Source organism: Enterobacter sp. WPR_3_1 (assembly GCF_003635055.1).
Classification (GTDB): domain Bacteria; phylum Pseudomonadota; class Gammaproteobacteria; order Enterobacterales; family Enterobacteriaceae; genus Enterobacter; species Enterobacter ludwigii.
This window is the reverse complement of sequence record NZ_RBXU01000008.1, coordinates 1,320,843-1,370,286: the sequence shown is the minus strand read 5'-3', so window position 1 is coordinate 1,370,286 and position 49,444 is coordinate 1,320,843. Positions and strand designations below refer to the sequence as shown.

The window sequence follows — 49,444 nt, the reverse complement described above, 5'->3', positions numbered from 1 at the left end:
GATGTGGGCGGACAATGGTATCGGCTACTTTCACAAATCCCCAGAGGGACTTTGGACGTTTTCATGTCAGTTTTACTAGAAACTCAACGTCCTCTTATCGCTCACAGCGGACCTTGCGGCTCTTATGCCGGTCCGCTTTGTGCAGAAAGGTAAATTCAGCTGTATTCAATAATATCAAACCCTTCATCAGCCGTTGGCTCTGCGAAAAAGCGCGTTATGGTTTCAAATTGTTGATCTGAGGCTGTAAATTCATGCATTCCTTCTGCATTACGGGCGCGCAAGCGGGATTTACATACTTCATCAGTAACTTTCAGGTAATGCAGCCTGTTACTGGCACCTGACTCCTTAATGATGCTCATCATCCATTCACGATTGGTTTGTGTGTTTGCCGGAAAATCCAGAACTACGGATAAACCCGCTTTGAGTAGCGACACCAGATGAGGCTTCATAGCGTTTCTGAGTCTTGAGGAATACTGCACATAATCAGCTATGGATTGCATTTCATTGGCAAAGAGGGCAGCCAGCCAATAATCTTCACTGACAATTATGGTGCCGGGTAATGCACCTAACTTTGCTGACAATGTGGATTTGCCTGATGCGATTTTCCCACATAACAAGTGCAAAGTGGGTTTTTCTGACGTTGTTACTGAAGTGATATCCATTATTTACCTCACGGGATTGTTACCGGTAAGGCCCGCCTTACCGGCGGGAAAATGGCGAACGTTATCCCACCTGAGTCAGACAGGTGATAATAATCATTGAATGGAATAGGACAGAGTGTGTTTTCATTGTCATTCAAGTTAACAGGGCCTGAATGCAAAATCAGCAATTTTTTCCCTTATAAATTGAATGTCCACTCCAGTGAGTTTGGCCGCTTCGTGCCAAGAGCGGAAGTTATTTACACCTTGCTATGCAATTTACGGCCAGCCGGTCAGTTCGTCATCTCAGCTTCATTTCAATGGGTTGTAAACTTTGAAGCCGGGATTTTTTTCAAAAATCTCAGCAACAAAATCCATGAACACAATCGCGCGTTTTGGTAAAAGTCGATTTGCAACATAAACAGCCTGAATGGGAACGGGAGATGCAGTGTAATCCGCCAGTAATAATTGTAAGTTGCCATTTGCCAGTCCCTCCTCGAACAACCATTCTGGGCCCTGTGCGATCCCAACCCCAGCATTGACAAATTTCTGCACTGCTTCAGGTGAATTGACCCTGAGCCGGCCAGAAACAGGCACATCCATATCCCGAAATCTCCAGGTAGCGCCCGTTGATAACAGGGTATAGATCAAACAATCATGTTTTTTTAAATCCTCCGGGGTGTCAGGAATCCCATGTTCAGCCAGGTACTTGTGACTGGCAACACAGACTCGCTCATACATGCCAAGTCTGCGGGCACGCATTGCACTGTCCTCAAGGTGACCAATGCGGATTGCCAGCTCAGCGCCTTCATCAACGAGATTGATATAGCGGTCATTAATCTGTAGATCGAGTGTTAGCTCAGGGTAGCGTTCTAAAAAATCGGGTATGCGCGGAATCAAAAATGTGTGAGCCAGTGCAGTGGGACAAGCAACGCGCAGTAACCCTGTGGGCGTCACATTTTCTCTGAAAGAAGACTCTGACTCTTCGACCGCTTCCAGAATACGCCTTGCTTCCAGATAATAACGTTCTCCTTCAGGAGTCAGGGAAAGCTTGCGGGTTGATCGGTGGAGTAATCTGGTCTGCAAATGCTCTTCGAGGGTTGCAACATGACGACTCACGTTCGGTTGCCCTAAGCCTAAATCCCTGCCTGCTGCAGAAAAGCTGCCTGTCTCCGCAGTGCGGACAAAGCATGTCATCAAAAGTAATCTGTCCATCCTAAACCTATTTATGCTTTTAACGCATGGAACATATTCATAAATACAATCTTATCACCCTTAAATCATGAGTATAGAGTGGCGATCAAATCGGTCATTTGCCGATCAGCTGTTAAAACTCACGGGAGATATGTTCATGTCCAGATTACAAGGTAAACGCGCACTCATCACGGGTGGAACAAGTGGTATTGGTCTTGCAACCGCGAAGCTGTTTGTCGCAGAAGGTGCACGCGTAATGGTTACTGGTATTAACCCTGATTCTGTCGCAAAGGCGAAACTCGAGCTGGGTAAATATGTGGTCGTCGTGAGCGCGGATTCTGCAGATGTGAATGCACAGAAAGCGCTGGCTCAGACGGTTCAGGAACATTTTGGTGAGCTGGATATTGCTTTCCTGAATGCGGGTATATCAATGTATATGCCAATTGAGGCATGGACAGAAGAAATGTTCGACCGCATTTATGATATCAACGTTAAAGGTCCTTATTTCCTGATGCAGGCGCTGTTGCCAGTGTTCGCAAGCTCTGCATCAGTGGTCTTTAATACATCTATAAATGCGCACACGGGCCCGGTGAACTCTTCAGTTTATGGCTCCACCAAAGCCGCATTACTCAACATGTCGAAAACACTGTCTAACGAGTTACTTTCTCGCGGGATCCGTATCAACGCGGTGAGCCCAGGCCCGGTTGACACGCCGCTTTACGATAAGGCGGGGATCCCCGTGGAATATCATGATCAAGTGATGAAAGATATCGTTGCAACCATCCCTGCCGGTCGTTTTGGTAAGCCTCAGGAAGTCGCGCAAGCGGTGCTTTACTTTGCCTCCGATGCGTCTGCCTGGACCGTGGGTTCAGAAATCATCATCGACGGCGGCGTTTCAATCTAAGCCACCAAAATAAGATTTACAATTCATCAAGCCCGCCACCTTTTATGGCGGCGGGCTATTATTTTATCTGGGGGTTGAGATGTCTACCCATGACCTGACACTGATTAGCCACCCATTGTGTCCCTTTGTGCAGCGTTCAGCGATCGTTCTTCTCGAAAAAAATGTGCCATTTGACCGTGTAAATGTAGATCTGTCGGCGAAGCCTGACTGGTTTCTTGCTCTGTCACCCACCGGCAAGGTACCGCTACTTAAAGTGCATCATGCAGAGGGCGAAGATGCCATTATTTTTGAGAGCATGGTGATCTGCGAGTATCTTAATGAAACGCAAGATGGTGATTCGCTGTATGCTGACGATGCATTAGAAAGGGCTAGACAGCGAGCATGGAGCGAGTTCTCTACATTAATGCTTGGAAATGCCTGGCAATTTTTAAATGCGACTGATCAGGCCATGGCAGACAGCAAACGCGCTGTGCTCCGTGAGCAACTTGAATATATTGAATCTGAATTGAATTCAGGGCCTTATTTCTCGGGTTCCAAATTCAGTATGGTTGATGCGATCTACGCTCCTGTTTTCCGTTACTTCTCCATCATTGATGCATCAGTATCTGAGGCGATTTTTGAGGGACTTCCGCGGATTTCCGCATGGAAAACTGCACTTGCGAAAAGGGAAAGCGTAAATGCCGCTGTATCACCAGATTATGCAGAACTTTTCCAAAATCATCTTCGTCAGCATTCTGCAATTCTCGCTGCCTGAAGATATTTTTTGAGAAACCGTGACCTGCTCTTCTCCCTGTTGATTATCAGATGCCAATGATAGTCCCAGCTCCCGGTTGTTACGACAAATGCGAACTTCCGCTTTTCGCTCACAACAGACCTTCAGCCTAGCCATCTTGTCCGCTTCGTGCCAGAAGCGGACATTTCTCGCTGTTAGGTGCAGGAAAAATCGTGTTTTTAGGCTTAGGAAAAGGCATATGGGTATGCCGAATCTAAAAGCCTAAATCCTGATAGTTTTTCTCCAGTTGCCGCCACTAAACTAATTACAATTCCTGAGCCGTTGGTCTGAAAATAATTTCACTCACACCAACATCTTCTGGTTCATTAATTGCGAAGGCTACCATGCGTGCAAAGGTTTCTGCTGGTACGCCAACATTTTCAACGTAATCCTGGTTTGCAGCCTTAACATCTTTATCCGTTATATGCTCCAGTAGTTCTGTTTTAACAGCACCGGGGGAGACTAACGTGACGCGAATGTTATGTGCCGCCATTTCCTGGCGCAAACCGTCGGTTAATGCTCGAACAGCAAATTTTGTCGCCGAATAGACAGCAGAACTCTGGAAGACAAGGTGTGCAGCAACAGATGCGGTGTTAATGATATGACCTGTTTTTTGTGATTTCATATAAGGCAACACCGCAGCAATCCCGTGTAGAACCCCGCGCAGATTGACATCAATCATCTGATTCCATTCATCGACATTTCCCTGTTCAAGGCGGGAAAGTGGCATCAGGCCGGCATTATTGATAAGAACATCTACACGACCGAATTTGTTGACCGCAGTCTCAATGAGGTTGTTTACGTCATCAAGTTTCGTCACATCGGTTGCGACGGCGATGGCTTCTTTATTCTGCTTTTGGAGCTCACTCGCAATGGCCTCTATGCGGTCTATTCTCCGCGCTGCCATCACAACCTTTGCTCCTTTTTCAGCAAGATAACGTGCAGCCGCTTCACCCATACCGCTTGATGCACCCGTGATTACAATTACTTTGCCTATGATGTTATCTGTCATTTTTACTATTCCTGAATAGGTGATGGGCTGTTGTCACCACTATCAGACTGAGATCAGGTTCAATCTCTTCAGACTTCAGTGACACATTCCTGAACAGGGATAATCTTAGCAGCAGAGCATTAATTCGATAATGCGTATAAATTTATATTGATTATGAGTACAGCTCATTAATTGGAGATACGTTACGGGTAGTTCGTGTGAGCAGTAGGATCTGCAGCCGTTATTCCCGCGTCGATATTGCCTGGCTGAGAGCCGGTTGCGTCCCCCCTGGTTGAGCCTCCGCACGGGTTAAACTCCCTTCGCGGGTGACGGTAATGAAATAAAGGAGGTCATTCAGATTACGTTTCATCGATGAGATACTCACAAAACATAACTATAGCTTATAAGCCCATTAAGCAATCATTAGCTAGTCAACATACATCTATCGTGTAGAATTTCCAGTAAGAGAGGAGTCCGGAGATAAGCATACGTATCTGAACCCATTTGATAAATTGACTTCTTTTTAAAAGCTTATCTAAAATAATCATTGATGCTGCACCTGAAAGGTTCAGCACATTTGCGGGAGAGAATCTGGATGAAAAAAATATTATTCCTGTTATTTGTTATCATCACGAGCTTTTTATTCCCGGTTCGTGCCAGTAATTCTTTGCAACCAGACAAGGAAAAAGCCGTGACCATTAAAATGACTATCAATCAGCAAACTTTTTACGTTGAACTTAAGAATAATCCAGCCGCAAAGGCATTTATTGAACAGCTTCCCCTGACTCTAACGATGGAGGAACTTAACGGGAACGAGAAATTTGCTGATCTGCCCCGTCCCTTACCGACCCGCCAGGTCAAACCTGGAACCATTAATCAGGGCGATCTCATGTTATACGGCCATCGTACCCTGGTACTTTTTTATGAGACCTTTCAGACAAACTACGGATACACACCCGTTGGCAGAATAATAGCGCCAGAAAATCTTGGTAAAATTGCAGATGAAAAAAAAGTAATAGCAACGTTTACCACAGATAAAAAAGGTTGACCTGTATTATCAAACACTGAATCTGGATTACCTATAGACGCAAATGCTGGCAGACGATGGCTATCAGTGGCTTGTCGAGCAGGGCGGCTTAACCCGCGATAACGGGCAGACATTCCGCGAGGTGATTCTGTCGCGCGGGAGCAGTAGTGATTGAGCTGAACTTTACCGGAACTGGCGCGGCCACGATCCCAGGATTGAACCGATGCTGGAGAATCGCGGGTTGAGTGCGTAGCGCTGATTCAGATCAGCCACAAAACCGGGCGTGATGACCGGTTTTTGTTTGATTATGTCTTATCCACAACTTTAATTATTTATGCCGTGTAAAAGGTATAAAAGTTGCTGATGCCGTATGAAACATTTTAATAATGACCGAATGTGATGTAATTCGTAATGACCATTAATGTGGGATGAGATATAACATGTTTTGAAAAATTAACATTCTCATAACGTCATTAAGGTTAAGCAAATGAAGCAGGTTGGTATTGTTGGTTGGCGAGGAATGGTGGGCTCTGTTTTGTTACAAAGAATGATCGAAGAGAACGACTTCGACAATATTTCCGCGCATTTTTACAGTACTTCCAGTGCAGGTGCCGCTGGTCCCGTCATTGGTGGCGTCAACCACACACTCAAAGATGCTAATTCTATTAGCGCCCTGGCCGAAATGGATATCATCATAACCTGTCAGGGCGGGGATTATACCAAAGCAATTTATCCTGAGTTGATTAGCCATGGCTGGCAAGGCTACTGGATTGATGCGGCCTCAGCGCTCCGGATGGATGAAAAAGCCTGCATTATTCTCGACCCGGTTAACCGCACAAATATCGATCGTGCCATCAAAGAGGGAATTAAACTTTTTGTTGGGGGCAACTGTTCCATTACGCTGAGTCTTATGGGTCTGTCAGGGTTAATTAAAGCTGACCTGATAGAATGGATGAGTGTGATGACCTATCAGTCTGCATCCGGAGCGGGGGCTAAATATGTCCGGGAATTAATTGCTCAAAGCGCTTATATCAGTAAACATTTATCTTCTGATGAGCTGGAATCCTCAGGTTCAGTGCTTCCTTTAGTCAATAAAGTGAGTGAATTAATTAACAGTGCTAACATGCCCATCCAGAATTTCGGCGCGCCTTTAATGGGCAGTATTATTCCATGGATTGACAGCGATTTAGGGGATGGTAATAGCAGAGAAGAATGGAAGGGTGAGGCAGAAACGAACAAAATTCTTGGTCTCTCTCCGGGTACGATTGCAGTAAATGGCTTGTGTATTCGGGTCGGTGTGATCCGTTGCCATAGTGCTGCAATAACCCTGAAGCTCAAGCGTGAAGTCAGCGAAGAAGAATTTGCAGAGCTTGTGACGCATTCCCATCCATGGGTTAACTATGTGCCCAATAATAAGGATGACAGTGTCAGTAAATTGACTCCCGCTAACATTAGCGGTTCGCTGCAGGTGGGTATTGGCCGTTACAAGAAAATGTCGCTTAACAATGACCCTATTTACTCGGTTCTGACGGTCGGCGATCAGCTGTTGTGGGGCGCTGCGGAACCCTTGCGACGGATGTTGAATATTCTGTCTGGCAAAGTCTAATCACGCTCACACGGCCGTGGCGCGCTGCGCGTAAGGCGTGGGTTTAACGAGAAGCTGGAGACTTAACTCCAGCCTCAAGGAATGGGTTTCAATCTGAGGCCGTTTCGCCTGGGGCTTCCTTTAACGATTCGATACTTATCTCTGAGTCATTAGTTTCGAGTAGCTGGGTTAATAAAATCAGGTTATTGAATTCGTTCAGTAACATTTCAGCGTCGGATTTGAGCGGCGTATCTGCTGCTTCAAGTGCCGCGTTGATCGCTTTTCTGACATTCTCGAGCATTTCGTTCATACCGCCATTTTTACCAATGGTCAGTAACAACGCGCCTATCAACAAAGACTGTGCTTCTACTTTGGCCGCCAGCTCTTTAGCTTCAGCGTCCATTTTGGAAATTTTTGCGATAACACTGAGTATCAAGTTTTTCATAATGCCCCCTTATTTTCTTTGCGAGATTAACTCCTTAATAAATTTTGAGCGAGGTTTATTTTATGGCGACAGCAATTGTCTTTGTTGATGAAGCAGAGCACGGTGCCAGCAGTGATCAACACCGTGCGCTTCCTGTTAACGGAAGAAGTCTGCCAGGGCCTCACTCAGGGCCTGAGGTTGTTCATCCGGAATGAAATGACCGCAATGAGCAAGCGTAATGCCACTCACCGTCTCTGCAAACTGGCGAAGCGGGGCAGCCATATCGGCAATCGAACCCTGATCGGCACTGACGGCCAGCAGCGGCACCCGAAGTTTTTGCGTTTCAGCCAGCGTCCGGTTCTGAACAGCGGAGACCGCCGCTTCTCTGTAAGGGGCCAGCCCGGCACGCAGCGCGCCGTTTTGCTGCATCAGGCGGACATATCGGGCGATATCCGCATCGCTAAAGGCCATCGGACTGGCGGTTTTTCGCCGCAGGAACCATTCGAGGTAAATCTCTTCACGCCCGCTAATTAAGGCTTCCGGCAGGTCGGGGAGAAGATGAAACGCGAAGTGCCAGGTTTTCCAGGCTTTTTCTGGCGTCGCGGGCAGGGCGTCCGGCAAAGTAATACCCGGGATACCGGCATCAAGCAGAGCCAGCTTGATTACCTGCTGTTCATAACGCAGGGCATACGGCCAGGCGACCCATGCCCCTACATCGTGGGCGGCCAGGTAATGTCTTGTGATCCCAAGTGCCTGCACCAGCCCAAAAACCGAACTGGCAAGCGTAAGGGTATCGTAGCCAGACTGTGGCTTATCGGAGTCGCCCTGGCCCGGGAGGTCGAGTGCGATGATATCGTAACGATCGGCTAAAAGAGCCATCACCTTATGCCAGGCAAACCCGCTTTGCGGGAAGCCTGCAAGCAGCACGATTGTTTCACCTTGCGTCTGTCCGCCTCTGACATAGTGCAGACGAACCCCATCGACCGTTGAGTAATAGTGCGCAAAACCGGGCAAGCCCGCGACAGGCTGCGACCACGGAAGGGGGATTGAATTCTCAGACATGACTACCTCCAGCTATTTAGGAAATGATCATTTCCTTTATGGGTAAATTTTTTAGGCGAGTAGCGCCATCACCGTCTCTACCAGCCGTTCGCGTGCCGGTAATTCTCCGGCTTTGCCCGCCACACGCATGCCCAGGACCAGGCACAGCAGAACGCCGCTCAATGCGTGCGCGTCGTGTCGCGAATTAACTGAACCGTCCTGCATACCCTGTTCAATCAGCTGGAGGATCGCGTGCTGATTTCGCGCAAGCGCGCTCTGCACCAGCCCGGCAATTTCGCCGTCAAACTGGCTGAGTTCAAGGGTGCTGCCGACCACCAGGCAGCCGCGGCGCCCTTCGACAGCGCTGGCCGATTCAAGATAAAAGTTCAGCAGCTCGGCTATTTTGGCCCGGCCATCAGGTTGTCGCGCCAGACGCTCGCGCAACGATTGATTGCGCAGGGAGGTATAACGCGCGAATACCTGCAGGAACAGGCCACGTTTATCGTGAAAGGCTTTATAAATACTGCCCGCAGTGAGCTGCATCGCGTCGCTCAGGTCACTTATCGACGCACTGTGGTAACCCTTTTCTCTGAATACCGGCATCGCCAGATCCAGGGCCGCATCGAGATCAAACTGCCGCGGACGTCCGCGCTCGCGTGCGTTCTGTAGCTTCTCAGACATTGTGCTCATCATTTAGGAAACAATCGATTCCTAAATACTCCCATAAATGGGCGTATCTGGAAAGCGTGAAGTTCTATAAAAAGAGTTTGCCGCGGCAGAAGAGTGGAGTGGTCATTTTAGCTTCAACACGCTCCGGTATACTGCAACGTGATTTTAACAGGGCGTCGAACGTACAGGCCGTCGCTAACAGAGCCAGCCAATATGCAAAAGGCAGGAAGTATGTCTCTTCGTTCACTGCGGGCGTTGTGCCTGACAAGTTTTTTCATTGCTGATGTTCGCGATGGCCTCGGGCCCTTTCTCGGCATCTTCCTGACGGAACGTCACTGGACCCCGGATGATATCGGCATCCTGATGACCGCCGGGGGGCTGGCGGGATTACTGGCAACGCTGCCGGCGGGATTTATTACGGATACCTCCCGCAATAAGCGTTCGGTTCTGGCACTGCTTTGTATCGCCATTACGCTGAGTACGCTGCTGCTCTGGTTTAGTCAGCAGAGCGGCGTCGTCGCCGTCTCGCAAATTATCACCGGTATCTGCGCGGCGTTTGTGGGGCCATTGATTGCGGGTATTACTCTGGGTCTGACGGGCCCGGGCGGGTTTAGCACGCAGATGGGGAAGAACGAGGCGTTCAACCACGCCGGCAATTTCCTGACGGCGGTGATTGCAGGCGGCATTGCCTGGTTCTGGGGCGTCGGGGGCATTTTCCTGCTGATGACCTGTACGACGCTTCTGACGTTGTGCGCGCTGCTTGCCATTCGTCATACAGATATCGACAACGATGCGGCGCGAGGGCTGACCTCTTCAGCCCGTCAACCGGTCCCCGGCGTCGCGGTGCTGATTAAAAACCGGGCGCTGTTGATAACCGGGCTGACGCTGCTGCTGTTCCATCTGGCCAATGCCGCACTGCTGCCGATGCTGAGCATGAGGGTTGCTGCGGCACCGGCAACCATCAATCCCGGATTATTTGCGGCGGCCACCGTCATCATTTCTCAGGCGGTGATGATCCCCGTCGCCATGGGGGTGGCAGGCCGAATTGAGCGCTACGGTTACTGGCGTTTCATCATGCTGGCCCTGCTTATTATGCCCGTTCGGGCGGCACTGGCAGCCTCCACAGACGCCCCGTTGATGATGATCCCGGTACAAATTCTTGATGGTCTGGCCGCGGGGATCCTGGGCGTTGTCGTGCCGTCGTTTATCGTGGTGCTGTTGCGCGGGAGTGGGCACGTGAATGCCGGGCAGAGTGTGGTCATGCTGATGCAGGGTGTCGGGGCAGCAATGAGCCCGGCGTTAACCGGCACAATTGCCGGTCATTACTCTTTTGCGACGGCCTTTAGTGTGCTCAGCGCCATTGCGCTGCTGGCTGTCCTGCTCTGGTGGCGCTTTGCTCACCGGAGCTGGACACCAGACCGGGCGTAGCTGGCCGGGCAGGGCAGAGCCGCACCCGGCACATAGGTTTACACGATAGCGTTAGGGCACTCTTCACCCTTTTCCAGCTGCTGCAAGTTCCCCAGCGTGGTTTCTGAAATGCTGATCAGCGCTTCGGCAGTCAGAAACGCCTGGTGTCCGGTGAACAGGACGTTATGGCAGGCAGACAGACGGCGGAATACGTCGTCCTGGATCACGTCATTAGATTTGTCTTCAAAGAACAGATCGCGCTCATTCTCATACACGTCCATCCCCAGCGCGCCAATCTTCTGGGTCTTCAGCGCTTCAATAGCGGCCTGGGAATCAATCAACCCGCCGCGGCTGGTGTTGATGATCATCACGCCATCTTTCATCTGGTCAAACGCCGCCTGGTTGAGCAGGTGGTAGTTTTCCGGCGTCAGCGGGCAGTGCAGGGAGATAACGTCAGATTGTGAAAACAGCGTCGGCAGGTCGACATATTCCACGCCCAGATCCAGCGCGGCAGCGCTTGGGTACGGATCAAACGCCAGCAGACGCATACCAAACCCTTTCAGAATGCGCAGGGCGGCGACGCCAATCTTACCGGTACCGATAACGCCCGCGGTTTTACCGTACATGGTAAAGCCGGTCAGCCCTTCCAGAGAGAAGTTGGCGTCACGGGTACGCTGATAAGCGCGGTGAATACGACGGTTCAGCGACATCATCATACCGATGGCATGTTCCGCGACCGCTTCCGGAGAATATGCCGGGACGCGGACCACCTTCAGCCCCAGCTCTTTTGCGGCATCAAGATCTACGTTGTTGAAACCAGCGCAGCGCAGGGCGATATATTTCACGCCCTGTTTTTTCAACTCTTCCAGCACCGGACGGCTGCCATCATCATTCACAAAAATGCAAACGCCTTCACAGCCGTGCGCCGTTTTGGCGGTTTTTTCGGACAGCAGAAAGTCGAAAAATTCAAGCTCAAACCCGTAAGCCTCGTTAACATGTTGCAGATACTTTTTGTCGTACTGCTTTGTGCTATATACCGCGAGTTTCATAAGACTTTCTCCAGTGATTTTGCATTCACGTTAGCATGATTAAAATTATCTTACAATTTCTGAAATATTATTGAATTCAATAAGTTCTATCAATTATTTTAGAGCATCTATCCTTAAATTTGGCATTCTCTTCAACTGACTGGCTAAACATGCGACAATGATCGGCACTGTCGGCTTAATTCTTTCGCTAAATCAGGATATTAACTGCCCATGAGGGGTACATACAAAGCCGCAATCGCGCTCTTACTGCTGTTCATTCTGGTGCCGCTGACGCTGCTGATGACCCTTGCCCAGTGGGTACCGACCCTTGCTGGGGTCTGGCTTCCTGTCGGGACGCGCATCGCCTTTGAACAAAGTCCCAGACTCACGCGTCATGCCCTGATCATCCCCGATCTTCGCTATCTTGTGGATGACTGCGAAATTGCCCGAGTCGATAACGCGACCCTGTCGCACCCCAGCCGCTGGAAACTGGATATCGGCGCGCTCGAACTGAACTCCGTTTGCCTCAATAAAATTCCCCAGTCCGCACCGTCCACGGTCGCGCCCAAAACGCTGGCGCAGTGGCAGGCGGTGTTACCGAATACCTGGCTTACTGTCCATCGTCTGACGCTCTCGCCCTGGCAGCAGTGGCAGGGAGAACTTCAGGCGTCGCTGACGCCCGCGCGTCAGGAGATTGCCTACAACGGTGAGCAGGTCAGTATTAAAGGGATGCTCCGCGGTCAGACCCTCTCTGTTACCCAGTTCGATGTACAACTTCCCGACCAGCCACAGCCGATAAAACTGGTGGGACAATTCACCCTGCCGCTGGTGCCGGACGGCGTGCCGGTTAAAGGCCATGCGGTTGCGACCTTTAACGTGCCACAGTTAACCTCGCTGGTCGATGCCGATCTCGACTGGGAAGCCAATCAGGGACAACTGGTGGTCATGGCGCGGGATAACCCCGATCCGCTGCTCGATCTGCCGTGGCAAATAACCGCGGAACAGCTGAATATCAGTGACGGACGCTGGAACTGGAACCTTTCCGGCATGCCGCTGAGCGGGCGGGTTGGCCTTCGTGTCGATAACTGGCAGGCGGGGCTTGAGAAAGCGACCCTGACCGGGCGTCTGAATGTGCTCACTCAAGGGGATGCGGGGAAGGGCAACGCGGTGCTGAATATCGGACCGGGCAGGCTCAGTATGGAACAAAGCGACATGCCGCTTCATCTGAGCGGCGAGGCGAAACATAACGACCTGGTGCTCTATGCCAGACTGCCGGCAAAACTGACCGGAAGCCTGTATGAACCGCAGCTCTCCTTTGAGCCGGGCGCGCTGCTGCGCTCACGTGGTCGCATTATTGATTCACTGGATATTGATGAAATTCGCTGGCCGCTGGCGGGCGTCAGGCTGACCCAAAAGGGTGTCGATGGACGCCTGCAGGCCATTTTGCGGGCGCACGAGAACGAGATGGGTGATTTTGAACTGCATCTGGATGGCCAGGCCAGTGACTTTTTACCCGACAACGGCCTGTGGCAGTGGCGCTACTGGGGCAAAGGGGGCTTCACCCCAATGAATGCGCGCTGGGATGTTGCCGGAAAAGGCGAATGGCGCGACAAACTTATTGAGCTGACCGCGCTTTCAACCGGTTTCGACCAGCTCAAGTACGGTGCCATGGAGGTCAGTAAACCCCGTCTGGTGCTGGATAACCCGGTGCGCTGGTATCGCGATCCTGACAAGCCGACGTTCAGCGGAGCGCTGTCGCTGAATGCCGGGCAAACCCGTTTCAGCGGCGGCAGCGTATTGCCGCCGTCGGTGCTGACCTTCAGCGTAGACGGAACAGACCCGACACTGTTCCAGTTCAAGGGCGATCTGCATGCCGATGCTATCGGACCGGTACAGGTGAACGGACGCTGGGACGGGGAACGCCTTCGCGGGCAAGCCTGGTGGCCGAAACAATCGCTCACCGTGTTCCAGCCGTTGATCCCGCCAGACTGGAAAATGACGCTGCGTGACGGCGAACTGTATGCGCAGGTGGCCTTCTCGGCGGCCGCGGGTCAGGGCTTTGAGGCGGGCGGTCACGGCGTACTGAAAGCCGGTAGCGCCTGGATGCCAGACAACCAGATCAACGGCGTCGACTTTGTCCTGCCGTTCCGGTTTAGTGAGGGCACCTGGTCGCTGGGAACGCGCGGCCCGGTAACCTTACGGATTGGCGAGGTGGTAAACCTGGTGACCGCGCGGAATATCACGGCGGACCTGCAGGGTGACTACCCCTGGAGTGAGGCGAACCCGCTTCTGCTCACCAATGTGAAGGTGGAAACCCTCGGTGGAAAAATCACCATGCAGCAGTTGAGGATGCCGCAACACGATCCGGCGCTGCTGCGAGTAGACAATATCTCCTCCAGCGAGCTGATCAGTGCCGTTAATCCTAAGCAGTTTGCGATGTCTGGCCCGGTGAGCGGGGCGCTGCCGTTCTGGCTGGACAATGAAAAATGGATCATCAAAGATGGCTGGCTGACCAACCCCGGCCCGATGACGCTGCGTATCGATAAAGACACGGCGGACGCCATCGTAAAAGATAATATGGTGGCGGGAGCCGCAATTAACTGGCTGCGCTATATGGAAATTTCTCGCTCGTGGACAAGAATCAATTTAGATAATCTGGGTGAATTAACCATGCAGGCGACCCTTAAGGGAACCAGCCGGGTAGAGGGTAAAAGCAGCTACGTTAATCTGAACTATACCCATGAAGAGAATGTCTTTACCCTCTGGCGTAGCCTGCGTTTTGGAGACAACCTGCAAACCTGGTTTGAGCAACACGCGGCAATACCTGGTATCCGCAGTTCGACTGGCAAGGAAAGTGAGGAACAACAATGAAAAAGATGGCTGGTGTGCTCACCGTTGCCGTTGCCGCGCTACTGACCGGCTGTACGCCGCGCATTGAAGTCGCCGCGCCGAAGGAGCCGATTACCATCAATATGAATGTCAAAATCGAACATGAGATCCACATTAAGGTCGATAAAGACGTTGAAACCCTGCTGAAATCACGCAGCGATCTGTTCTGAGGATGCCATGAAACGATTAGCTCTGATGTTACTGGCGCTCGGCATGAACGTGCAGGCGGCAACGCTGACCTTAAATGACGCCCGGACGCAGGGGCGCGTGGGGGAAACCCTGAGCGGTTATCTTGCGCCAGTCAAACAGGATGCGGAAACCCTGGCGCTGGTCAATCGCATTAACGCCGCGCGCACGGAAAGCTATCAGAAGCTGGCTGACAGCAACAATCTGCCGGTGGATGAAGTGGCGAAAATGGCAGGGCAAAAGCTGGTTGCCCGCGCCCAGCCGGGCGAGTACGTGAAAGGCATCAACGGGAAATGGCTGAAGAAGTAGTTAGCGAAAGCGCTTACGATATTCGCCAGGCGAGACGCCAAAACGCTGCTTAAAGGCGGTTGAAAAATGGCTGTGGTCGGAAAAGCCCCAGCTGTAGCCAATGCCCGCCAGCTTTTCATCATCGCTGGCGGAGCGCAACACTTGTGCGCACAGGTCGAGACGGCGGTTTTTAATGTACTGGGCGACCACCAGCCCCTTATCAGCAAACATGCGGTAGAGGCTTCGCACCGACATCCCGCTCTGTGCAGCAATCCATTCCGGTCGTAGTGATTCAGACTGAATATGATCGTCAATCAATGACAGCACATTGCGGAACAGGCGTTCTTTACGTGGCTGAGTCACGTCGCGCTGCTGGAACGCGGGGCGAAGCAGACAGATCATCGCTTCCAGCGCCGCTTCACTCTCCCGGTCACTCAGATCGGCATTCCCCATACTTTCCATCAGCAGGTGGTGGCTTAACTGAACGGTGGGCAGCGTGCGCGAAAGGGTGAGCGCGCAGCTTACCTCCTGAAAACGACACTGTTGCTCAATAATCTGGCGCGGAACCAGCAGCGAAATCTGGCGGGATTTTTCATGCCAGGCAATGGAGCACGGGCGGGAAGCATCAAGCAGCGTGATATCGCCGGTCTTCAGCACCGCGCGGCGGTCGTCCTGTTCAATCTCCGCGCTGCCTTCCAGCTGAAATACGGTGTAGAACCAGGCATCGTTACTGTCGTTAATCTCATGGCGGGATCGGAACAGGTTAACGCCACCTGCGGTTACGGTGCTTAACTTCAGGCTACGGGCATAGCTGGTTTCCAGCTCGCCGACGAATTCCCCCTCCAGCGGACGCGCATTAAAACGCCCGCAGACCTGGTTAATTTGTGCCAGCCACTGTTGATACTGTTCCTCTTCGCTTGCACACGCCATCGCTTATCTCGCTGCACCGTCAATGTTTTTGCATTGTTGCATTTGTGTTGCATTTTGTCAGAGCTATGAGGCTGACTATAGGAAAGAACACTCACCGGTAACAGCGTTATAAGACGGAATTATCACGATTTGCGGAGCCTGTCACAGGTGGCAAAGCGAATGTCACAGAGACAAAAGCGAGAATCCAAAACCCCTCTTAGACTGCATTAACACCCTGCGAATAAAAACGAAGGAGTACCCTATGTCTGAATCTCAGGTAGCCGTTCAGCCTGCCGTACAGCAGTTTTTAGACCGACATCATGGCCTGTGGATTGAAGGGCGTCAGGCCGCGTCGGACAGTGAAAAGCGGCTCAATGTCTATAATCCGGCAACGGGCGATGTCATCGCCTCCACCGCCGATGCCAGCGTTGATGATGTCGACCGCGCCGTGATGTCCGGCTGGCGTGCGTTTGTTGCCCGTAGCTGGGCCGGAAAATTACCGGCAGAGCGTGAGCGTATCCTGCTGCATTTCGCCGATCTGGTTGAGCAGCACAGCGAAGAGCTGGCCCAGCTTGAGACGCTGGAGCAGGGGAAATCCATTCATATCTCCCGCGCCTTTGAAGTGGGCTGCACCCTGAACTGGATGCGCTATACCGCAGGGCTTACCACGAAAATTGCCGGTAAAACCCTCGACCTCTCCATCCCCTTACCGCAGGGGGCCCGCTATCAGGCGTGGACGCGCAAAGAGCCGGTTGGCGTGGTGGCCGGGATTGTGCCGTGGAACTTCCCGCTGATGATCGGGATGTGGAAAGTCATGCCTGCGCTGGCGGCGGGGTGTTCCATTGTCATTAAGCCTTCAGAAACCACGCCGCTCACGATGCTGCGCGTGGCGGAACTGGCAAGTGAAGCGGGCATCCCCGACGGGGTGTTTAATGTGGTCACGGGAAGCGGTGCGGTGTGCGGTGCCGCGCTGACCTCACATCCGCATATTGCCAAAGTGAGCTTTACTGGCTCAACGGCGACAGGCAAGCAAATTGCCCGCGCGGCGGCGGATACGCTCACGGGGGTGACGCTGGAGCTGGGGGGTAAAAACCCGGCTATCGTGCTGAAAGATGCTGACCCGGCCTGGGTAATTGAAGGCCTGATGACCGGCAGCTTCCTGAACCAGGGGCAGGTTTGTGCTGCGAGCTCCCGTATCTATATTGAAGCGCCGCTGTTTGACACGCTGGTCAGCGGGTTTGAGCAGGCGGTGAAATCCCTGAGCGTCGGGCCGGGCATGTCGCCGGAGGCGTTCATCAACCCGCTGGTCTCGCGCGCGCACTGCGATAAAGTGCAGACCTTCCTCGACGAGGCAAAATCGCGCAATGCGGAGTTGATCACCGGTAACCGGGGGCCGGATGGCAAAGGTTATTACGTGTCGCCGACGCTGGTGGTGAACCCGGATGCCGCGCTGCGACTCACCCGCGAAGAAGTGTTCGGCCCGGTGGTCAACCTGGTGCGCGTCGCGGATGGCGAAGAAGCGCTGGCGCTGGCCAACGACACCGAATACGGGTTAACGGCCAGCGTCTGGACGCAAAATATCAGCAAGGCGCTGGAATACACCGACCGGCTGCAGGCGGGGACCGTCTGGGTGAACAGCCATACGCTGATCGACGCCAACCTGCCGTTTGGCGGCATGAAGCAGTCCGGCACCGGGCGCGATTTCGGCCCGGACTGGCTGGATGGCTGGTGTGAAACCAAATCGGTATGTGTACGGTATTAAAACAAAGCGTGTCGGGCTGGCGCAACGGCCACCCGACACGGCTATCGTGACCAGCGGTCCCGTCCGGCCGCTTTCGCCCGGTACAGCGCCTCATCGGCGCGGGCGATAATCTCCGTCCCCGCCAGACCCTCTGCCATTCCTGCAATGCCCATGCTTACGGTGACGTGATCGCTGACTTTTGAGGCATCGTGCGCTATCGCCTCCGCGCGCAGGCCGTCCTGAATACGCATGGCAACTTTTTCGGCTGTGTTTTCCGGGCAATCAAAGAGGATCACCACAAACTCTTCACCGCCGTAGCGAGACACGACATCGTCAGGTGTTCGCACCGACTGCCGAAGCACCTGCGCCACGCGGGTCAAGCATTCGTCACCGGCCTGGTGACCATAGGTGTCGTTGTAAAGTTTGAAATAATCTATATCCAGCATAATCAGCGAGAAGGCTTTTTTCTGCTCAACGGCATTCTCCAGCACCACTTCCATCTTGCGACGGTTGGCGGTCTGGGTTAACGGATCCTGATGCGCCAGCGCTTCCAGCCGCGAAATCAACAGTTGGTTTTGCTGGTTACGTCGCCAGGCTTCATCAAACCAGCTTATCAGGATGAAACGCCCGCAGAGCAAAATCAGCGTAAAGACGGTCCAGACGGCGGCAAAGTGAAGGTTGACACCATCATTGAGTACCCAGCTTGCGACCGGTAGCGTGACCCAGAGCGGGATCACGAAGGAGAGTAACCCACGGGGGTAAAAGTAGAGCGCCGTCAACCCGGCGAGTAACAGAATCGCGCACAGGGGCCAGACGTGGGGCAGCAACAGATCGGTGATAAACCAGAAACAGGATATCGACCAGATGACGCTACAGAAAAAGAGCACCACGCTGATGCCGGCAATACGTCGCCAGGCCATGATGATTAACGCGGCTGACAGAATAATAATGCCGAACATCGAGGCATCGATAAACTTCAGCAGAGGCAGCGACCGGAGGTAGAGGGGGTCGTCGGGCTTAAGCGAGACGTGGCGCAGCAGGATCATCACGGCGAAGCTGATGTTGACGAATGCCAGCCACGGCAGGTTCATCGCCAGCCCGTGCATGACCATCGCCTGACGCGTCGGCCAGGCAGCCCGCTCTGGCGTCGTTTTTTTTCTTTTTTCCATAAATGCTCTTTACCCTTTCCTGGGAGCAAGTGAAGCAGGAACGGGCGGAAGGACCGCCCGTCTGTTTTGCACCGTTACGGTGTCACAATATTAAACCAGAAATCGAACTTATCCATATAGCCAAGCATAGCGTCCAGTTTGGCACTGTCGCCGCTGATCTTGATATCGCCACTGTCCTGCGCCTGTTTCAGCGTGACTTCTTTCAGGATAATTTTATTCAGGGTATCACGGTTCAGGGTAAGCGTAGCGTCAGCGTCTTTCGCTTCGGCATTTGCCGTGTGGTTCAGCACGCCGTTTTCCAGTTCAAGTTTGTATTTGCCGCCATCGCTGCCCAGATCGATGTTAAACACCGATTTGGCATCGCCGGCTTTTTGGCCATTGATATGAACGGCAAGGTAGTCGAAGAACATCTCTGGCGTCATCGCCCGCACGGTATCCGGGCTGGCGGTGTTCGGGGTCGGGCCTTTCACCACGCCGTTACGCAGCTCTTGCGCGCCGGTCAGGTAGAAGTTGCGCCACGGGCCGGATTCCGCCTGATAACCCAGCTGTTCCAGCGCATCTGCTTCGAGATTACGCGCGGCCTGATTGTTCGGGTCGGCAAACACCACTTTACTCACGACCTGCGCCACCCATCGATAGTTGCCCTGATCGAAGTCAGTTTTCGCTTTGTTGAGAATGGCCTCCGCGCCGCCCATATACTCAACGAATTTCTTCGCAGCCTCTTCAGGAGGCAGTTCATCCAGCGTGGCGGGATTACCGTCGAACCAGCCCAGATAGAGTACATAGGTGGCTTTAACGTCATGGCTGACAGAACCGTAGTAACCGCGGTTAGCCCAGGTATGGGCGAGGGAATCCGGGAGTTTGAAGTTAGCGGCGATTTCATCACGCGTCAGGCCTTCATTCGCCATGCGTAACGTCTGGTCGTTGATGTAACGGTAGAGGTCGCGCTGGCTCTTCAGCAGTGCGACGACATTATCATTGCCCCAGGTTGGCCAGTGATGCTGTGCCATGATGATGTCGGCTTTATCGCCCCAGCGCACAATCGCCTGATTAATATATTTTGACCAGGGCAGCGGTTCACGGATTTTTGCGCCGCGCAGCGAGTAGGTGTTATGCAGCGTATGGGTCACATCCTCTGCGGATTCAATGATTTTTTTCTCTTCGATAAACCAGAGCATCTCTGAAGGTGCTTCAGAGCCGGGGGCCAGCATAAAATCGTAGGTCAGCCCGTCAATGACCTCTTTTTGTCCGTCTTTTTCAATGATGTTGGTCGGCGCGATAAGGGTGACGGTACCGGCGGACGTGGTCGTCCCCAGACCCGCACCCACTTGTCCTTTCGCATCAGGCTTCAGCAGGTTGCCATACATATAACTGGCGCGACGACTCATAACGTTGCCCGCCATGATATTTTCCGCAACCGCCGCCTCCATAAATCCGGAAGGGGCATAAACTTTTACCTTGCCAGCCTTCACGTCTGCTTCATCAACCACACCCCGCACACCGCCATAGTGGTCAACATGACTGTGGGTATAAATCACCGCCACGACCGGTTTTTGGCCGCGATTTTTGTAATAAAGATCCATGCCGACTTTGGCGGTTTCTGCCGAGACCAGCGGGTCAACGACGGTAATCCCTTCTTTGCCTTCGATGATGGTCATATTTGACAGATCGAGATTGCGGATCTGATATACCCCTTCGGTAACTTCAAACAGACCGCTGATATTAATCAGCTGGGATTGACGCCATAAGCTTGGGTTTACCGAATCCGGCGATTTATCACCTTCTTTAATAAATGAATACTGTTGGGGATCCCAGATGACATTGCCTTGTTCGCCTTTAATAACGTCCTGAGGAAGTGGAGCGATAAATCCTTTATGGGCATTGGTAAAATCAGTGTTATCGGAGAAAGGAAGCTGGTTAAAAAGGGCATTGTTGGCTTGTTGTGTTGCGGCAGACGCGTCCTTTGGTGCTTCCGCCGCATAAGAGGGACTGTTGGACATGATCATTCCAGCCAGCACGAAACTTCTGACAATCAGATTCAATTTCATTTAAAACCTCTCAGAGAAAGTACTACGTCGTTTGTGAAAACTTCGCGTCCTGGCTGAAAATGTTTCAAAAGATGCAATCGGAATGAGTGGAGTAAAATAACTATAATCAGGATGAGATATTCAGCAAATAAACGAATAAAAAACCGGGCATTACGCCCGGTCTGTTTTTATTTCTGCGCGTCTTTTTTCCTGCCGAGTGTCGGCGTTTCGTCGAAGAAGTTCCACGGTTTGAGCAGGGTATGCACCCATTCCGTTGGCATGATTGGCCACTCTTCGGCGCGGGCGACGTGGGTTGTGCCGGTGGTCATCCAGACGACGTCATCCTGATCGTTTAGCGACTCGTTATCTTTGCTGTATTTGCCAAGCCCCGTATCGTGGGTTGAGCGGTTTGGGAATTTGCCCTCCGGGTACATCTCATCCGGATGGTAACGCGTCACCCACAGCTGTTTATCCATAAAACTCAGGCGGTGATAGATCCACTCGTCCGGGGCGAACTTCGCGCCGGTCGCCACCGGGTGCGTCCCCCCGGCGTAAGGGATTATCTGATACGAAATTGGGTTCCCCATGCGGTTCTCTTTGCTGGTGTTGCTCAGCAGACGAATGGTGCCCGGGTCAAATTTCTGCGCCGCCTGCTGCTCGGTATCAATAGCGTACTGATTGATCTGCATGGTGCTGGTTCGCGGGCCGCCAGCGGTGTTCGGTTTCACCTGTGGATCCATTGCCACCAGCGTGTTGTTGATGCCATCCACATCCATATCGAGACGGAAGTTATAGATGTGCTGGTGGGTGGTCCCGACGATGTTGTGATCAATTAATGTGCCGTATCGGGTATCGTCTTTGGCAGTAGGGTCATGCATCGTTTTCGCCTGTACGCCTTTCACCGCCTCAATCCCCGTTGCACCGGCATCAATCCCGATGGTGCCATTTTCGTGGAATACCCAGTCGAAAATGTAGTCGTAGTTGCCAACGGTGCTCACCCAGCGAACCACCAGCTCGCGCCGCTCGGTACTGACGTTAGGCTGACCCATCTCCTGGTGTTTATATTCCGGTCCTGCGTAGCGTTCAAAAATGGCGATGGCGCGGGGGATCTCCATCGGCGCACCGGTGTAATCGGCAATGGTTTCATTGAGCATCACGGCGTTGGACGGCGCGTCTTTACCGCGCACCAGCGGAGAGGTCAGGGTGCCCATGCCGTAATCGCCGGAATCCAGATAGGCTTTGAAGTACCAGCCCACGTCAGGGTCACCGTAAGGAACGATCATCCCACCCAGGGAGCCCTGATACATAATCTGGCGTTTTTTGCCGTTGTCATTGTAGGTGACGGTAGAAATCATTGGGCCCACGCGGGAATCCAGACTCAGATGGAAATCCCAGTTCTGCCAGTGAATCATATCGCCGGTAATGGTGTAGTTTTTGCCTTCCGGCTCAATGATGTCGAGCGGCTTTTTCGGCGTGTTAATGCGATCACGTCCATCATACGGACGCGGCGTCATCGGCACCGGCACAACGGCACCTTCTTCAATCTTCTGGATCTTCTTCTGCTCAAGGTCGACCACTGCCACCAGGTTCTCAATCGGGTGCGCCCAGTAGTTGCCGTCGCCCACGTCCAGATAGCTCACCACTTTCAGCAGCCGGTCTTCCTGTTTCAGGCCATCTTTGCCGTCGAAATAGCCGACGGTCAGTGGCGTGGTGATCACTTTCTTCGTATCGGTAATGCCGCGCTTTTTCAGAACCTCGGCAAACTCTGCACTTTCGTTGATGATCTGCTGAACGGTCGCAAAATCATCCAGCAGCACCATGCCGTGGGCATCTTTAACGGCGTCCCAGCGCAGGATCTTTTTATCCTTCAGGTCCACCAGACTTTCAATAACGTGTTTCCCGTCCAGCATGGTGATGTTCGCCTGGCGGGGAGAGTCCACCGCCGTGCCGTTGAGCACAAAGTCCCACACTTTGGCTTTCTCGGGTTCGGCCAGGGCTATCTGGGTGAAGCGGGTGTTCGGTTTAAAATCCGCAGATCCTTTCACAATCTCCACGGCTTGCTTAATTTCGTCAGCCGTTAGCGCGTTTAGCGGGTGAGGGCGTTTTTCAACCTGGAAGGTCTGGTCGAGACCCGACTGGAAAACGTCGTTGATGAAGGTCTCCGAGATGAACGCTTTTTTGCCTTTCATGACCACCGGCACCTGCAGCGTGAGGGTTTTGCCGTTAACAATAGCGGTTTTCGCGCCGGGCTTGACCTTCACATATGCCCCGTCCTTCGCAAGGGTGAACATCTGTGCGTAATCATCCCACTGCACATCGGCGCCAAACGCCTGCAGCGTTTTGTCCATCGGGACCATATGCGCCTCACTGCCGTGTGCGAAAACAGGTGATTGCCAGGCGCAACACAGCGCAACGGCCATAGCCAGTGCCGTTCTACGGGCAGAAAAAGAAGAATTGCTTCCCATCGTAGACCTCATCTTGTTGTGTTTATTGTGTTGTGACAGCCTTATCCTGACAGGCGCCCGAGAAAAGCGTTTGCCTGCATCTGCCAGGTTATTTGTTAGTCTTGCCAGGTTAAAAAAAGACCGGGGCAATATCACACCCCGGTCAATGTGCGAGAGAGGAACGTGTCAGAAGTCGCCGTGCTGGCGCGCCACCAGCGTCAGGATGGAGTAGAGCGCAACCGCCTGCTGGTGCTGGTTAAAGATCTCAACGGCCCATTCGACCACGCCGGTTGGCTTCTCATCGGCGGTCCGTTGTTTCTTGAGCGTTTTACGTTTACAGGTGAGACGCACCTGAATGGTATCGCCCGGCTTAACCGGTTCGATAAAGCGCAGGTTTTCCATGCCGTAGTTGGCAATCACCGGCCCAACGCCGGCATCAACAAACAGACCCGCCGCGGCAGAGATCAGGAAGTAACCGTGTACCACCCGTTCGCCAAAGATGGATTCTGCCGCGCCGATTTTGTCCATATGGGCGTAGAAGTGATCGCCGCTCAGGCAGGCAAAGTTAACGATATCGGCTTCCGTCAGGGTGCGGCGCGGGGTCAGCAGGCTGTCGCCCGGCTGCAGTTCTTCAAAGTATTTCCGGAACGGATGAACGCGATCTTCCTGAACCGCAGCACCCCGTACCCACTGTTTGCCGATGGCGGCAAGCATGGTCGGGCTGCCCTGAATGGCGGTGCGCTGCAGATAGTGCTTCACCGCACGCAGTCCCCCCAGCTCTTCACCGCCACCTGCGCGGCCAGGACCGCCGTGCACCAGCTGCGGCAGCGGAGATCCATGTCCGGTGGACTCCCTGGCGGATTCGGCGTTAAGGATCTGAATTCGTCCGTGCGCCCGCGCCGCGCCGGCAATAAACTGGCGGGCGATAGCCGGGTCGGCGGTGACCAGCGTACCGGCCAGACTCCCGCCACCCGCCCGTGCCAGCTGCATCGCGTGGTCTGAATTGCGGGAGGGCATCAGCGTGGCGACCGGCCCGAAGGCTTCGGTGTAATGCACGGCGGGGGTTTCATCTGGCTGTGGGCAGAAAAGCAGCGTCGGCGGGAAGAATGCCCCCGCAGCCTGCAGATCGGCTTTTCCGCCGAGTCTGACCTGGCAACCCGCCGCAATCAACAGATCGACTTTTTCCTGCACGTCCGCGCGTTGCTCACCGTTCACCAGCGCGCCCATCTTCACCCCGTCCTCTGCCGGGTCGCCGACGACCACGTTTTGCAGCCGTGCGATCAGCGCCTGACTGACGGCATCCATCCGATCCTGAGGCACAATTATGCGGCGGATGGCGGTACATTTTTGCCCTGCCTTGGCGGTCATTTCGCGTACCACTTCGCGAATAAACAGTGCGAATTCTGGCTGTTCCGGCGTCACATCCTCCCCCAGAACGCAGCAGTTGAGGGAGTCGGCTTCCATGGTAAAGGGAATGGAGTTCGCCACGATATTCGGGTGAATGCGCAGGCTCTGGCCGGTGCTGGCGGAGCCGGTAAAGGTCACCACATCCTGGCTGTCGAGATGATTCAGCAGATCGCCCGCGCCGCCGCAGACAAGACTGATAGCGCCGTCCGGCACCAGACCACTCTCCACAATCGCTTTCACCATCGCCTGCGCGACCTGCGCGGTGGCGGTAGCGGGTTTGATAATGGCAGGCATCCCCGCAAGCCAGGTGGGCGCCAGTTTTTCCAGCATTCCCCAGCACGGGAAATTAAAGGCGTTGATATGGACCGCCACGCCCGATTTTGACGTCAGTACGTGACGCGCAGCAAAGCCGCCTTCCTTCGACAACGGGATCAGCTCATCTTCCGGCCAGAGTGTGTCATCAGGCAGCTCGCGGCTCCCCAGGCTGGCATAGGTGAACAGCGTCCCGATCCCACCCTCAATATCCACCCAGCTGTCCGCTCGGGTCGCCCCGGTCTGGGCAGACAGGGCATAGAACGTCTCTTTCTCACTAAGCAGATGTTTCGCCACCGCCTTCAGCATGGCGGCCCGGTCGATAAAGGTCATGGCGCGCAGGGCTTCGCCGCCACGCGCGATCGCATAGCGACGTGCATCCGCCATGTCCAGCCCTTCGCTGGTCACGGACCACAGCGCTTCGCCACTGATGGCGTGATGGATAGTACGTTCGCGGCCCCGGCCAGACTGCCAGGTGCCGGACAAGAAGCTGGCTAACTGCTGCATCGCTTATCTCCAAGTGTTACGTAATTTCACTATCAATAGTTTAATCATGAATCATAAAAAGCAAGCTGAGTTTTAATGAATTGTTAACATTGTGATCCAGCGTAATGAAGTGGAAGGCCGGAAGCCCTGTTGTACAGGCCTTGTGCAAAAAGCCTTGCGAGCACCATCACAAAATGGGGAAACATTTCTTGGGGTTATATTTAACCTTTGTGTAACTTTTAAGAAATGAAGTGATTCAGTATTTCACTTTAAGTGGTAAATAATCGAATCATAAAGGTGATGACGTGACGCAAGAACAACGCTTTGAGCAGCGCATAGCGCAGGAGACGGCGATTGAGCCTCAGGACTGGATGCCTGATGCCTATCGTAAGACGTTGATCCGCCAGATTGGTCAGCACGCGCACTCCGAAATTGTCGGCATGCTGCCGGAAGGAAACTGGATCACCCGCGCGCCGACGCTGCGCCGCAAAGCGATCCTGCTGGCGAAAGTGCAGGACGAAGCCGGGCACGGTTTGTACCTCTACAGCGCGGCCGAGACGCTGGGCTGCGCGCGGGAAGACATCTACCAGAAGATGCTCGACGGCAAGATGAAATACTCCTCCATCTTCAACTACCCGACCCTGAGCTGGGCGGATATCGGGGTGATCGGCTGGCTGGTGGACGGTGCGGCGATTGTCAACCAGGTGGCGCTGTGCCGTACCTCATATGGCCCCTATGCCCGCGCGATGGTGAAAATCTGTAAAGAAGAGAGTTTCCATCAGCGTCAGGGCTTTGAAGCCTGTATGGCGCTTGCGCAGGGGAGTGACGCCCAACGCCAGATGCTGCAGGACGCCATTAACCGCTTCTGGTGGCCCGCTCTGATGATGTTCGGCCCAAACGATGACAACTCGCCGAACAGCGCCCGCAGCCTCGCCTGGAAAATCAAACGCTTCGGCAATGACGAACTTCGCCAGCGCTTTGTCGACAACACGGTTCCGCAGGTAGAAATGCTGGGCATGACGGTTCCGGATCCTGACCTGCGTTTTGACGAAGAGAGCGGTCACTACCGCTTTGGCGAGATTGACTGGCACGAGTTTGATGAGGTCATTAACGGGCGCGGTATCTGTAACCACGAACGTCTGGCTGCCAAACGTAAAGCCTGGGAAGACGGGGCGTGGGTGCGTGAAGCCGCACTGGCGCACGCGGAAAAACAACACGCCCGCAAAGTGGCTTAAGAGGAAACACGATGAGCAATGTCTACTGGCCGCTGTACGAAGTGTTCGTACGCAGCAAACAAGGGTTGTCCCACCGCCATGTGGGAAGTCTTCATGCCGCCGACGATCGCATGGCGCTGGAAAATGCGCGTGATGCCTATACCCGTCGCAGTGAAGGCTGCTCTATCTGGGTGGTGAAGGCGAGCGAGATTGTCGCCTCTCAGCCGGAAGAGAGCGGCGAGTTCTTCGACCCGGCGGAAAGTAAGGTTTACCGCCACCCTACCTTTTACACCATCCCTGATGGCATCGAGCACATGTGAGGTCAGGGATGAAAACATTATCCGCATATGCCCTGCGTCTGGGCGACAACGGTCTGGTGCTCTCCCAGCGTCTGGGCGCCTGGTGTGGTCACGCGCCGGAGCTGGAAATCGATCTCGCGCTCGCCAACATCGGCCTCGACTTGCTGGGGCAGGCGCGCAATTTCCTGACCTATGCCGCAGAGCTGGAAGGTCAGGGCGATGAAGACACCCTGGCGTTTGGGCGTGATGAACGCCAGTTTCACAACGTGTTGCTGGTGGAACAGCCTAACGGCAGTTTCGCCGACACGCTCGCGCGCCAGTACTTTATGGATGCCTGGAACGTAGCCCTGTATGAACGCCTGACCCACAGCAGCGACAGCCAGCTTGCCGCCATCGCCGCGAAAGCCATTAAAGAGGCGCGCTACCACCTGCGCTTCAGTCGTGGCTGGCTGGTGCGTCTGGGTGACGGCACGGAAACATCTTCACAGCGTATGCAGCAGGCGGTCGACACCCTGTGGCGGTTTACGGCCGAGCTGTTTGAAGCCGATGACGTCGAGCTGGCGTTGATTGCCTCCGGCGTCGCGGTTGATCCGCGCGAGCTTCGTCAGCCGTGGGAGCAGGAAGTGTTTTCCGGTTTGCAGGAGGCCACCCTGAGCGTGCCGTCGGAAGTGGCGTATCGCACGGGGGGCAAGCGCGGGCTGCATACCGAACATCTCGGCCCAATGCTCGCAGAAATGCAGTATCTCCAGCGTGCCCATCCGGGTCAGCAGTGGTAAGTACGGAGGTGAAGATGCAGCGTTTTGCCGGGATTGCACCCGCGGAGATCCCTCAAATCTGGTCGCTGTTAAGCCAGATCCCGGACCCGGAAGTGCCGGTGTTAACCATCACCGATTTAGGCATGGTGCGTAGCGTATCGGCGCAGGGCGAAGGCTGGGTTATTGGCTTTACGCCAACCTATTCAGGCTGCCCGGCGACGGAACATTTGCTTAGCTCGATTCGCGAGGCGATGACCGCGCACGGCTTTACGCCAGTGCATATTGTGCTGCAGCTCGAACCGGCCTGGACCACCGACTGGATGACAGCGGATGCGCGCGAACGCCTGCGCGCATATGGCATCAGCCCACCGGTGGGCCACAGCTGCCACGCGCATGCTCCGGCCGAGGTGAGTTGCCCACGCTGTGCCAGCACACATACCTCGCTTATCAGTGAATTTGGTTCGACGGCCTGCAAAGCGCTTTATCGCTGCAACGACTGCCGTGAGCCTTTCGACTATTTCAAATGTATTTGAGGTTGCCATGACAACGTTTCATTCATTAACAGTGGCAAAAGTGGAACCCGAAACCCGCGATGCGGTGACCATCACTTTCGCGGTACCCCAGGCGTTGCAGGACGCCTATCGCTTCCGTCCCGGACAACACCTGACCCTGAAAGCGAAGCTGGGTGAGGATGAGCTGCGTCGCTGCTACTCCATCTGCCGCAGTACCGCGCCGGGTGAGATCAGCGTAGCGGTGAAAGCCATCGAGGGCGGACGTTTTTCCCGCTATGCCCGGGATGAGATCAAACAGGGCATGGCGCTGGAGGTCATGGTGCCGCAGGGCCAGTTTGGTTACCAGCCGCGCGCCGACCGGGAAGGGCATTATCTGGCCATTGCCGCGGGTTCAGGCATTACCCCAATGCTGGCCATCTTGTCCGCCACGCTCGCCACCGAGCCGAACAGTCATTTCACCCTGATCTACGGCAACCGCAGCAGCCAGAGCATGATGTTTCGCGAGGCGCTTGCCGATCTGAAAGACAAATACCCGCAGCGTCTGCAGCTGGTCGCCATCTTCAGCCAGGAGGTGCTCGACAGCGATCTGCTGCATGGACGTATCGACGGTGAGAAGCTGCAGGCGCTGGCAAAAACCCTGATCAACTTCCGCCAGTACGACGAAGCCTTTATTTGTGGCCCGTCCGCCATGATGGACGACGCGGAAGCGGCGCTGAAAGCGCTGGGGATGCCAGAGAAATCGATTCACCTTGAGCGTTTTAATACGCCAGGCTCGACCGGCAAACGCACGGTCAGCGTACAGGCTGAGGGGCAGAAAGTCACCGTGCGTCAGGACGGTCGCGACCGGGAAATTACCCTCACGGCAAACGATGAAAGCATTCTTGATGCCGCCCTGCGTCAGGGCGCCGACCTGCCGTATGCCTGCAAGGGCGGCGTATGCGCGACCTGCAAATGCAAAGTGCTGCGTGGCAAAGTTGATATGGCGACGAACTACAGCCTTGAGCCGGATGAACTGGCGGCCGGGTATGTGTTGAGCTGTCAGTCGCTGCCGTTAACCGCTGACGTGATCGTCGATTTTGACTCCAGGGGGATGGCATGAGCGAACTGATGGTCACCCGTCATGGTCGTGTCCTGCAGCTGACGCTTAACCGTCCGGCGGCACGCAACGCGCTGAATAACGCCCTGTTAGAGCAGATTGCTGACGCGCTCGACGCCGCTGCGGCCGATCGCGATCTCTCCGTTTGCGTGATTTACGGCAACGCACGCTGCTTTGCTGCCGGCGCAGATCTCAACGAAATGGCGGAGAAAGACCTGCCTGCCACCCTGAACGATATCCGTCCCCAGCTGTGGGCCCGGATCAACGCCTTCAACAAACCCCTGATTGCCGCCGTCAACGGCTTCGCGCTGGGCGCGGGCTGCGAGCTTGCGCTGCTGTGCGACGTGGTGATTGCCGGGGATAACGCCCGTTTTGGTCTGCCGGAAATTACGCTCGGCATCATGCCCGGGGCGGGCGGTACGCAGCGACTGATTCGTAGCGTGGGCAAATCGCTGGCCAGCAAAATGGTGCTGACCGGGGAGAGCATTACCGCGCAGCAGGCGCAGCGCGCCGGGCTGGTCAGCGATGTGTTCCCGGCTTCATTGACGCTGGAATATGCCCTGAAACAGGCGGCGCTGATGGCTCGACACTCACCGCTGGCGCTCCAGGCGGCAAAGCAGGCGCTGCGCCAGTCTCAGGAGGTTTCCCTGCAGGCCGGACTGGTCCAGGAGCGACAGCTGTTTACGCTGCTTTCAGCGACCGAAGACCGGCGAGAAGGCATCGACGCATTCTTACAGAAACGTACCCCCGACTTTAAAGGACGCTAATCGTGGAATTTATTCTCAGTCATGTAGAACAAGGCGTGATGACCCTGACGCTGAACCGTCCGGAGCGTCTGAACAGCTTTAACGACGTGATGCATCAGCAACTCGCTGAGTGCCTGAAGCAGGCCGAGCGCGATGACACCATCCGCTGTCTGCTTATTACCGGGGCGGGGCGCGGCTTCTGCGCGGGTCAGGATCTTAATGACCGCAACGTCGACCCTAACGGTCCGGCGCCGGATCTGGGAATGTCCGTGGAGACGTTCTACAACCCGCTGGTTCGCCGTCTTGCGACGTTGCCGAAACCGGTGATTTGCGCGGTCAACGGCGTGGCCGCCGGGGCCGGGGCCACGCTGGCACTGGGGTGTGACATGGTCATTGCCGCCCGTTCTGCCACCTTTGTGATGGCCTTCAGCAAGCTCGGATTAGTGCCGGACTGCGGGGGAACATGGTTCCTGCCGCGCGTCGCCGGGCGCGCCCGCGCAATGGGGCTGGCGTTACTCGGAGACAAACTCAGCGCCGAACAGGCACACGCCTGGGGGATGATCTGGCAGGTGGTGGATGACGAACACCTCTCCGCCACGGCCCAGCAGATGGCGCTGCACTTTGCTTCTCAGCCCACCTTTGGTCTGGGGCTGATTAAGCAGGCGATTAACGCGGCAGAGACCAACACCCTCGACGCCCAGCTTGACCTGGAGCGCGATTATCAACGTCTGGCCGGTCGCAGCGACGACTACCGGGAAGGGGTCAGCGCCTTCCTTGCCAAACGCGCACCGACATTCACGGGGAAATAAGATGGCGATCACGGTTCGTACTGTCGCCGTCATTGGAAGCGGCACGATGGGCGCGGGAATTGCGGAGGTCGCGGCGAGTCATGGGCATCAGGTTCTGATGTATGACATTGCTTCAGACGCGATTTCACGCGCGATTGACGGGATCCGCCAGCGTCTCGCCTCCCGGGTGACTCGCGGAAAACTTTCCGCCGATGCTGGCAGCCAGATTCTTGCCAGGCTGTTGCCGGTAACGGATATCGAAGCGCTCGCCGCGGCAGATCTGGTGATTGAAGCCGCGTCTGAGCGTATCGACGTCAAAAAAGCGCTGTTTGCGCAACTGGCTCAGATTTGCCCGCCGCAGACCTTGCTGACCAGCAATACCTCCTCCATTTCTGTTACGGCGATTGCGGCGGATGTTCACCATCCGGAGCGCGTCGCGGGGCTGCATTTCTTTAATCCTGCACCGGTCATGAAGCTGGTCGAGGTGGTGAGCGGGCTGGCGACATCGCCCGAAGTGGCCGATGCGCTGTGCGAGCTGGCGCTGAACTGGGGGAAACAGCCCGTCCGCTGTCAGTCAACGCCAGGGTTCATCGTCAACCGCGTTGCGCGTCCGTTCTATTCTGAAGCCTGGCGCGCCCTGGAAGAGCAGGTCGCCGCGCCAGAAGTGATTGATGCCGCGCTGCGCGACGGCGGCGGTTTCCCGATGGGACCGCTGGAGTTGACCGACATGATTGGTCAGGACGTCAACTTTGCGGTGACCTGTTCCGTGTTCAATGCCTTCTGGCAGGAACGTCGTTTCCTGCCGTCGCTGGTGCAGCAGGAACTGGTGCTGGCGGGGCGGCTGGGCAAAAAAAGCGGGAAGGGCGTTTACGACTGGCACGGTGAGATACCGGCTGTGCCGTGGCTTGATGCAGTAAACGACAGCTTTACCCCCATGCGTGTGCAGCGAAGAGGTGACGGTGTCACGGAAATAGATGAGCTCCTGTTGATTGAAACCCAGGGGGAGACCGCTCAGGCGCTGGCCCGGCGTTTTCACTGTCCGGTCGTGGTGATTGACCGCATCGAACGCGACGTGGCGGTGATCGCAGCCGCATCGGATAACCCGCATACCGCCACGCAAAAAGCCGTCTGGTACCTGCAACAGCAGGGACACCGGGTACTGCGCATTGCCGATTACCCCGGTCTGCTGGTCTGGCGGACGGTGGCGATGATCGCCAACGAAGCGCTGGATGCGCTGCAAAAAGGGGTGGCCAGCGAGAAGGATATCGACACCGCCATGCGCCTCGGCGTGAATTACCCGAACGGGCCCATTGCCTGGGGTGAGCGTCTGGGCTGGCAACGGCTGTTAACGCTGCTGGAAAATTTGCAACGCCATTACGGCGAAGAACGCTATCGCCCTTGTTCACTGCTGCGCCAGCGTGCGCTTCTGGAGAGTAGCTATGAGTCATAACGCCTGGCATAACGCCCGTACCATGTATGAACAGGACGCCTGCGCCCAGGCGCTGGGGATCGACATCATCGACATGGACGATGGCTACGCGGTAGTAACGATGACCATCACCCCGCAGATGCTCAACGGCCACAAAACCTGCCACGGAGGGCAGCTGTTTTCACTGGCCGATACCGCCTTTGCCTACGCCTGCAACAGCCAGGGGCTGGCGGCAGTGGCGTCAGGCTGTTCAATCGATTTTCTGCGCCCGGGGTTTGCCGGCGACACGCTGACCGCCACCGCGCGGGTTAAGCATCAGGGCAAACTGACCGGCGTGTATGACATTGAAATTCAGAACCAACAACAGAAAACCGTTGCCCTGTTTCGCGGAAAATCTCACCGCATCGGCGGCAGTGTGACAGGAGAAGCCTGATGCGTGACGCTTTTATTTGTGATGGCGTTCGAACCCCGGTGGGGCGCTATGGCGGGGCGCTGGCCAGCGTTCGCGCCGACGATCTCGGCGCGGTGCCGCTGCGTGCGCTGCTGACCCGTTATCCGCAGCTCGACCTCGAGCGGATTGATGATGTGATCTTCGGCTGCGCCAACCAGGCGGGGGAAGATAACCGCAACGTGGCGCGTATGTCGCTGCTGCTGGCCGGACTGCCTCAGACGGTCTCCGGCACCACGCTGAACCGCCTGTGCGGTTCGGGTCTGGACGCGATTGGCTTTGCCGCGCGGGCAATCAGGGCGGGCGATGGCGACATGCTGCTTGCAGGCGGCGTCGAGTCAATGTCCCGGGCGCCGTTTGTAATGGGTAAAGCCACGGCGGCGTTCCAGCGTCAGGCGGAGATTTTCGACACCACCCTCGGCTGGCGATTTGTGAATCCGCTCATGCATCAGCAATTCGGAACTGACAGCATGCCGGAAACGGCAGAGAATGTAGCTGAATTGTTAAATATCAGCCGAGCCGATCAGGATGCTTTCGCGCTGCGCAGCCAGCAGCGTACTGCTCAGGCACAGCAGAACGGCATTCTGGCGCAGGAGATTGTGCCGGTGCAGGTGCCCGGCAAAAAAGGAACGGTTACGGAAGTTTCGGTAGATGAGCATCCCCGTGCTGATACCACGCTTGAACAACTTGCCGCGCTGAAAACACCGTTTCGCAAGAACGGTGTCGTGACGGCGGGTAACGCCTCCGGAGTAAACGATGGCGCTGCGGCGCTGATCATCGCCAGCGAGTCGATGGCGCTCGCGCAAGGGCTTGTGCCGCGCACGCGGATCGTGGCGATGGCTACCGCTGGCGTGGAGCCACGTCTGATGGGCTTAGGACCGGTGCCAGCCACCCGCAAAGTGCTGGAACGTGCCGGGCTCAGCATCAACGATATGGACGTGATTGAGCTTAACGAAGCTTTCGCTTCTCAGGCGCTGGGCGTGTTACGTCAGCTGGGATTGCCGGATGACGCTGAACACGTTAACCCGAACGGAGGGGCCATTGCGTTGGGCCACCCGCTGGGCATGAGCGGTGCCAGACTGGCGCTGGCCGCGAGCAATGAATTGCATCGACGCAACGGGCGCTATGCGCTGTGTACGATGTGCATCGGTGTGGGTCAGGGCATTGCCATGATCCTTGAGCGTGTTTGAGCGAATAACAGTGTGAGTACCCTACAATGACAAATACAACAAAGCTTGATCCGATCGAAACGGCCTCCATTGACGAATTACAGGCGCTGCAAACCGAGCGTCTGAAATGGACGCTGCATCACGCCTATAACAACGTTCCGATGTACAAACGCAAGTTTGACGCCGCGGGCGTTCACCCTGACGATTTTAAAACGCTGGAAGATATCCGTAAGTTCCCGTGCACCACCAAGCAGGACCTGCGTGATAACTATCCGTTCGATACCTTTGCCGTACCGATGGAGCAGGTGGTGCGTGTTCATGCCTCTTCCGGCACCACCGGAAAGCCGACCGTCGTCGGTTATACCCAACATGACATCGACAACTGGGCCAACCTGGTGGCCCGTTCTCTGCGCGCCGCGGGCGGCAGTGCGAAAGACAAAATTCACGTGGCCTATGGGTATGGCCTGTTTACCGGTGGGCTGGGCGCGCACTATGGCGCAGAGCGTTTAGGGGCGACCGTTATCCCGATGTCCGGCGGCCAGACGGAGAAACAGGCGCAGCTGATCCGCGATTTCCAGCCGGATATGATCATGGTGACGCCATCCTACTGCCTTAATCTGATCGAAGAGCTGGAACGTCAGATGGGAGGCGATGCCAGCGCCTGCTCCCTGCGTGTGGGGGTGTTTGGCGCAGAGCCGTGGACGCAGGCCATGCGCCGCGAAATCGAGAAACGTCTGGGGATCACCGCGCTGGATATCTATGGGCTTTCCGAGGTCATGGGGCCAGGCGTGGCGATGGAGTGTATCGAAACCGCCGACGGTCCGACCATCTGGGAAGATCACTTCTATCCGGAGATCGTTAACCCGAACGACGGCACGCCGCTTAATGATGGCGAGCAGGGCGAACTGCTGTTCACCACGCTGACCAAGGAGGCGCTGCCGGTGATTCGTTATCGCACCCGCGACCTGACGCGCCTGCTTCCTGGGACCGCCCGCACCATGCGTCGTATGGACAGGATCAGCGGTCGCAGTGACGATATGCTCATCATCCGCGGCGTCAACGTCTTCCCGTCCCAGCTGGAAGAGGAGATCGTGAAGTTCGAACACCTCTCCCCGCACTACCAGCTGGAAGTCAACCGCCGCGGTCATCTTGATTCACTTTCCGTGAAGGTGGAGCTCAAAGAGAGCAGTCTGACCCTGACCCACGAGCAGCGCTGCCAGGTGTGCCATCAGCTGCGCCATCGGATTAAATCGATGGTCGGGATCTCCACCGACGTGATGATTGTCAACTGCGGCAGTATCCCGCGCTCAGAGGGCAAAGCCTGTCGGGTGTTTGATTTGCGTAACGTTGCGGCTAACGGTTGAGTTTCCCTCATTCCTCACCCCGCATCCTAACCTTCTCCCCAGAGGGGGAAGGGACGTTGTCTCCCTCTCCCTTTGGGAGAGGGCCGGGGTGAGGGGAATATGCTATGATTCATCCAGACCAAAAATAACAACAGAATGAATCACATGAATAAACTCGATGCCTTTATCCAGCACGCGGTTAGCTCGGTTCCCGTTAGCGGAACGTCGCTTATCTCCTCATTATACGGTGACGCGCTTTCACATCGCGGCGGCGAGATTTGGCTTGGCAGCCTCGCCGCCTTACTGGAAGGGATGGGGTTTGGCGAGCGCTTTGTGCGCACTGCGCTGTTTCGTCTTAACAAAGAGGGCTGGCTGGATGTGTCGCGCATCGGACGACGCAGCTTTTACCGGCTGAGCGACAAAGGGCTGCGTTTGACCCGCCGCGCGGAGAGTAAAATCTACCGTGCTGAACTCCCGGCATGGGACGGCAAGTGGCTGTTGCTGCTCTCGGAAGGTCTGGATAGAACCACCCTTGCTGACGTCAAAAAGCAGCTGATCTGGCAGGGTTTTGGCACCCTGGCTCCCAGCCTGATGGCCTCCCCGTCGCAGCATCTGGCGGATGTGCAGTCGCTTTTACACGACGCAGGCGTGGCGGAAAACGTCATCTTCTTCGAGGCCCATTCGCCGCTGGCGCTGTCCCGCGCGGCGCTGCGTGCCCGGGTCGAGGAGTGCTGGCAGTTGACCGAACAGAACGCGATGTACGAGACGTTTATCCACTCGTTCCGTCCTCTTCTGCCGCTGCTGAAAGAGGCCGCGCCGGACGAATTAACGCCGGAACGCTGCTTCCAGATCCAGCTGTTGCTGATCCATTTTTACCGACGCGTGGTGCTGAAAGACCCGCTGTTGCCGGAGGAGTTATTGCCCGCACACTGGGCCGGACAAAGTGCGCGACAGCTGTGCATTAATATTTATCAGCGTGTGGCACCGGGGGCGCTGGCGTTTGTCAGTGAGAAAGGTGAAACCTCCGTCGGCGAACTGCCTGTGCCCGGCACGCTCTACTATCAACGCTTTGGTGGTCTTACTATCGTATAAGGAGTGGAGATGCCCGTTTATCAAATTGACGGTCTGACGCCGGTGGTGCCTGATGAGAGCTACGTTCACCCGACGGCGGTGCTCATCGGCGACGTGATCCTGGGCAAAGGCGTGTATGTTGGCCCGAATGCCAGCCTGCGCGGCGATTTTGGCCGGATTGTGGTGAAAGACGGCGCGAACATTCAGGATAACTGCGTCATGCACGGTTTCCCGGAGCAGGACACGGTGGTGGAAGAGGACGGCCATATAGGCCACAGCGCGATTCTGCACGGCTGTATTATCCGCCGTAACGCTCTGGTAGGGATGAACGCAGTGGTCATGGACGGCGCGGTGATTGGCGAAAACAGCATTGTCGGCGCGGCGGCCTTTGTGAAAGCGAAAGCGGAGATGCCCGCCAACCACCTGATCATTGGCAGTCCGGCAAAAGCGATACGTGTGCTGAGTGAGCAGGAAATTGCCTGGAAGAAGCAGGGCACGCGTGAGTATCAGGTGCTGGTGGATCGCTGCAAGCTGACCCTGCATCAGGTCGAACCCCTGCGCGAAGTGGAGCCCGGTCGAAAACGTCTGGAGTTTGACGAGGATCTGCGACCAAAATCGGCGTCATGAAGGGGCGCGCACCTGCGGAAGTAAAGCAGCGCATCGAAAAAGGCCCCGTCAGGGGCCTGTGAATGTTTACGCTGGCCTGATGCGTTGCGCGAAATCAGAACCGGTATTGCAGACCGGCGGTAACGGTATAGTTTTTGTTGGAAATGCCCGCCGCATCACCGCCAATTGACCCGGATTCGCCCGTGTTAGTATCAATAATCTGCGTGCCGCCTTTGCCCTCTTTGTAACGGCTATACGCGAACTCGGCAAAAACTTTGGCGTGTGGCGTGACGTAATATCCTGCATCCACTGACGCACCATAATAGCGAGAGTCTGAAGTTTTCTCGCGGAAGGTCAGGTCGCGCATATAGTGCTCGTCGTTATCATGAGCGCGCACCCAGTCACTGAATTTAAACAGGCCATTAAATTCGAAATTATTAATACGATACTGCCCCACAAGCCCAATATAAGGCATTGAGAAGCGCTGGCTATAACCAATGCCGCGTTCGCCCGCCGGGAAATTCCCCGTGTTGGTACCGTTATCATAATTATAAGAGCCACCGGTGGCCGTCCAGCTAAAACGGGTTTCCTGATAACCGGCAGTCACGCCCGCTTTATAGCTTTCGCCCTGCAATATCCAGCCTTTTACATTGAGATCGTATTCATTGGCATAATTGACGTTAGTTGCCGGATGCGTCGAATGATCTGTCCAGCTGGATTGTCTTTCGTTCATCCAGTCATAGTCATCCATATGACCCGACCCGGATGCCAGCGAGGTCCAGCCGCGTGCGTTCAGGGTCAGGAAAGGGTACGCATCCCAGGAAATGTCGCCTTTCAGGATGGCGACGTTTTTAATTTTCCAGTCCAGCTGGCTGATTTTTCTGCCTGTGACGTCGTCATACACCATTTCATGGGATTTCCCGCTGAGCATCCCGCCCGAGGCTGAAACGGTGACGCTCTCAGGTGAGAAATTCGGCGTAAATTGCGTTTCCCCTGCGTATACTGCGCCTGAAAAGGCGGCCATCATCGTCAGTAAAAGCGTATTTCTTGTCATTTTTATGTCCCTAATTAAAATTTAATAAATACCTTGCAATTAAATTTTAAAAGCCACGCAAATAACAATCAACTGCCAGTTTTAGTCATTATTCGCCTTTGCGTTGTATATTCCTTTCACAAGAAACGCCCCCCTGGGCGAGATAATATTGCCGTCCGGCCTCCGACAATTAGCGTGAATATCTTTAGCAGGATATTAATCAAAGTACGGTTTTAAAATGACTTCCGTCCAGTGCATAAAAGCTCTGACACGCTGCGATAAATTGCGCCGATGGGCGACCACGAAAGCGGCATTAAGCGGTTCAGGAGGCAAATGGGGAAGCACTTCAACCAGCGCGCCGCGCTGGATATGGGGCGCCAGCGCGGAATACCCGCCCTGAATTAAGCCCAGACCCGCCAGCCCGGCTTCATGATAGGCCGGTACGCTGTTGACGCGCGCGGCGCCGGGTAACATGACGGACCGGTAGCCATCACCGTCCGGGTATTGCCAGCCATCAGGCCTGGCACCAAAATTTCGCATGTAATGCACCATTCGGTGTCCCTGACGAAGCAGGTCGTCAATCGTCTCGGGCACCCCGACGCGCTCCAGATAGCGTGGGCTGGCGGCGTTAATCATCCGTAACTGACCCAGCGGTCGGGCAATGAGGGTCTCATCAACAATGGGCCCAAAACGAATGACGCAGTCAAAGCCTTCCTGAACCAGATCGACTCGCCGGTCTGTGCTTGAAAGTTCTATTTCAAGTTCAGGATGCGCGTCCAGCAGTTGTGGCAGGGCGGGAATCACTACGCTTTGGGCCAACACTGCTGGCATATCGACGCGTAAACGTCCCCGCAGTGACATGCCGCCAGGCGCAAACATGGACTGCAGATCTTCTGCATCTGCTAACAAATCCCGGGCGCGGGAATAAAAAGCCCGACCGTCTTCGGTCAGCTGTACCGCGCGGGTAGTCCGGTGCAACAGCGTCGTCCCGAGGTCATGCTCAAGCTCACGTACGACCGTTGAAACGCGGCCTTTCTTAATGCCCAGGCTCTCCGCCGCCTGAGTAAAGCTCTGCATTTCTGCGACGCGCGCAAAAATAGTCAGTGCATGCAGGTTTTTCATTGTTCACCTTCCGGGTAACAGTGCGTTATTTTTTGGGTGGTTTATTCCCTTATTGATGACTAATAGAGTGTCTTCATACCGCGTAACGCTGTCAAACAGGTTGATGCGCTTTACACCACCGGCAACAGTCCTCAGGAAGGATAAAGAAGATGAATAAAGGTTATTTAATCGCCCACGTGACCGTCACAGATCCTGCTGCCTATGCAGAATATGCGAACGCTGCCGGGGAAGCGCTGCAGGGGTTCAACCCCCGGGTCATCGTCTGGTCAGGGGAATATGAAAATCTCGAAGGGGAGGCGCATGAACGCCATGTCGTTCTAGAGTTTGATTCGTATGCTGAGGCCAAACGTTTTTATAACAGTCCCGGGTACGTGGCCGCCAGAAAGCTGCGCGCGGGGGCGGCAACCGGGACATTTGTTGTGGTTGAAGGGGCTTAATCCTGCGCCAGCGGCAGGAAGGCGTCAGCAAATATGTCCGGCTCATACCCGGCTGAGGTAAAGAGATGATGACGTGATTCATCAATGGCCTCGCGAAGGCGGGTGATGTCTACCCCCAGCACGTTGCCGTCTTGCTTCACGATTCGTCCGGCAATCATGACGGTATGGATGTTGCTGCGCTCTGCCGCATGGACCACCGTGCCAAATGCATTGCCGGACGGATAGAGGTTGAGATCGCCGGCGTTAATAAGCACCAGGTCGGCCTGTTTACCCGGCGTCAGGCTGCCGATGCTCTCCTGTAACCCTGCACAGGCCGCACCATCAACGGTGGCTGCTTTCAGGAGCTGTTGGGTATGAAGCGTATTTACGGTGTGCGCTGAACCACAGCAGCGCTGCTGATGCATGCCCATGACGCGCTGGAGGTAAAAAGCCACGCGCATTTCCATAAACATGTCGCCGCTGTACGACGTTTCATTGTCTACGCTGAGGCCGGGGCTGATGCCGTGGCGCAGCGCGGACTGAAGGGCAAACATGCCGTCTTCAATCCCATAGTGCGCATCGGAACGGGGGCAGACGTTCACGCGTACGCCCGCGTCCCGCAGGATTTTCCATCCGTCGTCCGGCAGTGCGGTGCAGTGATTAAAAATATTGTCCGGTCCCAGAAGCCCCTGCTGATGCAGCGCCTCAAGCTGCGACGCCATTTCACCCCCAAAGAATTCGGTCACGATTGGCAACCCCAGCCTGCGGGCCTCCAGCCATTTCTCCGGCTCCAGCTGGGCCATGACCGCCAGCGAAACAAGACTTTCAGGGTTATTCTGGAAATACTTTTCTTGCAGGCGCTGCCAGTTACCGGGCCAGTGCGCGCGATCCCATTCTCCGGACACCGGTGCACCGGAAGCGTGTACGGCGCGGATCCCCGCATCCAGCAGGGCCTCAACGGCCGCGTCCGAATGCGCAGCGGTGCGGCTGTTATGGGAATTATCAATCACCGTGGTGATACCGGCATCAATACACCCCAGGGCGGTGAGCAGGTTGCCGATATAAATATCGGCAGGGCGATAATACCTGGCGAACGAGAAGTGCGTGGCGTTGCAGTAATCTTCAAGCGTTTTGGCGTCGGGGTTAATGCGGCGCAGTTGTCCCTCCCAGGCATGGCGATGGGTATCCACCAGGCCCGGCATGGCAATCATATGTGTGGCATCTATTATGTGGGCGCCTTCTGCTGCCAGATTTTCACCAATGGCGACGATCTTTGCGCCTTCGATAAGGATATCGCCGCGCTCAAGATTACCCACCCTGTCATCCATGCTGAGCAGGGTTGCGCCCTTAATCAACGTGGCGGGTGGAGTTATGCTTTGATTGTTAATCATATTTCTCAGGTAATCGCTCATCTTCTTGTCCTTTGTCTCTTCATGGGTGAGAAATTACGCCACCCGATTACGGCGAAAAAGATGCTTAACGTGTTTTCATTATTCATAATCTACGAAGAATAATGTGAGCGACGGTCGGGGGAGAAAAAATGGATCGTATTCAGGCAATGCAGATCTTCATGCGGGTAGCGCAGGCCGGAAGCTTTGTCCGCGCAGCCGAAACGCTTTCTCTGCCTTCGTCAACGGTCACCAGCAGCATAAAAAATCTGGAGAATTACCTCCAGGTGCGCCTGCTTAACAGAACGACAAGGCGGGTGAGCCTCACCGCTGAAGGTGTGCAGTATCTGGCGCAATGCCAGGAAATACTGGCGTTAATCGAGCATGCGGAAACGAGCCTGACGGCGTCAGTCCGGCGCCCGCAGGGACGCTTGCGGGTGGATATGCCGGGCGGGATCGCGGATTTCATCGTGATGCCTCACCTGAAAGATTTTTACCGGCTTTATCCGGATATCTACCTGATGCTGGGCGTCAACGATCGGCAGGTTGATCTGGTGCAGGAGGGGGTGGACTGTGTGATCCGAACGGGGGATCTGAATAGCTCGACTCTTGTTGCCCGTCCTCTGGGCCGGTTTCGCTGGGTGACCTGTGCCTCACCGGACTATCTCAGGAAGTTCGGTACTCCCCGCTCGCCAGACGACTTATCACAGCATCGGGCGATACACTATTTTTCCGATCAGACCCGACGGGCGGATGCGTTACGCTTTGTCCGCGGGACAGAGACCGTCTCCATCCCTGTCCGCGGCGAAGCGGCCGTAAATGCCACCGGGCTTTATATCAACATGTGCCTTGAAGGTTTCGGGCTGGCGCAGCTGGCTGAGAGTATTGTCTCAGCGCATCTGCGGGAGGGAAGGCTGGTTGAGGTTCTCGCTGACTGGCAACCGCCTTCGGTGCCCGTCACGTTGCTTTATCCCCATCAGCGTTTTCTCTCTCCCGCAGTGCGTGCCTTTGCAGACTGGATTGCCGGGCTTATCCCGGACGCCAGCCTGGCACCGTCAGGCGGCGGGCTTGATCCGAAACCAGATCGCATACATCGCAGGCAGGAAGACGAGGGTAATAATGGTTCCCCCTAGCGTTCCGCCAATCAGCGTGTAGGCCAGCGTTCCCCAGAACACGGAGTGCGTCAGGGGAATGAACGCCAGCACGGCGGCCATGGCCGTCAGTAAGACCGGCCTCGCGCGCTGTACGGTCGCCTCAACCACGGCGTGGAACGGATCGAGACCGTCCTTCTGGTTGTGATCGATTTGACCAATGAGAATCAGCGTGTTTCGCATCAGGATCCCCGAAAGCGCGATCAGGCCGACGAGGGCATTGATGCCAAACGGCTGATTGAAAAGCAACAGCGTAGGAACCACACCAATAAGCCCCAGCGGTGCGGTCAGGAATACCATGACCATGGCCGAGAGTGAACGCACCTGCAGAATGATTATCAGCAGCGTCAGGGCAATCATGATGGGGAACAGCGGGGCCATGGCCTGGGTGGCTTTGCCGGATTCCTCAATCGATCCCGCCATTTCGATGCGATAGCCAGGTGGAAGCGAATCAACAATGGGTTGCAGCTGTTTCATGATGGCGGTTGACACATCCGGGGGCTGAAGGTTTTCGGCAATGTCTCCCCGCACGGTAATCGTGGGCGTACGATCGCGACGGCGCAACAGCGGATCTTCCATTCGGATCTCAATCTCCCCGATTTGTGACAGCGGAACGCGTTGCCCGGCGTTACCCACCAGGGTAAAACCCTCTATCTTCGCCGGATCAAGGCGGATATCACCTGCGGCGCGGCCCGTAACCTGTACCGAGCGAATATCTTCCCGCACGGAGGTGATGGGAACGCCCGACAGCAGGAACTGAAGCTGCTGGGCAACGGCGTTCGACGTTAAACCGGTAGCCTGCAGGCGGTTCTGATCGAGGGTGAAATGCAGGGTCGGTACGCGTGAACCCCAGTCGGTATTGACGGTTCTCATCATCGGACTGGCCTGCAGCACACCTTTAACGTTCTCTGCAATGTCACGCAGTTTATTGACATCCGGTCCCATTACACGCCAGGCGACCGGGAAGGGAGAATAAGGCCCGAACACCAGCTGCGTGACTCGCACGCGTGCCTCCGGAGCCAGCCCGCGGGCTACCGCTTCGCGAAGGCGGAACTTCAGCGCCTCGCGTGACTTCTCGCTGTCCGTCATGACGACAACCTTCGCGAAAGAGGGATCGGGCAACTCAGGGGCCATCGCCAGATAAAAACGCGGCGAACCCTGGCCAATGTAGGCGGTGACGATGCTGGCTTCAGGCTGTTTGCGCAGCCACGCTTCGATTTTCGCGGTGGCGGCGCTGGTTTGCTCAATCGATGTGCCATACGGCATCTGCACTTCCACCAGCACCTCGGGGCGGTCGGACGTCGGGAAAAACTGTTTTTTAACCAGCCCCATCCCCAGTACTGCGAGGGTGAAGATGGCCACGACGGACGCGGCGACGATCCATTTTCGGGCGATCACGCGGCTCAGGGTATGACGAAAACGGTTATAGCGCGGGGTGTCATAGATGGCGGCATGACCGCCTTCGACTTTTGCGATGTCCGGCAGGATTTTGACGCCCAGATAAGGGGTGAACACCACCGCCACAAACCACGAAGCTATCAGGGCGAGGCCGACTACCCAGAACATATTGCTGGTGTACTCCCCGGCGGTTGACTGCGCAAAACCATTCGGCATAAACCCGATGGCTGTCACCAGGGTTCCGGCCAGCATTGGCGCGGCGGTATGGCTCCAGGCGTAGGCGGAGGCTTTGATTCTGTCGTAGCCTTCCTCCATTTTTACCACCATCATTTCGATGGCGATAATGGCATCATCAACCAGTAAGCCGAGGGCAAGAATAAGGGAGCCCAGGGTAACGCGGTCGAAGTTTATACCGGAGGCTTCCATCACGACAAAAACGACCGCCAGCGTCAGCGGCACTGCCGCCGCGACAACGATGCCCACGCGCCACCCCATACTGACAAAACACACCACCATCACCACCAGCAGGGCGACGAAGAACTTGATCATGAACTCATCGACCGACGAGCGGATATTCACCGACTGATCGGTGACTTTCGTCAGGGTCATCCCCAGAGGCATATTGGCATTGATGTTTGCCGTTTCAGCATCCAGCGCTTTACCCAGCGCCAGGCCGTTCCAGCCTTCACGCATCACAATACCGAGCAGGAGGGTGGGTTCTTGCTGGTTACGGATCTGCAGGGTCGGTGGGTCCTCATAGCCCCGTTCAACCGTTGCCACGTCGGACAGCCGGAGCGTTTTGCCCTGCGCGATCAGGGGCGTATCGCGGATCTTCTGCAATTTATCGAAAGCGCCGTCGAGGCGGATAAAGATTTGCGCCCCGCGCGTTTCAATCGAGCCCGCCGCGGTTAATGCGTTCTGGCTGTTGAGCGTGGTGAAAATATCCTGCGGCGAGAGTCCCAGTGTTGCCAGACGGTCATGCGAAAAGGAGATGTAAATCCGCTCGGCCTGTTCCCCGATGATGTTCACTTTCTTTACGCCCGGAACGTGCAAAAGCTGCTGGCGCAGGGCTTCGGCGTCACGCACTAACAGACGCTGTGGTTCGCCTTTCGCTTTCAGTGCAAAAAGGGCAAAGGTGACATCGGAAAACTCGTCATTGATCATCGGCCCCATGACGCCTGCCGGAAGGTTTTTGGTTTCATCCCCCAGTTTCTTTCGCGCCTGGTAAAATTCCTCCTGAACCTGAGAAGGCGGGGTTTTGTCCTGCAATGACAACGTGATAAACGCCATACCGGGGCGGGTATACGTTTCCGTACGGTCATACCATTTGAGCTCCTGCAGACGTTTTTCCAGCGGCTCGGCGACCTGATCCTGAATTTCCTGTGCGGTTGCCCCGGGCCAGACGGTGATAACCGTCATTTGCTTAACCGTGAAGGGCGGATCTTCCGCGCGGCCAAGGCCAAAAAACGAGAAAATACCGGCAAGGGTAACCAGAATAATCAAGAACAGCGTGACCGAGCGCTCGCGTACCGCAAGCGCTGACAGGTTGAAACGACCTCCACTCATGGTGTCATCCCCGCCTGAATGGCATCGCGCTGTTCCGCCAGTCGGACCGCTTCGCCTTCGTGCAGAAGATGGACGCCTAACGCAACAATCTTCTCTCCGGGCTGTACGCCGCCGGTCACTCTGGCGATATCATCCCCTACGCTAAGCACCCTGACAGGCTGCCAGACGACTTTTGTCGGCTGAGCGGAAATACGCCAGACGCCAGGCCCTTTCCCCGCATCGTAGAGAGACGCCAGAGGAACCTGCATCACCCGGCTGCCGCCTTTGCCGTGTTCGATGCTCAGCGTCACGGTTGCCCCCAGCGGCGCGTTCGCCAGCGCGCCATCCAGCACGTATCGGGCCTCAAAGGTACGGGTGGTCGCATCGGCTGAATCAGACAGCAGGCGCAGCTTCGCGCTAACGGGCTGTTTTTCGTTACCGTAGAGCGTTGCCAGGGCTGTACTTCCTACGGCAGGGCGCAGGGTTTCCGGCAACTGGACCAGCGCCTCGCGCTGCCCCGCGCGGGCCAGACGGATCACCGCCTGCCCGGCGCTGACCACCTGTCCAGGCTCGGCAAGCGTCTCCATCACCACGCCGTCTGAATCGGCAAGTAGCACGGCATAACCGGTGGCGTTTTGCGCCACGCCTGCCTGTGCCCGGGCAGCGCTGAGCTCCGCTCTGGCGCTGTCGGCTGCGGCTTTAATCTGGTCGTATTCCGACGCCGACACTGCACCGGCTGCCACAAGGCCGCGATAACGCGCCTCATCGCTGGACGCTTTACGTGCGCGCGCCTGGGCAGCATCCACCGCGCGCTGCTGGGCCTGCGCCTGTAATTTCAGATCAACAGGATCCAGACGCATTAAAGGCTGACCCTGCTTAACGGTTTGACCCGTATCGACAAGACGTTCGAGAATTTTGCCCTGCACCCTGAAGCCTAAATCACTTTGCGTTCTTGCCACCACCACGCCGGTAAAGGCGCGTGACGTCTCGTTCGCAGGGATCACGGACGCAGACCTGACAAGCGGTGGCTGCGTGCGCGGATCGTCACTGGCGTGGTTATCGCCGCATGCCACCAGGGCAAACGGCAGGAGGCATACGGCAAGGCGGGCTGAATGAAGCCTGAGCATGGGAACCCTTATTACATTAACAGGACGGTATCCGCATTCTCATTCTAGTGACCAATAAAGTCAATGGTCACTAATCAGGGGGCGAGGCTTCGCAAAATCAGAGAGGAGAGGACAACCGCCGCGGTCGGGGCGGCTTCGAGGTTGTACTGCAGCTGAACAGGGTTAATGAAAGGGCACATCACCATATAGATCGCCAGTGTAGCTTCGTCCAGAGGGGTTTTTCTCTCGAACTCACCGGCTTTTCTGCCCTCGACAACAATGCTCTCAATCAGCTTCAGCAGTCGTTCTGAATACCTTTCGGTTGAAGGCCACTTGTCCCGCGCGGCAACGGCGGCGATGTCGTAGAGTTTACGCTCATGGAAAAACAGTTCACTTCCCGCCTCGGTGAGCGCCCTGAACAGACGACGCAGCTTTTCACTTGCGGATGGCGCATCAGCGATGGCTGCATTGACCGCCGCCATGATCATATCAAGACGGTTCGCGCAGATGACCTCGCCGATTGCCTGCTTGGAATCAAAAAATTTATAGATATAGGCTTTTGAAAAACCGATGGCTTTGGCAAGTTCAGCGACGGTGGTTTTTTCATAGCCGTAATGGCCGAAGTGCTCATACGCAGCGTCGACGATTTGCTCTCGGACCGTGTGATCGAGTGGACCACGTGTGGATGGGGTGTTCATGTCTTTAGTCATTATTTCAGCTTAGCGTGACAGGCTCCGATTGACAACGTGTGACCATTTGGTAATTGGGTCACATGGTTGAGTGGGCAGATGGCACATGCACAGTCGTCTGTGGAACTCGAGGGATAATACTCGTTAGCCCTGAGCCGTTAAGACTGCATCATCAACCAGGTCAGCTAAGTGTATCACTGTTTTTCGCGGAATATTGTCAGTCTTTGCGAGAGGTTGCGCGCGTTTCAGTGCAATTGCGCGGCACTGAAACGTCACGCTTTGACCTGAACGGGATTATGCGTCTGAGCGCGTCCCCTGACCGGCGAGCTTAGGTCGTAATACTTTTTCAGCAATGATCGCCAGACGTCGGCGGGTGACAAACCGGTGTAACTGGCCCAGCAGCCAGTTGCCGCAGCCGGGGATCAGCGTATTGCGTTGCGTATCCACGGCCCGTAACGCCAGCGCGACCACGTTCTGCGCTGGCATTCTTTTGCCCACTGACGCTTCCTCGGCATTCACCACCTCAAAAAAGGCGGTATCCGTTGCGCCGGGGCAAAGCGCCAGCACGCGGATGCCGTGAGCGCGGTATTCTCCCCACAGCGCGTTCGAAAAGGAGAGTAAAAATGCCTTTGTTGCCCCATAAATTGCCATATACGGATCCGGTTGCATGGCAGCGGTCGAGGCCACGTTAATCATCACGCCTGAACCTTTACGCAGCATGGCGGGCAGCAGGGCGTGCGCCAGTGCCACGGGGGCGACGCAGTTGACGTTGATCTCTTCACGCTGGCGCGCCAGAGATAGCTTTTCAAATCGCCCGTAGGTGGCAAATCCCGCGCTATTAATCAAAATATCGGGATAAAGCCGTAACGCTTCCAGCCGTTCCACAATGTGGGTAATGGCCTCAGGCAGCGTTAAGTCCTGCACGATAACGGTGAGTGATACGCCGTGCGTTTTGTGTAGCTCAGCCGCAAGCGCCTGCAGCGTTGCCTCGGAGCGGGCAACCAGGATCAACCCCACGCCACGGGCCGCGAGCTGGCGGGCGAACTCCCGTCCTATGCCCGAGGATGCACCGGTAACCAGTGCTGTTTTTCCTGTATAATCAAAAGAATTCATAACATAAATCCCGTTTTCCCTGTCTGTGCGGCACAGGATAAACCGTGTACTCAGGTACACGGTCAAGCGTGATTTTTACAAAGTGAGAACGACGCGATGAGGATCGGCGAGCTGTGTGCCAGAACTGGGTTATCGAAAGAGACGGTGCGTTATTATGAAAGGGCGGGCTTGCTGGAAAAAATTCCGCAGCCAAACGGCAGTAATAACTACAAAGTCTACTCGGCTGTGGATTTACAACGGCTGAAGCTGATCGGGCATGCCAAAATGCTGGGGTTTACCCTGGCTGAAATCGCCGATGTTCTGGCGGTCTGGATTGATGACCGCTTTACCGCGGAGGAAAAACAGGCCGCTTTGCGGCGCAAACTGGCGCAACTGGCGGAGAAAGAAGCGGCGCTGAATGAACTTCGGACCCGCTTGACCGATGCCCTTCATAAAGTCGGTCAGCCCTGTGTTGATGTATTTTAAACGGCTGACGCGGGCCGTTTAACGCAACCGGCGGCTTCACGACGTCATCAGCTCACCGCGTTCAGTCTTTTTAAGCCAGTCGATAAAAAACTGGCTAAATGCGGTGACCTGAAGCGGCTGGAGTTTCCGTTGCGGGTAGACAAACTGTAGCCCGACATCTTTGCGATCAAACCGGCTAAAGCCGGTGAAGCTTCCGGCAAGCAACACTTTCAGCCTTCCTTTCTCGACATCGTCCTTCACGTCCCACCACGATTTGCCCACAATGCCAGCCCCGTCGAGGGCCCACTGACGAAGCAGCGCTCCGTCATCACAGACCATGGCAGGCTCTACGCGAACGACGCGCTCTTTCCCCTCAACCTCAAACCGCCATTCATTCATCACTACCCCTTGCGACTCCAGCGCCAGACAGCGGTGAGCCGTCAGCGCGTCACAGGAGGCAGGGATACCCTGGTCGTCAAGATACGCTGCTGACGCCACCAGCACCCGGTGATTGGGACGGATATTTCTGACCACCAGGCTGCTGTCCGGCAGGTTGCCGAAGCGAATGCTCATATCCAGCCGGTTAGCGACCAGATCCTCTACGTGTTCTCTTAAGTAAATGAAAAATTTGATTTCCGGATGCAGGCGGGAAAATGCCATGACGGCGGGGCTGAGATACTGCCTGCCAAAGTCAGAGGGGGCGGAAAGACGAATGTTGCCGCTGAGCACGCCCTCTTTTTGTGCCAGTAACGACTCGGCATGATGCATCTCTTCCAGCACGCGCAGTGCAGCATGGTAAAACTCTTCGCCCGCCCGGGTGAGGGAGATAGCCCGCGTGGAACGGTGAAACAGGCGCGTCTGGTAGCGTTCTTCAATCGCTTTGAGGCGGGCGGTCATGGTGGCCGGGGAAAGTGACAGGCGGCGGCCAGCGGCGGAAAGCCCGCCAGCCTCGGCCACTTCAACCAGCAGCGCCATATCTTCGAGTTTACCCATTATTCATATTTTCCGAAAAGTGCATCTGATTT

45 protein-coding genes and 2 pseudogenes are annotated in these 49,444 nt (G+C 55.4%); 26 read left to right on the top strand and 21 right to left on the bottom strand.

Translation table 11 applies throughout. From position 1 onward, the window contains the following. Positions 1–155 precede the first annotated feature (155 nt). Both BJ887_RS08305 and BJ887_RS08300 read right to left on the bottom strand, forming a co-directional pair. Positions 156–662 (bottom strand): ATP-binding protein, encoded by a 507-nt coding sequence (locus BJ887_RS08305; protein ID WP_032681109.1) that lies wholly within the window; start codon positions 660–662, stop codon positions 156–158. Between the two features lie 288 nt (positions 663–950). Next, complete coding sequence (locus BJ887_RS08300) at positions 951–1,853, bottom strand: LysR family transcriptional regulator (protein WP_040017377.1); 903 nt, start codon at positions 1,851–1,853, stop codon at positions 951–953. Between the two features lie 136 nt (positions 1,854–1,989). On the opposite strand from BJ887_RS08300, the gene BJ887_RS08295 reads away from it, so the two are divergent. Further along, the gene (locus BJ887_RS08295) at positions 1,990–2,736 is read left to right on the top strand and encodes an SDR family oxidoreductase (protein ID WP_121339731.1); all 747 of its coding nucleotides are present in this window, start codon (positions 1,990–1,992) and stop codon (positions 2,734–2,736) included. 79 nt (positions 2,737–2,815) lie between these two features. Beyond that, positions 2,816–3,490 carry a glutathione S-transferase family protein gene (locus tag BJ887_RS08290; protein ID WP_121339730.1) on the top strand — a complete coding sequence of 225 codons (675 nt, stop codon included), beginning with the start codon at positions 2,816–2,818 and terminating at the stop codon, positions 3,488–3,490. 283 nt (positions 3,491–3,773) lie between these two features. Here the strand turns inward: BJ887_RS08290 and BJ887_RS08285 are convergent, their stop codons facing one another. Continuing rightward, on the bottom strand, positions 3,774–4,520 hold the full coding sequence (locus BJ887_RS08285; protein ID WP_032681105.1) for an SDR family oxidoreductase: 747 nt from the start codon (positions 4,518–4,520) through the stop codon (positions 3,774–3,776). A gap of 223 nt (positions 4,521–4,743) precedes the next feature. Next, positions 4,744–4,869: pseudogene (locus tag BJ887_RS08280) on the bottom strand (LysR family transcriptional regulator); the annotation flags it as partial. 225 nt (positions 4,870–5,094) lie between these two features. On the opposite strand from BJ887_RS08280, the gene BJ887_RS08275 reads away from it, so the two are divergent. The 3 genes and pseudogenes from BJ887_RS08275 (at position 5,095) to asd (ending at position 7,132) form a co-directional block, all read left to right on the top strand. After that, positions 5,095–5,547: a cyclophilin-like fold protein gene (locus BJ887_RS08275; RefSeq protein WP_063215425.1), complete on the top strand. Its 453-nt coding sequence runs from the start codon at positions 5,095–5,097 to the stop codon at positions 5,545–5,547. Positions 5,548–5,584: 37 nt separating this feature from the next. Beyond that, positions 5,585–5,779, top strand: a pseudogene (locus BJ887_RS08270) (M3 family metallopeptidase); the annotation flags it as partial. A gap of 234 nt (positions 5,780–6,013) precedes the next feature. Continuing rightward, a complete protein-coding gene (gene asd / locus BJ887_RS08265) occupies positions 6,014–7,132 on the top strand; it encodes an aspartate-semialdehyde dehydrogenase (RefSeq protein ID WP_121339729.1) in 1,119 nt (372 codons plus the stop codon). An 88-nt stretch (positions 7,133–7,220) separates the two neighbouring features. Here the strand turns inward: asd and iraP are convergent, their stop codons facing one another. From iraP to BJ887_RS08250, 3 genes are all read right to left on the bottom strand, one after another. Beyond that, on the bottom strand, positions 7,221–7,556 hold the full coding sequence (gene iraP / locus BJ887_RS08260) for an anti-adapter protein IraP (RefSeq protein ID WP_014169912.1): 336 nt from the start codon (positions 7,554–7,556) through the stop codon (positions 7,221–7,223). Positions 7,557–7,691: 135 nt separating this feature from the next. Next, complete coding sequence (locus BJ887_RS08255) at positions 7,692–8,597, bottom strand: alpha/beta fold hydrolase (protein ID WP_014169913.1); 906 nt, start codon at positions 8,595–8,597, stop codon at positions 7,692–7,694. A gap of 51 nt (positions 8,598–8,648) precedes the next feature. Next, positions 8,649–9,257: a TetR/AcrR family transcriptional regulator gene (locus tag BJ887_RS08250; protein ID WP_229216822.1), complete on the bottom strand. Its 609-nt coding sequence runs from the start codon at positions 9,255–9,257 to the stop codon at positions 8,649–8,651. A gap of 219 nt (positions 9,258–9,476) precedes the next feature. On the opposite strand from BJ887_RS08250, the gene BJ887_RS08245 reads away from it, so the two are divergent. Continuing rightward, entirely contained in the window at positions 9,477–10,673 is a 1,197-nt protein-coding gene (locus BJ887_RS08245) for an MFS transporter (protein ID WP_121339727.1), read from the top strand. A gap of 38 nt (positions 10,674–10,711) precedes the next feature. On the opposite strand, the gene BJ887_RS08240 is transcribed toward BJ887_RS08245, so the two are convergent. Further along, positions 10,712–11,701, bottom strand: coding sequence for a 2-hydroxyacid dehydrogenase (locus BJ887_RS08240; RefSeq protein ID WP_014169916.1), 990 nt, complete (start codon positions 11,699–11,701; stop codon positions 10,712–10,714). Between the two features lie 210 nt (positions 11,702–11,911). Here BJ887_RS08240 and BJ887_RS08235 point away from each other — a divergent pair, with 210 nt between their 5' ends. The 3 genes from BJ887_RS08235 to BJ887_RS08225 are packed head-to-tail and all read left to right on the top strand — an operon-like array spanning position 11,912 to position 15,064. Then, positions 11,912–14,551 carry a YdbH family protein gene (locus BJ887_RS08235; RefSeq protein ID WP_121339726.1) on the top strand — a complete coding sequence of 880 codons (2,640 nt, stop codon included), beginning with the start codon at positions 11,912–11,914 and terminating at the stop codon, positions 14,549–14,551. After that, entirely contained in the window at positions 14,548–14,739 is a 192-nt protein-coding gene (locus BJ887_RS08230; protein WP_014169918.1) for a YnbE family lipoprotein, read from the top strand. The genes BJ887_RS08235 and BJ887_RS08230 overlap by 4 nt, the downstream gene beginning before the upstream one ends. A gap of 7 nt (positions 14,740–14,746) precedes the next feature. Further along, positions 14,747–15,064 carry a YdbL family protein gene (locus tag BJ887_RS08225; RefSeq protein ID WP_121339725.1) on the top strand — a complete coding sequence of 106 codons (318 nt, stop codon included), beginning with the start codon at positions 14,747–14,749 and terminating at the stop codon, positions 15,062–15,064. Here BJ887_RS08225 and feaR read toward each other — a convergent pair whose 3' ends face one another. Then, entirely contained in the window at positions 15,065–15,973 is a 909-nt protein-coding gene (feaR, locus tag BJ887_RS08220) for a transcriptional regulator FeaR (protein ID WP_121339724.1), read from the bottom strand. Positions 15,974–16,214: 241 nt separating this feature from the next. On the opposite strand from feaR, the gene BJ887_RS08215 reads away from it, so the two are divergent. Further along, positions 16,215–17,714 carry an aldehyde dehydrogenase family protein gene (locus tag BJ887_RS08215; protein WP_014169921.1) on the top strand — a complete coding sequence of 500 codons (1,500 nt, stop codon included), beginning with the start codon at positions 16,215–16,217 and terminating at the stop codon, positions 17,712–17,714. Positions 17,715–17,755: 41 nt separating this feature from the next. On the opposite strand, the gene BJ887_RS08210 is transcribed toward BJ887_RS08215, so the two are convergent. The 4 genes from BJ887_RS08210 to paaZ form a co-directional block, all read right to left on the bottom strand. After that, on the bottom strand, positions 17,756–18,862 hold the full coding sequence (locus BJ887_RS08210; protein WP_068794588.1) for a GGDEF domain-containing protein: 1,107 nt from the start codon (positions 18,860–18,862) through the stop codon (positions 17,756–17,758). A 74-nt stretch (positions 18,863–18,936) separates the two neighbouring features. After that, the gene (locus BJ887_RS08205) at positions 18,937–20,910 is read right to left on the bottom strand and encodes an alkyl/aryl-sulfatase (protein ID WP_032678080.1); all 1,974 of its coding nucleotides are present in this window, start codon (positions 20,908–20,910) and stop codon (positions 18,937–18,939) included. Between the two features lie 167 nt (positions 20,911–21,077). Further along, positions 21,078–23,354, bottom strand: a complete 2,277-nt coding sequence (tynA, locus tag BJ887_RS08200; RefSeq protein ID WP_121339723.1) for a primary-amine oxidase — start codon at positions 23,352–23,354, stop codon at positions 21,078–21,080. A 165-nt stretch (positions 23,355–23,519) separates the two neighbouring features. Next, complete coding sequence (gene paaZ / locus BJ887_RS08195) at positions 23,520–25,559, bottom strand: phenylacetic acid degradation bifunctional protein PaaZ (protein WP_121339722.1); 2,040 nt, start codon at positions 25,557–25,559, stop codon at positions 23,520–23,522. A gap of 284 nt (positions 25,560–25,843) precedes the next feature. On the opposite strand from paaZ, the gene paaA reads away from it, so the two are divergent. The 13 genes from paaA (at position 25,844) to paaY (ending at position 37,035) form a co-directional block, all read left to right on the top strand. After that, positions 25,844–26,773 carry a 1,2-phenylacetyl-CoA epoxidase subunit PaaA gene (gene paaA / locus BJ887_RS08190; RefSeq protein WP_014169925.1) on the top strand — a complete coding sequence of 310 codons (930 nt, stop codon included), beginning with the start codon at positions 25,844–25,846 and terminating at the stop codon, positions 26,771–26,773. Between the two features lie 11 nt (positions 26,774–26,784). Then, positions 26,785–27,072, top strand: coding sequence for a 1,2-phenylacetyl-CoA epoxidase subunit PaaB (gene paaB / locus BJ887_RS08185; RefSeq protein ID WP_003857353.1), 288 nt, complete (start codon positions 26,785–26,787; stop codon positions 27,070–27,072). Positions 27,073–27,080: 8 nt separating this feature from the next. Then, positions 27,081–27,827 (top strand): 1,2-phenylacetyl-CoA epoxidase subunit PaaC, encoded by a 747-nt coding sequence (gene paaC / locus BJ887_RS08180; RefSeq protein ID WP_025204284.1) that lies wholly within the window; start codon positions 27,081–27,083, stop codon positions 27,825–27,827. Between the two features lie 14 nt (positions 27,828–27,841). After that, positions 27,842–28,339 (top strand): 1,2-phenylacetyl-CoA epoxidase subunit PaaD, encoded by a 498-nt coding sequence (gene paaD / locus BJ887_RS08175; RefSeq protein WP_121339721.1) that lies wholly within the window; start codon positions 27,842–27,844, stop codon positions 28,337–28,339. Positions 28,340–28,346: 7 nt separating this feature from the next. Next, a complete protein-coding gene (gene paaE, locus BJ887_RS08170) occupies positions 28,347–29,417 on the top strand; it encodes a 1,2-phenylacetyl-CoA epoxidase subunit PaaE (RefSeq protein WP_025204282.1) in 1,071 nt (356 codons plus the stop codon). Beyond that, positions 29,414–30,181 carry a 2,3-dehydroadipyl-CoA hydratase PaaF gene (paaF, locus tag BJ887_RS08165; RefSeq protein ID WP_014169929.1) on the top strand — a complete coding sequence of 256 codons (768 nt, stop codon included), beginning with the start codon at positions 29,414–29,416 and terminating at the stop codon, positions 30,179–30,181. Before paaE ends, paaF begins: the two co-directional genes overlap by 4 nt. Continuing rightward, positions 30,181–30,969, top strand: coding sequence for a 2-(1,2-epoxy-1,2-dihydrophenyl)acetyl-CoA isomerase PaaG (paaG, locus tag BJ887_RS08160; RefSeq protein WP_025204280.1), 789 nt, complete (start codon positions 30,181–30,183; stop codon positions 30,967–30,969). The genes paaF and paaG overlap by 1 nt, the downstream gene beginning before the upstream one ends. A gap of 1 nt (position 30,970) precedes the next feature. Beyond that, on the top strand, positions 30,971–32,398 hold the full coding sequence (gene paaH / locus BJ887_RS08155; protein ID WP_020884241.1) for a 3-hydroxyacyl-CoA dehydrogenase PaaH: 1,428 nt from the start codon (positions 30,971–30,973) through the stop codon (positions 32,396–32,398). Beyond that, on the top strand, positions 32,388–32,810 hold the full coding sequence (paaI, locus tag BJ887_RS08150; RefSeq protein WP_020884240.1) for a hydroxyphenylacetyl-CoA thioesterase PaaI: 423 nt from the start codon (positions 32,388–32,390) through the stop codon (positions 32,808–32,810). Before paaH ends, paaI begins: the two co-directional genes overlap by 11 nt. Beyond that, a complete protein-coding gene (pcaF, locus tag BJ887_RS08145) occupies positions 32,810–34,015 on the top strand; it encodes a 3-oxoadipyl-CoA thiolase (protein WP_121339720.1) in 1,206 nt (401 codons plus the stop codon). Before paaI ends, pcaF begins: the two co-directional genes overlap by 1 nt. Before the next feature lie 26 nt (positions 34,016–34,041). Further along, positions 34,042–35,358 (top strand): phenylacetate--CoA ligase PaaK, encoded by a 1,317-nt coding sequence (gene paaK / locus BJ887_RS08140; RefSeq protein WP_121339719.1) that lies wholly within the window; start codon positions 34,042–34,044, stop codon positions 35,356–35,358. A 135-nt stretch (positions 35,359–35,493) separates the two neighbouring features. Beyond that, positions 35,494–36,429 carry a phenylacetic acid degradation operon negative regulatory protein PaaX gene (gene paaX, locus BJ887_RS08135; protein ID WP_121339718.1) on the top strand — a complete coding sequence of 312 codons (936 nt, stop codon included), beginning with the start codon at positions 35,494–35,496 and terminating at the stop codon, positions 36,427–36,429. Between the two features lie 9 nt (positions 36,430–36,438). Continuing rightward, the gene (gene paaY / locus BJ887_RS08130) at positions 36,439–37,035 is read left to right on the top strand and encodes a phenylacetic acid degradation protein PaaY (protein WP_020884237.1); all 597 of its coding nucleotides are present in this window, start codon (positions 36,439–36,441) and stop codon (positions 37,033–37,035) included. Between the two features lie 94 nt (positions 37,036–37,129). Here the strand turns inward: paaY and BJ887_RS08125 are convergent, their stop codons facing one another. Together BJ887_RS08125 and BJ887_RS08120 are read right to left on the bottom strand one after the other, a co-directional pair. Next, on the bottom strand, positions 37,130–38,068 hold the full coding sequence (locus BJ887_RS08125) for an omptin family outer membrane protease (protein WP_079231071.1): 939 nt from the start codon (positions 38,066–38,068) through the stop codon (positions 37,130–37,132). A 195-nt stretch (positions 38,069–38,263) separates the two neighbouring features. Further along, positions 38,264–39,169 carry a LysR family transcriptional regulator gene (locus BJ887_RS08120; protein ID WP_068794593.1) on the bottom strand — a complete coding sequence of 302 codons (906 nt, stop codon included), beginning with the start codon at positions 39,167–39,169 and terminating at the stop codon, positions 38,264–38,266. Positions 39,170–39,318: 149 nt separating this feature from the next. Here BJ887_RS08120 and BJ887_RS08115 point away from each other — a divergent pair, with 149 nt between their 5' ends. Next, complete coding sequence (locus BJ887_RS08115; protein ID WP_014169939.1) at positions 39,319–39,606, top strand: DUF1330 domain-containing protein; 288 nt, start codon at positions 39,319–39,321, stop codon at positions 39,604–39,606. Here BJ887_RS08115 and BJ887_RS08110 read toward each other — a convergent pair. Then, positions 39,603–40,997 (bottom strand): amidohydrolase family protein, encoded by a 1,395-nt coding sequence (locus BJ887_RS08110; RefSeq protein WP_121339717.1) that lies wholly within the window; start codon positions 40,995–40,997, stop codon positions 39,603–39,605. The genes BJ887_RS08115 and BJ887_RS08110 overlap by 4 nt on opposite strands. A gap of 128 nt (positions 40,998–41,125) precedes the next feature. Between BJ887_RS08110 and BJ887_RS08105 the strand changes: the two genes are divergently transcribed. Then, positions 41,126–42,106 carry a LysR family transcriptional regulator gene (locus BJ887_RS08105; RefSeq protein ID WP_079231069.1) on the top strand — a complete coding sequence of 327 codons (981 nt, stop codon included), beginning with the start codon at positions 41,126–41,128 and terminating at the stop codon, positions 42,104–42,106. Here the strand turns inward: BJ887_RS08105 and BJ887_RS08100 are convergent. From BJ887_RS08100 to BJ887_RS08085, 4 genes are all read right to left on the bottom strand, one after another. Beyond that, positions 42,029–45,088, bottom strand: a complete 3,060-nt coding sequence (locus tag BJ887_RS08100; RefSeq protein ID WP_121339716.1) for an efflux RND transporter permease subunit — start codon at positions 45,086–45,088, stop codon at positions 42,029–42,031. The genes BJ887_RS08105 and BJ887_RS08100 overlap by 78 nt on opposite strands. Then, entirely contained in the window at positions 45,085–46,194 is a 1,110-nt protein-coding gene (locus BJ887_RS08095; protein WP_121339715.1) for an efflux RND transporter periplasmic adaptor subunit, read from the bottom strand. Before BJ887_RS08095 ends, BJ887_RS08100 begins: the two co-directional genes overlap by 4 nt. Before the next feature lie 74 nt (positions 46,195–46,268). Beyond that, positions 46,269–46,883 carry a TetR/AcrR family transcriptional regulator gene (locus tag BJ887_RS08090; RefSeq protein ID WP_121339714.1) on the bottom strand — a complete coding sequence of 205 codons (615 nt, stop codon included), beginning with the start codon at positions 46,881–46,883 and terminating at the stop codon, positions 46,269–46,271. Between the two features lie 273 nt (positions 46,884–47,156). Continuing rightward, entirely contained in the window at positions 47,157–47,975 is an 819-nt protein-coding gene (locus BJ887_RS08085) for an SDR family oxidoreductase (RefSeq protein WP_121339713.1), read from the bottom strand. Positions 47,976–48,071: 96 nt separating this feature from the next. On the opposite strand from BJ887_RS08085, the gene BJ887_RS08080 reads away from it, so the two are divergent. Next, complete coding sequence (locus BJ887_RS08080) at positions 48,072–48,440, top strand: MerR family transcriptional regulator (protein WP_121339712.1); 369 nt, start codon at positions 48,072–48,074, stop codon at positions 48,438–48,440. Positions 48,441–48,476: 36 nt separating this feature from the next. On the opposite strand, the gene BJ887_RS08075 is transcribed toward BJ887_RS08080, so the two are convergent. After that, positions 48,477–49,412, bottom strand: a complete 936-nt coding sequence (locus BJ887_RS08075; protein ID WP_121339711.1) for a LysR family transcriptional regulator — start codon at positions 49,410–49,412, stop codon at positions 48,477–48,479. Positions 49,413–49,444 lie beyond the last annotated feature (32 nt).

Bases quoted from the DNA above. Each gene is read 5' to 3' on its own strand.
- BJ887_RS08305 (WP_032681109.1), bottom strand. From the start codon at position 662: ATGGATATCACTTCAGTAACAACGTCAGAAAAACCCACTTTGCACTTG.
- BJ887_RS08300 (WP_040017377.1), bottom strand. From the start codon at position 1,853: ATGGACAGATTACTTTTGATGACATGCTTTGTCCGCACTGCGGAGACA.
- BJ887_RS08295 (WP_121339731.1), top strand. From the start codon at position 1,990: ATGTCCAGATTACAAGGTAAACGCGCACTCATCACGGGTGGAACAAGT.
- BJ887_RS08290 (WP_121339730.1), top strand. From the start codon at position 2,816: ATGTCTACCCATGACCTGACACTGATTAGCCACCCATTGTGTCCCTTT.
- BJ887_RS08285 (WP_032681105.1), bottom strand. From the start codon at position 4,520: ATGACAGATAACATCATAGGCAAAGTAATTGTAATCACGGGTGCATCA.
- BJ887_RS08275 (WP_063215425.1), top strand. From the start codon at position 5,095: ATGAAAAAAATATTATTCCTGTTATTTGTTATCATCACGAGCTTTTTA.
- asd (WP_121339729.1), top strand. From the start codon at position 6,014: ATGAAGCAGGTTGGTATTGTTGGTTGGCGAGGAATGGTGGGCTCTGTT.
- iraP (WP_014169912.1), bottom strand. From the start codon at position 7,556: ATGAAAAACTTGATACTCAGTGTTATCGCAAAAATTTCCAAAATGGAC.
- BJ887_RS08255 (WP_014169913.1), bottom strand. From the start codon at position 8,597: ATGTCTGAGAATTCAATCCCCCTTCCGTGGTCGCAGCCTGTCGCGGGC.
- BJ887_RS08250 (WP_229216822.1), bottom strand. From the start codon at position 9,257: ATGTCTGAGAAGCTACAGAACGCACGCGAGCGCGGACGTCCGCGGCAG.
- BJ887_RS08245 (WP_121339727.1), top strand. From the start codon at position 9,477: ATGTCTCTTCGTTCACTGCGGGCGTTGTGCCTGACAAGTTTTTTCATT.
- BJ887_RS08240 (WP_014169916.1), bottom strand. From the start codon at position 11,701: ATGAAACTCGCGGTATATAGCACAAAGCAGTACGACAAAAAGTATCTG.
- BJ887_RS08235 (WP_121339726.1), top strand. From the start codon at position 11,912: ATGAGGGGTACATACAAAGCCGCAATCGCGCTCTTACTGCTGTTCATT.
- BJ887_RS08230 (WP_014169918.1), top strand. From the start codon at position 14,548: ATGAAAAAGATGGCTGGTGTGCTCACCGTTGCCGTTGCCGCGCTACTG.
- BJ887_RS08225 (WP_121339725.1), top strand. From the start codon at position 14,747: ATGAAACGATTAGCTCTGATGTTACTGGCGCTCGGCATGAACGTGCAG.
- feaR (WP_121339724.1), bottom strand. From the start codon at position 15,973: ATGGCGTGTGCAAGCGAAGAGGAACAGTATCAACAGTGGCTGGCACAA.
- BJ887_RS08215 (WP_014169921.1), top strand. From the start codon at position 16,215: ATGTCTGAATCTCAGGTAGCCGTTCAGCCTGCCGTACAGCAGTTTTTA.
- BJ887_RS08210 (WP_068794588.1), bottom strand. From the start codon at position 18,862: ATGGAAAAAAGAAAAAAAACGACGCCAGAGCGGGCTGCCTGGCCGACG.
- BJ887_RS08205 (WP_032678080.1), bottom strand. From the start codon at position 20,910: ATGAAATTGAATCTGATTGTCAGAAGTTTCGTGCTGGCTGGAATGATC.
- tynA (WP_121339723.1), bottom strand. From the start codon at position 23,354: ATGGGAAGCAATTCTTCTTTTTCTGCCCGTAGAACGGCACTGGCTATG.
- paaZ (WP_121339722.1), bottom strand. From the start codon at position 25,559: ATGCAGCAGTTAGCCAGCTTCTTGTCCGGCACCTGGCAGTCTGGCCGG.
- paaB (WP_003857353.1), top strand. From the start codon at position 26,785: ATGAGCAATGTCTACTGGCCGCTGTACGAAGTGTTCGTACGCAGCAAA.
- paaC (WP_025204284.1), top strand. From the start codon at position 27,081: ATGAAAACATTATCCGCATATGCCCTGCGTCTGGGCGACAACGGTCTG.
- paaD (WP_121339721.1), top strand. From the start codon at position 27,842: ATGCAGCGTTTTGCCGGGATTGCACCCGCGGAGATCCCTCAAATCTGG.
- paaE (WP_025204282.1), top strand. From the start codon at position 28,347: ATGACAACGTTTCATTCATTAACAGTGGCAAAAGTGGAACCCGAAACC.
- paaF (WP_014169929.1), top strand. From the start codon at position 29,414: ATGAGCGAACTGATGGTCACCCGTCATGGTCGTGTCCTGCAGCTGACG.
- paaH (WP_020884241.1), top strand. From the start codon at position 30,971: ATGGCGATCACGGTTCGTACTGTCGCCGTCATTGGAAGCGGCACGATG.
- paaI (WP_020884240.1), top strand. From the start codon at position 32,388: ATGAGTCATAACGCCTGGCATAACGCCCGTACCATGTATGAACAGGAC.
- pcaF (WP_121339720.1), top strand. From the start codon at position 32,810: ATGCGTGACGCTTTTATTTGTGATGGCGTTCGAACCCCGGTGGGGCGC.
- paaK (WP_121339719.1), top strand. From the start codon at position 34,042: ATGACAAATACAACAAAGCTTGATCCGATCGAAACGGCCTCCATTGAC.
- paaX (WP_121339718.1), top strand. From the start codon at position 35,494: ATGAATCACATGAATAAACTCGATGCCTTTATCCAGCACGCGGTTAGC.
- paaY (WP_020884237.1), top strand. From the start codon at position 36,439: ATGCCCGTTTATCAAATTGACGGTCTGACGCCGGTGGTGCCTGATGAG.
- BJ887_RS08125 (WP_079231071.1), bottom strand. From the start codon at position 38,068: ATGACAAGAAATACGCTTTTACTGACGATGATGGCCGCCTTTTCAGGC.
- BJ887_RS08120 (WP_068794593.1), bottom strand. From the start codon at position 39,169: ATGAAAAACCTGCATGCACTGACTATTTTTGCGCGCGTCGCAGAAATG.
- BJ887_RS08115 (WP_014169939.1), top strand. From the start codon at position 39,319: ATGAATAAAGGTTATTTAATCGCCCACGTGACCGTCACAGATCCTGCT.
- BJ887_RS08110 (WP_121339717.1), bottom strand. From the start codon at position 40,997: ATGAGCGATTACCTGAGAAATATGATTAACAATCAAAGCATAACTCCA.
- BJ887_RS08105 (WP_079231069.1), top strand. From the start codon at position 41,126: ATGGATCGTATTCAGGCAATGCAGATCTTCATGCGGGTAGCGCAGGCC.
- BJ887_RS08100 (WP_121339716.1), bottom strand. From the start codon at position 45,088: ATGAGTGGAGGTCGTTTCAACCTGTCAGCGCTTGCGGTACGCGAGCGC.
- BJ887_RS08095 (WP_121339715.1), bottom strand. From the start codon at position 46,194: ATGCTCAGGCTTCATTCAGCCCGCCTTGCCGTATGCCTCCTGCCGTTT.
- BJ887_RS08090 (WP_121339714.1), bottom strand. From the start codon at position 46,883: ATGACTAAAGACATGAACACCCCATCCACACGTGGTCCACTCGATCAC.
- BJ887_RS08085 (WP_121339713.1), bottom strand. From the start codon at position 47,975: ATGAATTCTTTTGATTATACAGGAAAAACAGCACTGGTTACCGGTGCA.
- BJ887_RS08080 (WP_121339712.1), top strand. From the start codon at position 48,072: ATGAGGATCGGCGAGCTGTGTGCCAGAACTGGGTTATCGAAAGAGACG.
- BJ887_RS08075 (WP_121339711.1), bottom strand. From the start codon at position 49,412: ATGGGTAAACTCGAAGATATGGCGCTGCTGGTTGAAGTGGCCGAGGCT.